We start from the raw sequence: 57508 nt of genomic DNA on the forward strand, positions 1-57508 counted from the left end.
CAGCAGCTCGGCGTCCAGCTCGACGATGCGGGAGAAGAGCTCGTTCTCGCGCAGGGCGCGCACCGTGAGGAGGAGGTCGTCGACGAGGCGACTGAGCGGGTCCTCGCCCGCGTCCTCGCCCGCCTCCCCGCCCCTCTCCTCGCCCGGCTGGGATCGCTGGGCCAGCACGAGCGCGAGCACCTGCGACCACTCGCGGGTCATCAGGTCCCCGAGGAGCGTGGGCATGTCGGCCCAGGTCCGGTAGATCGTCATCCGGCTGACGCCGGCGCGGCGCGAGACCTCCGTGAGGGTCGTGCGACGCCACCCCAGGTCGAGCAGGCAGGCGCGGGCGGCGTCCAGGTAGGCGTCGGTGCGCTGCCCGAGCTCGGGCTCCGAGGGGATGTGACGAAGTGACGGCATGTGTCACACTGTAACGCATGACACGGCCCCAGTCGTCCCCCGCGACGCTCCCCGCTCACCCGCCGGCTCACCTGCCCGCGCACGCCCCGACCCCGCCCCGGGAGATGGACCCCCAGCGCTGGGGCCTGCCGGAGGCGGCCGGTCCGCTGCCCGACGGGGCCCGGGGCCTCGTGGAGCTCGCGTTCGGGGTGTCCACCACGGCGTCCGGGCCCCTCGGCCTACCCCCCGCGCCCGCGCTGCCCCCCGCGCTCGTCGACGCGCTCCGCGGCCTCCTGGGCGAGGAGCACGTGCTCGAGGCCGACGACGTCCGGCGGCTGCGGGCGGGCGGCAAGTCCACCCCGGACCTCCTCCGGGCGCGCGCGGGCGACGCCACCGACGCGCCCGACCTCGTCGTGCGCCCCGCCGACCACGACGACGTGCAGGCGGTGCTGGACCTCGCGGTCGCGCACCGCTGCGCCGTGGTGCCGTTCGGGGGCGGCACGGGGGTCGTCGGCGGCGTCGCGGGCGGGCGGACGGCGCGGGTGGCCGGGCTGACCGGGGCGCTGAGCCTCGACCTGGTGCGCCTGGACGCGCTGCTCGCGCTCGACGAGGTGTCGATGACCGCGACCCTGGGGGCGGGGCTGCGGGGGCCGGCCGCGGAGGCCCTGCTGGCCGAGCGGGGGCTCGTGCTCGGCCACTACCCGCAGTCGTTCGAGCACGCGAGCATCGGCGGGTTCGCGGCCACGCGCTCGTCGGGCCAGTCGTCGGCCGGGTACGGACGCTTCGACGCGATGGTCGTCGGCCTGCGGGCGGCGACGCCGCGCGGGGAGTGGCGGCTCGGCGTGGCGCCGGCGTCCGCCGCGGGCCCGGACCTCCGGCAGGTGCTCCTCGGCTCCGAGGGCGCGTTCGGCGTGGTCACCGAGGTGACCGTGCGGGTCCGGCGGGCACCCGTGGCGTCGCGGTTCGCCGGCTGGCGCCTGCCCGACTTCGGTGCGGCCTCCGCCGCCGTGCGCGAGCTCGCGCAGTCCGGGCTGCTGCCCACCGTCCTCCGCGTCTCCGACGAGGTGGAGACCGCCGTCAACCTGGCCGACCCCGCCGCCGTGGGCGGGTCCGGGGGCGAGGGGGGCTGCCTCGTCGTCGCCGGGGTGGAGGGGAGCGCGCGGCACGTCGAGGGGAGGTCCGCGGACGTCGCGGAGGTGCTCGCCCGGCACGGCGGGGCCGACCTCGGCGAGGCCGCCGGAGAGGCCTGGCGGGCCGGACGGTTCGCCGGACCGTACCTGCGCGACGCGCTCCTGGACGTCGGCGTCCTCGTCGAGACGCTGGAGACCGCGACCTTCTGGTCCGGTGTGGACGGGCTCAAGGAGGCCGTGACCTCCGCGCTGACCGGCGCCCTCGGCGACGGCACCCTCGTGCTGTGCCACGTCAGCCACGTCTACGAGACCGGCTGCTCCCTCTACTTCACCGTCGCCGCGCCGCAGGGGGGCGACCCGGCCGCTCGGTGGGCCCGGGCCAAGGCCGCGGCCTGCGACGCGATCGTGTCCGCCGGCGGCACCATCACCCACCACCACGCCGTCGGCCGCGACCACCGCCCCTGGTTGCGCCACGAGATCGGGGACGTCGGCGTCGGTGTCCTCCGGGCGCTCAAGGCCGAGCTCGACCCCGCCGGCGTGCTCAATCCCGGGGTGCTGGTGCCCTGAGTCCGGGTGGCCTGAGTGCTGGTGCCCTGAGTGCTGGTGCCCTGAGTCCGGGTGGGCGCCCCGGTCTCTGGGCCACGAGTCGTGCACAGGGCGGGCTGGGGTGGGGGTGTTCCCCAGGCCGGAGCCGGCCGGGCCCGCGGGGGTCGGCTTGTTGGTTGTCTGGGGGGTGTGAAGCGACGCGAGGACGACGAGCAGGGGTGGGCGGTGCCGGGTGACCCGGCACCGCACCCGGTGCTGCGCGCGCTCGCGGGCCTGGATGGTGCGGTCTCGGAGGTCTCGGCCGTCTCGCTGACCGGCCTGGGGGAGTCCGACGCCGGGGAGGCGTTGCTGCGGGTCACCGCCCTGGAGGCACGCGTGGCCGCGCTGCGCACCGCACTGACCGCCCGTGCCGAGACCGTCGGGGTCGGGTCCGCGTCGGGTGCGCCGAGCGCGGCGGTGTGGCTGGCGCTGCGGTCGGGTCTGACGCCGGCCGAGGCTCGACGCCGCTCGAACCTGGCCCGGGCCCTGGACCGGCACCCGCGGCTGGCGGCCGTGTTCGGGCAGGGACTGGTCAGCGAGGCACAGGTCGCCGCCGTCCTGCGGGCTCTCCAGGCGCTCCCCGCCGGGCTGGAGACCTGGGTCCACGACTCCGCGGCGGACCTCATGGTCCGCGCGGCACTCGACACCCGCGACCAGTCCTCCGCCGACGGGGTGCAGGGGCAGGCCGCGTTGGACGCGGCGGGGTTGAAGCGGCTGGGCGAGGAGCTCCTGACCCGGGTCGCCCCGGAGGTCGGTGAGGCCCACGAGGCGAGGCGACTGGCCGAGCAGGACCGTCATGCCTGGGACACCGCCCACCTCCAGCTGCGTCACGACGGCCAGGGCTCCACCTGGGGGACCTTCCGCATCCCGGTGGCGCAGGGTGAGCAGCTCGAGAAGGTCCTGACCGCGATCGCCTCCCCCGAGCACCAACGCGCCACCCAGAGCACCACCGAGGGCACCGATCAAGACCCCGCGCAAGCATCCGAGGCGTTCTGGCGCAGGCCGTACCGGCTGCGGCTGGGGCAGGCGTTCGCCGAGCTCATCGACCGTCTGCCGGTCGAGGACCTGCCCCGCGCGGGTGGGGTCGCGGCGAGGGTGGTGGTGACGATGACGCTGGCCGACCTGCTGGGCACCGCGAAGGCGGCGACTCTGGACACCGGCACGCGGATCAGCGCGGGCGAGGCCCGTCGGCTGGTGTGTGAGGCGGGGCTGGTCCCCGCGGTCCTGGGTGGGCCCTCGGAGGTCCTCGACCTCGGCCGCACGCGGCGCCTGCACACCGCGAAGCAGCGCCTCGCGCTGGCCCTGCGTGACGGCGGCTGCACGGTGGAGGGCTGCACCGCGCCACCGGCGCACTGCCACACCCACCACGACACCCCCTGGGCCGCGGGCGGGGCCACCACCCTGGCCAACGCCCGACTGCTGTGCCCGTTCCACCACCGACGGGTCCACGACCCCGGCTACACCGTCCAGCAGGCCGGCGCGGGCCGCCTCCACCTCCACCGACGGGAGTGAGGAGCCAGGAGTGAGGAGACGGGGCTCGTGAGGAGCGAGGAGCAGCCCCGGCGACGGCCGGACGAGCCCGGCGCGCGCTCAGCGCGGGGGCAGCGTCCAGACGAGCAGCTCGGTGTCGACGGCGGCGGTGACGGTGCGGGGCTCGTCCTCGCCGTCGAGGAGGAACGCGTCGCCGGCCTCGAGCGGCTCGGCGAGGCTGCTGCGCACCAGTGCGCCGCGAGCGACGAAGCAGTGGACGAGAGGGGCGGTGGGCAGCGTGACGGAGGCACCGGCCGAGAGCCGCGCGACGAGGAACCGGGCCTCGCCGGCGAGGGGGCGCGCTCCGGTCTCGACGAGCTCCCCGGCGGCGAGGGCCTCGGGGTCGGGGGTGGCGTGCTCCCACGAGGGCGCGGCGTCCGGGGCGTCCGGGACGAGCCACACCTGGACGAACCGGGTGACGCCGGCGTCCGCGGCCGCCATCTCGCTGTGCTCGACGCCGCTGCCGGCGTGCTGCACCCCGACGGTGCCGGGGCGCAGCGTGTGGGCGTGGCCGAGGGAGTCGCGGTGCTCGAGCGCGCCCTGGAGGACCCAGGTGACGATCTCCAGGCCCTCGTGGGCGTGGGTCTCGAAGCCGGCGCCGGGGCGCAGCGTGTGCTCGTCGTGGCAGACGATCCGGCCGAACGAGACGCGCTCGGGGTCGTAGTGGGCACCGAAGGAGAAGGAGTGCCGGGTCTGACGCCCTGCCTCACGTGTGGTGAATCGGCTCGTTCCTCGGCGGATCTCGACGCTCATGTCCATGATGGTCTCGTGCCGGACCAGCAGGACTCTCCCCACCTGCCCCAATTGCCCCCGGGGTTCCGTTTCGGCGTGGCCACGGCCGCGTACCAGGTGGAGGGCGCCGGCGACGTCGAGGGCCGCGGGCCGTCCGTCTGGGACACCTTCGCCGCGCGGGCGGGGATGCCCACCGCACCGGGCGCGGCGGCGGACCACTACCACCGGTTCGAGGAGGACGTGGACCTGCTCGGCCGGCTCGGCGTCCAGGCCTACCGGTTCTCGGTCTCGTGGTCGCGGGTCCAGCCGACGGGTCGCGGAGCGGTCAACGCCGCGGGTCTCGACCACTACGACCGGCTCGTCGACAGCCTCCTGGAGGCGGGGGTCGACCCGGTCGTCACGCTGTTCCACGGCGACCTGCCGCAGGGCTTGGAGGACGACGGGGGCTGGCTCAACCGGGAGACGGTGGCGCGGTTCGGGGAGTACGCCTCGCTGGTCGGCGAGCGGCTGGCCGACCGGGTGCACAGCTGGGTCCCGGTCGACGAGCCCAACGTGGTGGCGTTCCTCGGGTACGGCACGGGCTCGCACGCGCCGGGGCGTCGACTGATGTTCGACGCGGTCCCGGTGGCCCACCACCTGCTCCTCGGCCACGGCGTCGCGACGTCCGCCCTGCGCGCCGCGGGGGCCGACAACGTCGGCTGCGCCAACCACCACGCGCCGATGTGGCCGGCCAGCGACGACGCGGCGGACGTGGGGGCGACCAAGCTCTTCGACGCCCTGTGGAACGGCTTCTTCACCGAGCCGATGCTGCTGGGCCGCTACCCGATCGACCTCGAGGTGCTGGTCGAGGACGTGCTGGCCCCCGGCGACCTCTCGATCATCCGGCAGCCGCTCGACTTCTACGGCGTCAGCTACTACGCGCCGATGCGGATCGGCGCCGCGCCCGAGGAGGCCGAGACCCCCTTCCAGCCGGTGCCGCTGCTCGGCTACCCGACGACGGACCTGGGGTGGCCGGTCGTGCCGGTCGCGCTGCGCGAGTGGCTCATCACCTTCCGCGCGCGGTACCGGGCCGCGCTGCCCCCGCTGTGCGTCACCGCGGCCGGGGCGGCCTACGCCGACCCCATCGACGAGGCGGGCCACGTCGACGACCAGCGCAGGATCGACTACCTGGACGGCCACCTGCGGGCCGTCGCCGCGGCCGCCGCGCGCGGGGTGGACGTCCGCGGGCTCTTCGTCTGGTCGCTGCTCGACGGCTTCGACGGTGCGCAGGGCGACGGGACGCCGTTCGGGCTGGTCCACGTCGACCGCGACTGCCGCCGCCGCACCCCGAAGGCGTCGTTCGACTGGTACCGGCAGGTCATCGCCGCCCAGATGAATTCCATCGGTTGAATTCCATCGGCTGAGCCGGCTCGGCCGAGCTCGGTGGGGCTGAGGCCCCTCAGACCAGCGCCGCGGCCAGCCGCTCGACGACGAGCCGCAGCCGGCGGGCGTCGGTCGCGAGGTTGATCCGCACGTGGCCGGCGAGGCCGGGGTGGTAGTCGTGCCCCGGCGAGACCTTCACGCCGTGGGCGAGGCCGGCGGCGGCCGGGTCCTCGACGCCGTACGCCCGCAGGTCGACCCAGGCGAGGTAGGTGGCCTCGAGGACGCGGGTGCGCGCGAGGGGCAGGTGCTCGGCGAGCAGGTCGCCGAGCAGGGCGCGCTGCGCGACGAGCCGCTCGAGCAGGGCCTCGAGCCAGGCGTCGCAGTCGTTCCACGCGGCCACCCCGGCGACCATCCCGAGGACGGACGCGCCGCCGTTCTGCGCGTGCGGCACGGCCCGCAGGACGGCGAGGTCCTCGTCGTCCAGCGTGACCACCTGGGCCGTGTGCAGGCCGGCGGTCGAGAAGGTCTTGGAGTGGCTGGTGACGGCGACGGCGCGCTCGTCGACGGTCAGGTACGGGACGAAGGCGGGCGACCCCGGCAGCACGAGGGGGGCGTGGATCTCGTCGGCCACGACCCGGGCGCCGTGGGCGCGGGTGAGGTCGCGCAGCGCCTCGAGCTCGTCGCGGCGGTGGACCCGGCCGGTCGGGTTGTGGGGGCTGCACAGGACGACGGTGCGCGCGCCGTCCTCGACCAGGCGGCGCTCGATGCCGGCGAGGTCGAGCGGCGCGTCCGGGGCGTCGGGGTCGGTGTCGACGGGCAGGAGGGCGCGCCCGGTGACCTCGGTGAGCTGGTGGAACGGCGGGTAGTACGGCGCGGGGACGACGACGGGGCCGGGCGGGCACAGCGTCTCCAGCACGAGGCGCACGCCGGCGACGACGTCCCCGGTGACCACGGTGCGGCCGGCGGGCAGCTCCCAGCCCCAGTGCCGTCGGGCGAAGCCGCGGAACGCCTCGTCCAGGGCGGCGTCGTGACCGGTGCCGGCGAACGGCGCGTACCCGAGCATCCCGTCGGACACGGCCGCGTCCACGGCCGCGGCGATGGCCGGTGCCGGCGCGTAGTCGGCCTCGGCCACCCACGCGGGGACGGTGCCCTCCGGCACGGCCCCCCACTTGAGGGGGAGGGCGCGTCGCGCCTGCTCGTCGGTGAGGTCGACGATCACGGGGTTCCTCCAGGTCGGGGTGGGGAGGTGGCGGGGAGCCTGGTCGGGGTGGACCGTGGCCAGTCGCCACCCTAGGAGCCGACGGGCGGAGCCGCTCCCTCACCCGCCCCCGTCACCCGCCCCTCACCCGCCCCCCTCACCCACAGGGACCAGGTGTCCCGGTACCCCATCGGGGTACCACGGAGGACATGGACTCCTCCTGGAAGATGGCCGTCACCGCGACTCGTCACTGCCTCACCGGCTGCGCCGCCGGTGAGATCGTCGGCATGGTGCTCAGCACCGCGTTCGGCTGGCACAACCTCACGAGCATCGTCGTCTCGTTCGTGCTGTCGTTCGTCTTCGGCTACTCGCTGACGTTCTGGGGCGTGAAGAAGGCCGGGGCGGACACGGCCACCGCGGTCAAGGCGGCGCTGGCCTCCGACACCGTCTCGATCCTCGTCATGGAGGTCGTCGACAACGGCTTCATCGCCGCGGTGCCGGGCGCCCTGAGCGCGGGCCTGACCGACTGGCTCTTCTGGGGCTCGCTCGTCCTCTCGCTGGCGATCGCCTTCGTCGTCACGGTCCCGGTGAACAAGGCGATGATGGACCGGGGCCTGGGGCACGCGAAGGTGCACCAGCTCCACGAGGGCCACGGCTCCGCGGACCACGAGGGCCACGCGGGGCACGAGGACCACGACGCGCACGGCACGCACGAGGACCACGAGGACCACGCGGACCACGACGCGCAGGGGACGCAGGGCGGCCACGCGCACGAGACGCACTCCACGGCCCGGACCCGCTGAGGGGGGTGCCCGTCACCCGCCCGACACACACCGGCCCTACGATCCGGAGCATGCGCCGCCGCTCCACCGCCCTCGCCGTCCCCGCCGCCCTGCTCCTCGCCGTGGCCGCCACGGCCTGCGCGCCGACCGAGGAGTCGGCCACCGACACCTCGAGCTCGGACGCGAGCGCCAGCGCGACCGGCGACCCGTCGACCTGCGTCACCGACGACATGCTCACCACGGCCGGCGAGCTGACCGTGGGCACCGACTCCCCGGCCTACTCGCCGTGGTTCAAGGGCAACGACCCGACCAACGGCAAGGGCTACGAGTCGGCGGTCGCCTACGAGGTCGCCAGCCGCCTGGGCTTCAGCGCCGACCAGGTGACCTGGACCGTGGTGCCGTTCAACACCTCCTACGCGCCGGGCGCGAAGGACTTCGACTTCGACATCAACCAGATCTCGATCACCGCCAAGCGCGCGAAGGTCGTCGACTTCTCCGACGGCTACTACTCGGCGGCCCAGGCCGTCATCGCGCTCAAGGGCTCGGCCGCGGCCGACGCGACGAGCCTGGACGACCTCAAGAGCCTGAACCTCGGTGCGCAGACGGGCACGACCAGCCTCACCGCGATCACCGACGTCATCGAGCCCGACTCCGACCCGTCGGTCTTCCAGACCACGAACGCCGCGGTCCAGGCGCTCAAGAACGGCCAGGTCGACGCGATCCTCGCGGACCTGCCGACGGCCTTCTACATCTCCGCGGTGCAGCTGGGCAACGACGGCACCATCGTCGGCCAGTTCCAGCCCGACACCGGCGAGCAGGAGCAGTTCGGCATGCTCTTCGAGAAGGGCAACCCGCTGGTCACCTGCGTGGACGAGGCGCTGGCCGCCATGACCGAGGACGGCACGCTTGCCGCGATCGAGAAGAAGTGGCTCTCCGACACCGTCTCCGTCCCGGAGCTGAGCTGATCGGGACGTCCCGGCGAGCACCCTCGGCGCGCGTGTGAGCGACACCCAGGTCTGGACCCCGAGCGAGCACGAGCTCGCCCGGCGGTCGGTCCGTCGCCGGCAGCGGGTCCGCTCCACGGTCATCGCCACGGTGATGACCGTGGCGGTGCTCGGCCTGGTCGTCGCCGGGCTTCTGTCCTCGCCGGGCTGGCCGCGGGTCAAGGAGTACTTCTTCTCGCCGGAGGCAGCGCGGGAGTCCTGGCGGGCCGTCCTCGAGGCGATGTGGCTCAACGTCCGCCTCTTCGTGCTCTGCGAGATCGGCATCCTCGCGCTGGGCCTGCTCATCGCGGTGGCCCGCACGACCCGCTCGGCCTGGCTCGCGCCGGTCCGGGTGGTCGCGGTGGTCTACACGGACGTCGTCCGGGGCATCCCGACCATCCTGCTCATCACGATGTTCGGGTTCGGCATCCCCGCCCTCCAGCTCCAGGGCCTCACCAACGACCGGGTCGTGTGGGCGGGGGTGGCGCTGGTGGTCTCCTACTCGGCCTACGTCTCCGAGGTCTTCCGCTCCGGCATCGAGTCGGTGCACCCCTCGCAGGTCGCGAGCGCCCGCGCGCTGGGCCTCTCGGAGGGCCGCATCCTGCGCCACGTCGTCGTCCCGCAGGCGGTCCGCCGGATCGTCCCGCCGCTGCTCAACGACTTCGTCTCCCTGCAGAAGGACACCGCGCTCGTCTCCGTGCTCGGCGTCCTCGACGGCGTCTTCTGGGCCACCAACTACGCCAACTACAACTTCAACTACACGCCGATGGTCGTCGTCGCGATCTACTTCATCGTGCTCACCGTGCCGCTGGCCCGCCTCACCGACCACCTCCAGAAGCGCGTCGTCGAGCGCGAGCGGGCGGGGGCGCGATGAGCGAGCCGCTGCTGCGCGTCCGGGGCCTGCGCAAGGCGTACGGCGAGAGGGTCGTGCTCGACGGGGTCGACCTGGACGTCGCCACCGGCGAGGTCGTCTGCCTCATCGGCGCCTCCGGCTCGGGCAAGTCGACGCTCCTGCGCTGCCTCAACCTGCTCGACCAGGTCGACGACGGCACGATCGAGCTCGAGGGCCGGGAGATCACCGACCCCAAGGTCGACCCCCGCTCCGTGCGCCGCCGGATGGGGATGGTCTTCCAGGCCTACAACCTCTTCCCGCACCTCACCGTGCTCCAGAACTGCACGCTGGCCCCGCGCCGCGCGCACCGCGTCGGCCGGCGCGAGGCCGAGGCCCGCGCCCGCGAGCTGCTCACCCGCTTCGGCCTGGGCGAGCACGTGGACGCCCACCCCGACCGGCTCTCCGGCGGCCAGCAGCAGCGCGCCGCCGTGGTCCGGGCGCTGTGCACCCGGCCCACCCTGCTCCTCCTGGACGAGGTGACCGCCGCCCTGGACCCCGAGCTCGTCGGGGAGGTGCTCGGCATCCTCCGCGAGCTGGCCGCGCAGGGCACCACGATGGTGCTGGCCACCCACGAGATCTCCTTCGCGCGGGACGTCGCGAGCACCGTCGTCTTCCTCGACGACGGCCGCGTCTGCGAGCAGGGCCCGCCGGCCCAGGTCCTGGTGGACCCGGTGCAGGAGCGCACCCGGGCGTTCCTCAAGCGCGTGCTCTGAGCCTGGCGGGGCCGCCGTGCCGGCGGCCGGGTGCAGGATGGGACGCATGTCCGCGACCCCCCACGACCCGCACGACCAGCACGCCCGGCAGGACGACCAGCCCGAGGACCAGCGGCAGACGGAGGGCAGGCAGGCGGAGGGACGGCAGCAGGACGGCGGCGCCGGACGCGGCGGGCCGCTCGCCGGGGTCCGGGTGGTCGAGGTCGCGGGGATCGGGCCCGGGCCGCACGCCTGCATGATCCTGGCCGACCTGGGGGCGGACGTGGTCCGGCTGGACCGGCCGCGGGGCCAGCTGTTCACCGGCGGCAGCCACGACCTGCTCAACCGCGGGCGGCCCAGCGTGGCGATCGACCTCAAGCACCCCGAGGCGTCCGCCCTCGTGCTGCGCCTGGTGGCCCGGGCCGACCTGCTCGTGGAGGGCATGCGGCCCGGGGTCGCCGAGCGCCTGGGGATCGGCCCGGCCGACGCGCTCGCCGCGAACCCGCGCCTGGTCTACGGCCGGATGACCGGGTGGGGCCAGGACGGCCCGCTGGCCCAGCGCGCCGGGCACGACCTCACCTACGTCGCGCTCACCGGGGCGCTGGACGGCGCGGGGCAGGACCCGGCGCGCCCGCACTTCCCACGCAACCTGCTCGGCGACTTCGGCGGCGGGTCGACGTACCTGGTCATCGGCCTGCTGGCGGCGCTCACCCACGCCCGGGCCACGGGCCGCGGCCAGGTGGTGGACGCGGCGATCGTCGACGGTCTCGCCCACCTGGACTCCATGACCCACGCCCTCGCCAACGGCGGGATCGACACCGCGCCGCGCGGGCAGAACCTGCTCGACGGCGGGGCCCCGTTCTACCGGCTCTACGAGACCGCGGACGGCCGGCACGTGGCGGTCGGCGCGCTCGAGCCCCCGTTCTTCGCGGCGCTGCTCGACGTCCTGGACGTGGCGGACGAGTGCCCGGACCAGGCGGACCTCGCCCGCTGGCCGGAGATGGTGGCGCTGTTCGCGCGGGTGATCGCCTCCCGCACCCGCGACGAGTGGGCGGCCGCGGCGGCGGACACGGACGCGTGCCTCGTCCCCGTCCTGTCCCGCGAGGAGGCGGCCCGGCACCCGCACCTGGCGGCGCGCGGGACGTTCCTGCCGGGGCCCGGCGGCCCGCAGCCCGCCCCGGCGCCCCGGTTCTCGCTCACCCCCGCGGGGCTCGGCAGCCCCCCGCCGGCCACCGTGGGCCAGGACACCGGGGCCGCGCTCGCCGCCTGGGGCGAGGAGGACGTCGCGGGCCTGCTCGCCCGCGGGGTGGTGCACCAGGCGTGACGGTCGGGCGCCACCGCCCACCGATCCGCCCTAATGAATATCTGTCAATAAGCCGGGATCCGCGCTACCGTCCCTGCATGACCCCCTCCGATGCTCCCCTCGAGGACGTCGACGTCCTCGTGGTCGGCGCCGGCCTCTCCGGCATCGGCGCCGCCTGCCAGCTCGTCACCCGCCACCCCGGCAAGAGCGTCGCCGTGCTCGAGGCGCGCGCGACCAGCGGCGGCACCTGGGACCTCTTCCGGTACCCGGGCATCCGCTCCGACTCCGACATGTTCACGTTCGGCTTCCGGTGGCGGCCGTGGCCCAGCGACACCGCGCTGGCCGACGGCCACCTCATCCTCGACTACCTGCGCACGGTGGCGCGCGAGCACGACGTCGAGCGGCTGATCCGCTACGACCACCGGGTCACCGAGGCGTCCTGGAGCAGCGCGGAGCAGCGCTGGACGGTGACGTACACCCACGACGGCGTCGAGAAGCAGATCCGCTGCGGCCTGCTCTGGGGCTGCTCCGGCTACTACGACTACGAGCAGGGCCACGCGCCGGTCTTCCCGGGTGCGGAGGACTTCGAGGGCGAGATCGTCCACCCCCAGTTCTGGCCCGAGGACCTCGACTACGCGGGCAAGAAGGTCGTCGTCATCGGCTCGGGCGCCACGGCCGTGACCCTCGTGCCGGCCATGGCGCCGACCGCGGGGCACGTCACGATGCTCCAGCGCTCGCCCACCTACGTCCTCTCCCGCCCGGGCCGCGACCCGTGGGGCAAGGCCCTGGCGCGGGTGCCCCAGAAGCTGCGGTTCCCGCTCGTGCGCTGGAAGAACATCCTCGTCCAGGTGGGCAGCTACCAGCTCTTCCAGCGGCGGCCCGAGTGGGGCCGCAGGCTCATCCGCACCGCCACCGAGCAGCAGCTCCAGGGCACGGGGCTCGACGTGGACACCCACTTCAAGCCGGACTACGACCCCTGGGACCAGCGGCTGTGCTTCGTCCCGGACTCCGACCTGTTCAAGGCGCTGCGCAGCGGCAAGGCGGACGTGGTCACCGAGCACATCGACACCTTCGACGCGACCGGCATCCGGCTGCGCAGCGGCGAGCACCTGGACGCGGACGTCATCGTCACCGCGACCGGGTTGAAGCTCAAGGCGTTCGGCGGCATCACGATGACGGTCGACGGCGCCGAGGTGAAGGCGCACGAGACGATGGCCTACAAGGCGCTCATGCTCTCCGGCGTCCCCAACTTCGTCTTCACCATCGGCTACACGAACGCCTCCTGGACGCTCAAGGCCGACCTGGTCAGCGACTACGTGTGCCGGATGCTGTCGTACCTCGACGAGCACGGGCGGACCAGCTTCACCGCCCAGCGGGACCCGGAGGTCGGCGAGCGGCCGTTCATGGACTTCCGCTCCGGCTACGTCCTGCGGGCGCTGGACCACCTGCCCCGGCAGGGCGACCGCGCCCCCTGGATGCTCAAGCAGAACTACCTCACCGACCTGCGCACCATCCGGCACGACGACCTGGACGACGGGGTGCTCGCGTTCCGGTGAGGCGACCGGAAGGGTGAAACGACTCCGCTCCGACGCTGGTTCCCTGGAGGCATCAGGGCCCCGCAAGGGACCGTCTCGGACGAGGTGAAGGAGGCAGACATGTCCCTCAAGGACAAGATCTCGAACAAGGCCGAGGAGCTGCAGGGCAAGGGCAAGGAGTCCTACGGCAGCGCGACCGGCAACGAGGAGCTCCAGGCCGAGGGCCGGGGCGACCAGGCCTCCGCCGGCATCAAGCAGGCCGGCGAGAAGGTCAAGGACGCCGCGGGCGACCTGAAGCGCACCTTCTCGAAGTGAGACCCGCGGGCCTCGGCCCGCGCCGGTGAGGCGGAGTCACGCACACCCCTCACCCCCAGACGAGCCGCCCGGGCGACCGGGCGGCTCGCCTGCATCCGTGACGACCACGATCGGCGAGACGTCCAGGAGGGGGACCATGAGCCAGCTCGTGCGCCGGAGCCTGTGGGACAAGGTCCCGCGAGACCACTGGGACTCCCCGCAGGTGCTGCGGCGACGCCAGGTCGTGGTGGCCGCCGTGGTGGTGCTCGGGGCCGTCGCGCTCGGGTTCCTGCTGCGCACCGAGCCCGGCTCGGGCGCGTTCTACGTCCTCACCCTCGTGCTCGCGGCGATCTGGACGGCGGGGGCGTTCGTCTCCGGCCGGCTCCACCTCGGCCGGATCGGGCTGCGCGACCGGCTCGTGCGGCCCGTCCTCTCGCCGTTCGTGGTGGGGGTGGCGATGGTGGCGGTGTTCGTCGTCGGCGGGCTGGTGCTGCGCGAGGTGGACGCCTTCGCGCCGCTGGTCTCCGAGATCCGCTCGGTCCTCGACTACTCCACCCAGGGCTCGCTGCCGGCGCTGGTCGCCGTGACGGCGGTCAACGGCATCGCCGAGGAGCTGTTCTTCCGTGGGGCCGCCTACGCGGCGGTGCCGACCCGGCCGGTCCTGGTCACGACGGTGGCCTACACGGCCGCCACCCTGGCGAGCGGCAACGTGATGCTCGCCTTCGCCGCCGTCCTGCTCGGGGTGGTGGTGGGCCTGGAGCGCCGGGCCTCCGGCGGCGTCCTCGCGCCGATCATCACGCACCTGACGTGGTCGCTCTCGATGCTGCTGATCCTGCCGCTGGTCTTCGCCTGAGCGAGCCGCCGGGACGTCCTTCCGGGCCTCCTGACGGGGTCCGCGGCTGAGCGCTCGATGAGGCCCGGTTGAGGCCCAGTTGAAGTCCGGATGAGTGCGCCATGAAGATCCCAGGTCAGGCGCGGGGGCCCGTGACAACTGTCGAACAGTCACACCTCAGAACGAGCCGACTGACAGGGTCACCTGGGACTTCTGCACCTTGTGAGAACTTTCACGAAGTCTCGGGAACGTCCGGACCACGTGTCTAGCCTGGGGCCGTGAACCCCCTGCTCGACACCGCTGTCGGGAGCCTCGGCACCTCCCTCTCGTCCTCGCTGACGTCCTCCCTGACGTCCTCGTTGGCCTCCTCCGTCACGACGCTGACGGCCACCCCCGCCGGCCTCCTGCCGGCCCGGGAGCAGATGGCCCTCTCGCTCGGCTGGCACATCGTCCTGGCCTGCTTCGGCGTCGCCTTCCCGACGATCATCTTCGCGATGCACTGGCGGGGCGTGTACCGCCAGGACGAGGGCGCGATGCGCCTGGCCCGGCGCTGGTCCAAGGTCTCGGCGGTGCTGTTCGCCATCGGCGCCGTCTCCGGCACGGTGCTCAGCTTCGAGATGGGCCTGCTGTGGCCGGGCCTCATGGGCACCTTCGGGGACGTGATCGGCCTGCCGTTCGCGTTCGAGGGGCTCGCGTTCTTCCTCGAGGCCATCTTCATCGGCCTCTACCTCTACGGCTGGGACCGGATGCCGCCCAAGCGGCACCTGTACTTCCTCGTGCCGATGGGGATCACCGGCATCTTCGGCACGTTCTGCGTCATCGCGGTCAACGCCTGGATGAACGACCCGACGGGCTTCACCTACGTGGACGGCGTGGTGAGCGACGTCCAGCCGTGGGCGGCGTTCCTCAACGACCGCGTGTGGATGATGTTCGCCCACATGTGGGTCGCCGCGTTCATGGTCACCGGGTTCATGGTCGCCGCCGTCTACGCCCGCGGCCTGCTCAAGGGCCGCCGCGACCGGCACCACCGGCTCGGCTTCTCCGTCGCCATGGTCTTCGCCAGCATCGCCGCGATCCTGCAGCCGGTCGTCGGGCACTTCCTCGGCACCGACCTCGCGGAGATCCAGCCCGCGAAGCTGGCCGCCATGGAGCTGGCGCTCACCACCACGGACGGGGCCAGCCCCGAGCGGCTGGGCGGCATCGCGATCAACGGCCACGTCTACGGCGCCATCGACATCCCCTACCTCGGCTCGCTCATCGCCGAGGAGTCCCTCACCAAGCCGGTGACCGGCCTCGACCAGATCGCCGCCGCCGACCAGCCCCCGGTGAACCTCGTCCACCTCTCCTTCCAGACGATGATCGGGATCGGCTTCCTGCTCGCCTTCGTCGTCCTCGTCTACTGGTTCGCCCGCTGGCGGAAGTTCGACCTGCTCTCGGTCGAGACCCGCCGCAGCAAGGTGTTCCTCTGGCTGATGGTCGCCTCCGGGCCGCTCACCATGGTCGCGATGTGGGCCGGCTGGATCACCACCGAGGTCGGGCGCCAGCCGTGGATCGTCTACGGGGTCATGCGCACCACCGAGGCCGCCGGCTCCAACTCCGGTCTGTGGTGGCTCTACGGCGCCTCCGTCGTCCTCTACTTCGGCATGACGATCGGCGCGGTCTACGTCCTGCGCTCGATGGCCAAGCGGTGGCGCCGCGGCGAGGAGGAGCTGCCCAGCCCCTACGGCCCTGAGCCGTCGCTGGTCGAGGCTGCCGAGGCCGCCCACTCCGGTCCCGGCGAGGGCGCGGGCGAGGGCGGGGACCGATGAGCCTCGTCGTCGTCATCGCGGCCGCGCTGTTCGTCGGCGTCCTGGCCTACGCGGTGCTGGGCGGGGCCGACTTCGGCTCCGGCTTCTTCGACCTCACCGCCGGCGGCTCGCGCTCCGGCGCCGCGATCCGCCGCCAGGTCGACCACTCCATCGGCCCGGTGTGGGAGGCCAACCACGTCTGGCTGATCTACGTGATGGTCGTGTGGTGGACGGCGTTTCCGCACTCCTTCGAGCCGGCCATGCGCACCCTCATCGTGCCGATGTTCCTGGCCGTCGGGGGCATCGTGCTGCGCGGCTCCGCGTTCGCCTTCCGCAAGTACGCCGAGAGCCTGGCCGCGGCACGGTTCTTCGGTGCCGTCTTCGCGGTCTCCTCCGTCATCACGCCGTTCTTCCTCGGCTGCGTCGCCGGCGCGATCGCCTCGGGCCGCGTGCCCGCCGAGGGCCGCGGCGGCGTGTGGTCGTCGTGGCTCGGCCCCACCTCGATCGTGGGCGGGCTCGTCGCGATCGGCACCTGCGCCTTCCTGGCCGGCGTCTTCCTCGTCTCGGACGCCGGCCGCGGACCCGACCGCGCGCTCGCCGAGTCCCTGCGCCGCCGCACCCTCGTGGTCGGCCTGGGCACGGGGGCGGTCGTCCTCGCCGGGCTGGCCCCGCTGCACTCCGACGCGCCGACCCTGTGGGCCGGGCTGACCGGCCGGGCGCTGCCCATCGTGATCGCCTCGGCCGTCTTCGGCACCGCCACCGTCGTGCTCGTCTGGCTGCGGCGGTCGTCGTGGGCGCGGTGGACCGCCGTCGCCGCGGTCGTCGCCGTCGTCTCGGCGTGGGGCATGGGCCAGTACCCCTGGTTCCTCGTCGACCAGATGACCCTCGACCAGGCCGCGGGCGCCACCGCGACCCTCGAGGCGCTGCTCGTCGCCGTCGCGCTGGCGGTGCTGCTCGTGCTGCCCTCGCTCATCTACCTGCTCGTCATGGCCCAGCGGTGGCAGGCCGAGGAGGAGCACGCCTGACGGTCAGGCGCTGCTCGGCCCGGCTCGGCTCGGCCCGGCTCAGCGCGGCCCGGTTCAACTCGGCCCGGCTCAACTCGGCCCGGCTCAGCTCGCGGCGGGGGCGGCGTCCTCGGCGACGGCCCGGCGCACGGCCTCGGCGTACGTCATCGGCTCGAACGGCACGACCTCGCGGATGGCGGGGTCGGTGACGAGCACCTCGGTGCCCATCGACTCGATCAGGTTGCCGGCGGTCGTCGCGTCCACGCCGGTGACGAGGCGGATCCACCACTCCGAGAGCATCGGGGTGCCGACGGGCACCTCGAGGATGGGCGTGCGGCGGCCGTTGAGCACGAGCGCGGCCTCCTGGAGCATCCCGGTGTAGGACAGCTGGTCGGCGCCGCCGATCTCGAACGTGCGGCCCAGCGCGGCCTCGTTGCCGACCACGCCGGCGAGGTAGCGGACGACGTCCTCGATGGCGATGGGCTGCGTGCGGGTGGCCGCCCACTTCGGCACGACCATCGCGGGCAGGTGCTTGACGAGCTGGCGGGTCATCTCCCAGGAGACGCCCCCGGCGCCCACGACGATGGCGGCGCGCAGGACGGTGACGGGCACGCCGTTGAGGCCGAGCAGGTGCTCGACCTCGCGGCGCGAGCGCAGGTGCGGCGAGAGGGACTCGCCGTCGGCCCCGAGGCCGCCGAGGTAGACGATCTGGTCGACGCCGGCGGCCGCGGCGGCCAGCCCGAAGTCCCGGGCGGCGGCCGCGTCCTTGTTCTCGAAGTCGTTGTCGTCGAGGGAGTGGACGAGGTAGACCGCGACGTCGACGCCGTCCATCGGCTCGGCCAGGGAGCCGGGGTCGAAGACGTCCCCGAACACCGCCTCGCCGGGCCCGTCGTAGGTCTCGGGGTGCCGCGTCATCGCCTTCACCCGGTGCCCGGCCTCGAGCAGCGCGGGCACGAGCCGGCGGCCGACGAACCCGCTGGCGCCGGTCACGAGGACGGTACGACTCATGCGGATCACGGTAGGCAGGCGGCCGGGCCCGCCTGCTCACCCGACCGCGCACACCCCGGCCGGGCTCAGCCCCCGGTCCGGCGGGCGACCTCCTCGCGGCGGGTGGCGTCCATGGCGCTCTCGTACGAGGCCACCAGGCCCGCCACCGTCACCGGCTTCATCGCGGCCACGAGCGCCTGGAGCTGCGCGGGCGTCGCGTCGTCGCGGTAGGCGGGCCAGACCTGGGTGCGGAAGACGTCGTCCAGCTCCGCGGCGAGCGCGCGACCGGCGCGCTCGCACGCCTCCCCGGCCGCCCGGGCCGCGGCGAGCGGGAAGCCGAGGTCGAGCAACGTGAGCCCGACCGGCAGCCGCGCGGCGGCCACGCGGTACCCCCCGTCGCCGTGCCCGTCGCCCGCCCCGCCGCCGTCCCGGTCCGGGCGGACGATGCCGAGGGCGTCGAGCAGGGCCAGCGCGTCGTCGTCGAGCGTGCGGCCGGCCCGCTGCTCCAGCGCCGCGCGGCTCGGCACCGCCTCGTCGTCCGCGTGCCAGGGCGTGAGCATGGTGCGCCGCACGGCGACCTCGTCGGCGCTGGCCTCCGCGGGGAGCGTCGCCAGGTAGCCCTCGATGGCGGCGAGGGTGAAGCCGTGGCCCTGGAGCTCGCGGACCAGCTCCAGCCGGGCCACGTGCAGGGCGGTGTAGTACCCCGAGCGCCCCTTCCGCACCGGCGCCGGCAGCAGGCCGCGGGAGGTGTAGAAGCGGACGTTGCGGACGCTCACGCCGGTCCGCTCGGTGAGCTCGGCGAGGGTGAGCAGGGCGTCCTGCCCGGCGCGCCCGGCGTCGCCGCCGTCGGGATCGTGCTGCGTCATGGCCCCTCCTCGTCCGTCCTCGGGCTGCCCCTTGACCACCGTGACAGTACCGGTGTCATGATCGGACGTGGCGCGCGTCACCCAGCCCGCGCCGCCGCACCGCCCCCACCCGCCGCCAGCAGAGAGGCACCGGCATGCCCGAGGCGTTCATCTACGACCACCTGCGCACCCCACGGGGGCGCGGCAAGGCGACCGGGAGCCTGGCCGAGGCCACGCCGGTCTCGCTCGCCACCGGCCTGCTCACCGCGCTGCGGACCCGCAACCCCGGCCTGGACGCCGGGATCGAGGCGGTGGACGACGTGGTGCTCGGTGTCGTGACGCCGATCGGCGAGCAGGGCGGCGACCTCGGCAAGACCGCAGCCCTGGCCGCCGGCTACCCCGAGACCACCGCCGGGGTGCAGCTCAACCGGTTCTGCGCCTCGGGGCTGGAGGCCGTCAACCAGGCCGCCGCCCGGGTGCGCTCGGGCTGGGAGGACGTCATCGTCGCCGGCGGCGTCGAGCACATGTCGTCCACGCCGATCGGCGCCGACGGCGGCCCGTGGGCCGCGGACCCCGCCACGGCGCTGGCCACCGGGTTCGTCCCGCAGGGCATCGGCGCCGACCTCATCGCCACCCTCGGCGGCTGGACGCGCACCGACGTGGACGCCTTCGCCGCCGAGTCCCACGCCCGCGCCGCCAAGGCCTGGGCGGACGGTCGCTTCGCCGCGTCCGTCGTGCCGGTGCTCGACCGCAACGGGCTGCCCCTGCTCGAGACCGACGAGACGGTCCGGCCCGGCACCTCGGTGGAGTCGCTGGCCGGCCTGCGGCCCTCGTTCGCCGCGCTGGGCCGGGACTTCGGCTTCGACGCGGTCGCGCTGGAGAAGTACCACTGGGTCGAGTCGATCGACCACGTCCACCACGCGGGGAACTCGTCGGGCATCGTCGACGGCGCCGCCCTGGTGCTCCTGGGCTCCGAGGACGCCGGCGCCCGGCTGGGACTGGAGCCCCGCGCCCGGGTGCTGAGCGCGGCCGTCTCCGGCGCCGACCCCACCATCATGCTCACCGGCCCGGCCCCGGCCGCCCGCAAGGCGCTGGCCAAGGCCGGCCTCGAGGTCGGCGACATCGACCTGTTCGAGATCAACGAGGCGTTCGCGGCGGTCGCTCTGCGCTTCATGGCCGACCTCGGCATCGACCACGAGATCACCAACGTCAACGGAGGAGCCATCGCCATGGGCCACCCGCTCGGCGCCACCGGCGCCATGATCCTCGGCACGCTCGTCGACGAGCTCGAGCGCCGCGACCTGCGCCGCGGCCTCGCGACGCTGTGCGTCGGCGGCGGCATGGGCATCGCCACGATCGTGGAGCGGGTGTGAGCGCCGTGCCGGACACCGCCGTGAACCCCGCCGTGAACCCCGCCGTGGACACCTCCGTCACCTACCGCCTCGACGACGAGGGGATCGCCACGATCCTGCTCGACGACCCGCAGGCGCGGGTGAACACGATGAACGACCGCTTCGGCCCGGCCTACGCCGCGGCCGTGGACGCGCTGCTGGCCGACGTCACCGCCCGGCCCGACGACGTCCGGGGTGTCGTGCTGGCCAGCGGGAAGTCGACGTTCTTCGCGGGCGGCGACCTGCTGGCCATGCAGCGCTCCGGCCCGGAGGAGGCCGAGGCGACCTTCGCGATGGTCGAGGACCTCAAGGCCACGATGCGCCGGCTGGAGACCTGCGGGCGACCCGTCGTCGCGGCGATCAACGGCGCGGCGCTGGGTGGAGGCCTCGAGCTCGCGCTGGCCTGCCACCACCGGGTCGTGGCGGACGACCCGCGGATCAGGCTGGGGCTCCCGGAGGCCACGCTGGGCCTGCTGCCCGGGGGCGGCGGGGTCACCCGCGTGACCCGGATGCTCGGCCTCCAGTCGGCCCTCATGGACGTCCTGCTGCGCGGGCCGCAGATGGCCCCGGCGAAGGCGCTGGCCCAGGGGCTCGTCGACGAGGTCGTGCCTGCCGAGGACCTGCTCGCGCGCGCCCGGGCGTGGGTGCTCGCCCACCCCGACGCCCACACCCAGCCCTGGGACGCCCCCGGCTACCGGATGCCCGGCGGCGCGCCCTCGAGCCGGCAGATGGCGCAGGCCCTCCCCGCCTTCCCGGCGCTGCTGCGCCAGCAGATGAAGGGGCACGTGCCCCCGGCGCAGGCGGCCATCCTCGCCGCCGCGGTGGAGGGCGCCGGGCGCGACTTCGCCGCGGCCTCCCGGATCGAGTCGCGGTACTTCACCTCGCTGGTGTCCTCGCAGACCTCGACCAACATGATCCAGGCGTTCTTCTGCGACATGCAGGCCGTCAACGGCCCGGCCCACCGGCCCGCGGGAGTGGAGCCGTTCCGGCCCGCGCGGGTCGCCGTGCTCGGCGCCGGGATGATGGGCGCGGGGATCGCCTACTCCTGCGCGCGCGCCGGGCTGGACGTCGTCCTCAAGGACGTCTCGGTGGAGGCGGCCGAGCGCGGCCGCGGGTACACCGAGCGCCTCAACGCCGCGGCCGTGGAGAAGGGGCGGACGACGCCCGAGAAGGCCGCGGCCGTGCTGGCTCGGATCACGCCCACCGCCGAGGCGGCCGACCTGGCCGGCTGCGACCTGGTGATCGAGGCCGTCTTCGAGGACCCGGCGCTCAAGGCCGAGGTCTTCGCGCAGGTGCTGCCGCACCTCGAGCCGGGCGCGCTGCTGTGCTCCAACACCTCGACCCTGCCCATCACCGAGCTCGCGAGCGCGGTCTCGGCGGCCACGGGAGAGGACGTCGCGGAGCGGTTCCTCGGCCTGCACTTCTTCAGCCCGGTGGACAGGATGCCGCTCGTCGAGATCGTCCGCGGCCGCGCGACGGGCGACCGGGCGCTGGCCCACGCCCACGACGTCGTCCGCGCGATCGCCAAGACGCCGATCATCGTCAACGACTCCCGGGGCTTCTACACCTCCCGCGTCATCGGGGTGCGGATCAACGAGGGCCTGGCGATGCTGGCCGAGGGCGTCCACCCGGTCTCGCTCGAGCGCGCGGCGACGCAGGCGGGCTACCCCGTCGGGCCGCTCCAGCTCACCGACGAGCTCAACATGGAGCTGCTCGCGCGGATCGCCGACGCCACCGAGGCCGCCCAGCCCGAGCGGGCCCACCCGGGCACCGCGGTGGTGCGGCGGATGATCGCGCTCGGGCGGCCCTCGCGGCTGAAGGGTGCGGGCTTCTACGAGTACGAGGGCGGACGTCGGCGGGGCCTGTGGGCCGGTCTGGCCGACGAGTTCGGCTCCACCGTCGGCTCGCTGGACGACCGCGACGCGGCCGTGCCGTTCCGCGACGTGGCCGACCGGATGCTCTTCGCCGAGGCGATCGAGACGGTGCGCTGCTTCGAGGAGGGTGTGCTCACCTCGTCGGCGGCCGCCAACATCGGCTCCATCCTCGGCATCGGCTTCCCGGGGACCACCGGCGGTGCCGCGCAGCTCGTGCACGGCTACGAGGGGGCGGACGGCTCGGTCGGCCCGGCCGCGTTCGTGGCCCGCGCCGACGAGCTCGCCGCGCGCTACGGGGACCGGTTCGCCGTCCCGGCGCTCCTGCGGGGGCTGGCGGAGCGGGGCGAGCGCCTGCCCGCCTGACTGACCCGCCTGACCCGGCTGACCGGGCCGACGGCCCGGTCGCTCAGCCGAGGCGCCGCGCCAGCCGGGGCGGCGCCACGGCGAGCACGCGCGCCAGCACCTCCCAGGGCCACCGCGGGAGGTAGGCGCGGGGGACCTCCTTCTCGATCGCCTCGACCATGGCGCGGACGCCGGTCTCCGTGTCGACCATGAGCGGGGTGCGGCCGGACTTCGCACCGGTCATCTCCGAGACGATGTACCCGGGGTGCAGGACGGTCACCCGCACGCGTCCGGCGAGGTCGCCGGCGTCCACCTCCGCCCGGACGCCCTCGGCCAGCCGCGCGACGGCGGCCTTGGACGCGGCGTAGGCGGTCATGTGGCGGGGCATCGCACGGACGCTCATCACGGACGAGACCACCACCAGGTGGCCGTGGCCCTGGTCGCGGAAGACCGCCATGGCGGCCTCCATGGTGGCCAGCGCGCCGACCACGTTGGTCATGAGCGTCTCGATGTTCGCGTCGGGACGCCCGGACCCGATCGGCCGGCCCTTCCCGGCCCCCGCGTTGACGACGACCCGCTCGAGGCCGCCGAGCTCGGCGCGCAGCCCGTCGACCACCCGCGGCACCGTGGCGAGCTCGGTGACGTCCAGGGGAGCGGTGGCGACGCGGACACCGGGCGAGGTCTCGCCGATCTCGGCGCGGAGGTCGTCGAGCCGGTCGGTGCGCCGGGCGGTGAGCGCCAGGTCATGGCCGCGGGCGGCCAGCTGCCGCGCCATCTCGGCGCCGAGGCCGGAGGACGCCCCGGTGATCAGGGTCCGCATCCGACGCATCCTGCACCACGGGGGAGGGGCTGTCGAGGGTGCTGGCAGGTGAAGAGGAATTTCCGGTCCGGATATGTATCAGGCAGGGAACTTTTCTGCCCTGACTCACAGGTGACTCTTGACTTCCTCTCATCGGACGAGTGAGGTGTGCAATCACTCCCCCCGCGTTCCAGCCGGCATCGGGCGCCGACGCGCGAGGGGTGACTCGGGCAATTGAGGGAGAACACACCTGTGTCTGCAGAGACGACAGGCCGTTCGTCGCGCGCTCGCGCACTCGGCCTGCTCTCCGTGGGGGCGCTGACGCTGGGCCTGATGGCCAGCACCGCGCCCGCCACGGCGAGCGAGAACACCAGCGACAAGATCACCAAGGTCGACGGCAAGGCCCCCGTGGCCTACGACGCCGGCGACTACATCGTGATGATGAAGCAGCCGGGTGCTGCTTCCTACGCGGGCGGCACGAACGGGCTGGCCGCGACGCGCTCCACCAGCGGCCGCTTCGACGCCCGCTCCAGCGCGGTGGCGAGCTACACGAGCTACCTCAAGCGGTCGAACCGCCAGGTCGCCTCCGCGGTCGGCGCGACGATCGACTCCCAGTTCACGATCGCCTCCAACGGCTTCAGCGCGCACCTGACCGGCAAGCAGGCCACCGAGCTCGCCAAGGACAAGGACGTGCTCGCGGTCGTCGAGAACGACCGTCGCGAGCTGCTCGACTACGACTCCGACAACACCGCCAACTTCCTCGACATGGTCGGCAAGGGCGGCTCCTGGGCGTCCAACGGCGGCCGGAGCAAGGCCGGCGCCGGCGTGGTCGTGGGCGTGCTCGACACCGGCATCTGGCCCGAGTCGAAGTCGTTCAAGGGCGCGGCGCTCAGCTCCAGGCCCACCGGTGCGTGGGACGCGACGATGTCCCCGATCGGCGTCACCAGCATGAAGAAGGCCGACGGCACCACCTTCACCGGTGAGTGCGAGACGGGCGAGGACTTCGAGCTGAGCGACTGCTCCTCGAAGATCATCGGCGCCCGCTACTACGACGACTCCTTCCTCGCCTACGTCGACGCCGGCTACATCGTGCCCAACGACGGCGAGGTCGACTCCGCGCGCGACGGCGACAGCCACGGCTCGCACACCGCCTCCACCGCGGCCGGTCGGCCGGTCAACGACGTCGTCACGGAGGGCGTCGAGTTCGGCCAGGTCGTCGGCATGGCGCCCCAGGCGTCCGTGGCGGCCTACAAGGTCTGCTGGGAGGCGACGACCCCCGACGGCGACGACGCCAGCGGCTGCTACACCGACGCGATCCTCAGCGCGATCGACGACGCCGTCCGCGACGGCGTCGACGTCATCAACTACTCCATCGGCGGCAGCCCGAGCGAGGACTACGACGTGACGGACGTGGCCTTCGCCGGCGCCGCCGACGCCGGTGTCTTCGTCGCGGCCTCGGCGGGCAACTCCGGCCCGACCGCCTCCAGCGTGGACAACCAGGGCCCCTGGCTGACCTCGGTCGCGGCCTCGACCTACCGCAACTTCGACGGCACCGTCGTCCTCGGGGACGGCACCACGATGCTCGGCGCCACGTCGAGCAGCAGCGGCGTGCCCGAGCAGACGGCCCTCGTCGACTCCGACCCGTCGTCGACCGACCTGGACAGCCCGTCCGACGCCAAGCTCTGCGCTCCGGACTCGCTCGACAGCGCTGACGTCGAGGGCAAGATCGTGGTCTGCCTGCGCGGCGTCCAGGCCCGAGTCGACAAGTCCGCCGAGGTCGCCCGTGCCGGCGGCATCGGCATGATCCTGGTGAACCCGAGCGAGCAGGGCCTCGTGTCCGACTTCCACTCGGTGCCGACGATCCACCTCGAGTCCGACTACGCCGAGGCGATCTACGCCTACGTCGACTACGCCGCGGAGCCCACTGCGGCGCTCCTGCCCGGCAACGAGTCCGACGAGCCCTCGGCCGCCGTTCCGGTCATCGCCGGCTTCTCCTCGCGCGGCCCCGGCATCTCCAACGACATGGACATCCTCAACCCCGACATCGCCGCCCCGGGCGTGGACGTCCTCGCGGCCGTCGCTCCCTCGGTGGACTCCGGTCGCAACTACGACCTCGAGTCGGGCACGTCCATGGCCTCGCCGCACATCGCGGGCCTCGGCGCCTTCATCCTGAGCCGCCACCCCAACTGGACGCCGCAGCAGGTCCAGTCCGCGATGATGACGACCGCGACGAGCACCCGGAAGGCGAACGGCAACGTCGACAAGGACGTCTTCGCCTCCGGCGCCGGTGAGGTCACGCCGACCTCGATGTTCGACCCGGGCCTGTTCGTCGCCTCGACGGCCAAGCAGTGGTACGGGCTCCTGGCCTGGGACGGCTGGGACACGGGCGTGAAGGCGATCGACCCGAAGAAGGTCAACATCCCCTCGATGGCCGACGGCAGCGTGCTGGAGACCACCACCTTCACGCGCACCTTCACCCTCGCCAAGTCCGGCACCTGGACCCCGCACGCCTCCGTCCCCGGCTTCGACGTGACCTTCAGCAAGGCCCGCATCTCCGGGGCCAAGGGTCAGAAGCGGACGCTGAAGATCACCTTCACCCCCGACGCGGACGCCTCCTACGGGAAGTGGGCCAAGGGCTACGTCACCCTGCGCGGCACCACCCGCGTGCGGATGCCCGTCGCCCTGCGCCCGCAGAAGATCGTGGCGCCGGCCGAGGTCACCGCCGAGGGCACGGACGGCTCGGTCGACGTCACCGTCACGGGTGGCACGTCCGAGGACGTGCCGCTGACCATGGAGGGCCTCGCCGGGGCCGACGTGGTCTCGGGCGAGGTCGACCCGAGCGACTACCAGCTCTACTGCGTGGACGCGGACGACGCGAGCTCGCTGCTCCGCTTCGACCTCGACGCGGAGGACGACACCGCGGACCTCGACCTGTACGTGTACTCGTTCACCGAGGCGGGCTGCGACGGCGACTACGCCGAGGTCGGCAGCTCGGCGACGGGCTCGGCCGACGAGTCGGTCACGGTCGAGTCCCCGGACTCCCCGTCCTACATGGTCGAGGTGGACGGCTACTCCGCTGGTGAGCTGGGCTCGCCGATGGCCTTCGACCTCAAGGTCTACGACGTGAGCCCGGCCGCCTCGGCCGGCGACGTCACCTTCACCCCCGACACCCTGTCGCTGGAGCCCCGGCAGGACACGACGTTCACCACGTCGTGGACCGGCCTGGACGCGGACGCCGAGTATCTCGGCTACATCCACTACGGCGACACCGGCGTCACCACCCTGCTGCGGGTCACCACGCCCGCCGCGGGCTGACGGGGAACCGCAGCACCCAGCAGCACCCAGCACCACCCAGCACCAAGAAGCGACGGCCGTCCCGCACCCGCGGGGCGGCCGTCGCCGCGTCCGGGCCCGGCCGGCGACGCCCTACCTACTCGGTATGCATACGTGGTATGCATGTCCTCGCAGGCGCAGGGAGCGCCTGTCGACCGGGAGGTGCCACGCCATGTCCGTGAAGCTCGCGCTGCTCGCGCTGCTGGAGACCGAGCCGATGTACGGCTACCAGCTGCGCACGGAGTTCGAGGCCCGCACCGGCTCGACCTGGCCGCTCAACGTCGGGCAGGTGTACACGACGCTCACCCGCCTCGAGCGGGACGGGCTCGTCGAGCCCGCCCCGGGCGCGGAGGGGGCGGAGGCCGACGGCCAGTCGCAGCAGCGCTACCGGCTCACCGACCGCGGCCGCGAGGAGGTGGCCGCGTGGTTCACCACGCCGGTCGCCCGCACCCAGCCGGCGCGCGACGAGCTCGCCATCAAGATCGCGCTCGCCGTCACCGTCCCGGGGGTGGACGTCGGGGCCCTCCTCCAGCGGCAGCGGACCGCCTCGATGACGGCGCTGCAGGACTACACGCGCCTCAAGCGCCGCGCCGGGGACACCGACGGGGACCTGGCCTGGTCCCTCGTCCTGGACTCCCTCGTCTTCGCCGCCGAGGCCGAGATCCGCTGGCTCGACCACTGCGAGACCCGCGTGCGCCGGGCCGCCCGGGAGCGCGGGGAGCGCGGGGACAGCGCCGCGGCGACGACTCCCCAGCCGGCCACGCAGCCGGTCGAGCAGCCCACGGAGCAGGAGGCCGGGCGATGAGCGCGGTCCTGCGGCTCTCGGGGGTCACCCGGACCCACGGCACCGGCGCGGCCGAGGTGCACGCGCTGCAGGGCGTCTCGTTCGCCGCCCACGCCGGCGAGCTCGTCGCCGTCATGGGGCCCTCGGGCTCGGGGAAGTCCTCGCTCCTCACCATCGCCGGCGGCCTCGACTCGCCCACCGAGGGCTCCGTGGAGGTCGAGGGCGTCGACCTCACCGCCCTGGGCGCCACCGGTCGGGCGCGGATGCGCCGCACGTCCATCGGCTACGTCTTCCAGGGCTTCAACCTGGTGCCGGCGCTCACCGCCGCGGAGAACGTGGCGCTGCCGCGCGAGCTCGACGGCGAGTCGGCGCGGGCGGCCAGGTCGGCCGCCCTGGCGGCCCTGGACGAGGTCGGCATCGCCCACCTCGCCGACCGCTTCCCCGACGACATGTCGGGCGGCCAGCAGCAGCGGGTGGCGATCGCCCGCGCCGTGGTCGGCTCCCGGCGACTCATCCTGGCCGACGAGCCGACCGGCGCCCTCGACTCCGAGACCGGCGAGGAGGTGCTCCGGCTGCTGCGGGCCCGCTGCGACGCGGGCGCCGCCGGCGTCCTCGTCACCCACGAGGCGCGCCACGCGGCGTGGGCAGACCGGGTCGTCTTCCTCCGCGACGGCGTGGTCGTGGACGAGTCGGGCAGCGCCCCGGTCGAGCGACTCCTCGACGAGCGGCCGGCGCGGTGAGCGCGGTCGCGGACGGGCGGGGGGCCCGGCCCGTCGTCGGTCGTTCCTCGGGCCGGCTGCGGGCCGCCCGCGCCGACTGGCGCCTGGCCCTGCGGCTCGGCCGCCGGGACGCCTGGCGGCACCGGGGCCGGAGCCTGCTGGTCCTCGTGATGGTCGCGCTGCCGGTCGCCGCCGTCACGCTGGCCGACACCGTCTTCGCCACGCAGGACGTCTCGGGCGGCGAGGCGCTGGAGCGGCGCCTGGGCACGGCGGACGCGCTGGTGACCCTGGAGGCCAGCGCGACGCGGGCCTGGCAGCTGCCCGACCCGGACGACGGCTCCTGGACGTCCAGTCGGAGGCGGATGGACGCCGCGTCGATGGAGGACGCGCTGGCCGTCCTCGGGCCGGCCGCGTCCCTCGGTGGCACGCGGCCCTCCACCGAGCTCGAGGACGGCACGCTGCGCGTCCGGACGGACGACGGCCTGGTCTACGTGTGGAGCACGTCGGCCGACTGGTCCGACCACCTCACCGACGGCCTGGCCACGCTGGAGGCCGGTCGCCTCCCGGCCACCGCGCAGGAGGCGGCGATCTCGCCGGGCCTGGCCGAGGCCCACGGCTTCGCGGTCGGCGACACCCTCGCGATGCGCGACGGCTCCACCGTCACCGTCGTGGGGCTCGCGGAGCCCTCGACCCAGACGGCGGCCGGCGAGACGCTCCTGCTCGGGCCGGGCGCGGCCCTGCCCACCTACGGCACGCGCAGCTACCTCGTGGGCGGCGGACCGGTGAGCTGGAAGGACGTCCTGGCGCTCAACCGGATCGGGGTCACCGCGGCGTCCCGCGCCGTCCTGGTCGACCCGCCGTCCGACTCCCAGCTGCCGCCCGGCGTGCAGCGCGGGCAGAGCGGCGTGAGCGGCTCGACGCTCACGGTCATCGTGCTCGTCGTGGTGATGGTCCTCCTCGAGGTGGTCCTCCTGGCCGGGCCCGCGTTCGCCGTCGGCGCCCGCCGTCAGGCCCGGACGCTGGCGCTGCTCGCCGTCGCCGGAGGGACCCCCCGGCAGGCGCGTCGGGTCGTCCTCGGCACCGCGGTCGTCCTGGGGTCGGTGGCCGCCGTCGGCGGGGCCCTGATCGGCGTCCTGCTCACGGCGGCGGCGCTCCCCGTCCTCCAGCTCTTCAGCAGCCAGCGCTTCGGGCCGTTCCAGGTCGAGCCGCTGCACCTGCTCCCGGTCGCGCTGTTCGGCCTGCTCAGCGCCGTCCTGGCGGCCGTCGTCCCCGCGTGGTCCGCCTCGCGGGCGAGCACCGTGGCCGTGCTCGGCGGCAGGCGGGGCGACGTGCGCACCGGCCGCCGGGCGCCGCTGGTCGGTGCGCTCCTGCTCGCCGCAGGCGTGGGCGCCGCCGCTCTGGGCGCGTCGCGGGGGAGCGACGGGGGCGAGGTCCCGATCGCCTTCTGCGCCGTGCTCACCGTCCTGGGGATGGTGCTCCTCGTGCCGCTCGTCGTCGGGCTGGTCGCCCGTGGCGCGCGCCGCCTGCCGCTGCCCCTGCGCTTCGCGGTGCGGGACGCCGCGCGCCACCGCACCCGCACCGCCCCGGCCGTCGCCGCGGTGGCCGCGACGGTGGCGGGCGTCGTCACGCTCGGCATCGCCGTCACCTCGGACGAGGCCGAGAACCGTGCCGGCTACGCCCCGCAGCTCGCCATCGGGGCGATGGCGGTCCGCGGGTCCTCGGCGAGCACCGACTGGGACGCTCTGGCCGCGGCCGTCTCGGACGCGGCGCCGGACGCCTCGGTCGTCCGGGTCCTCGGCCCGGTCGGCAGCTTCCGGGGGACGACCGACCTCGACGTGCGGATGCCCGGCACCGGCCGGGTGCTGAGCGGGTACAGCTCGGTCTTCGGCGGCATCGTCGTCGCCGACCAGGTGCCCGCGGGGCTCCTCGAGCTCGACGACGCGACCCTCGCGGACGCCGACGCGGCCCTCGCCGAGGGTGGCCTCCTCGCCCTCACCGACGCGGGGGTCGTGCCGACCGCCGACGCGGCGCGGCTCACCGCCCGCTCCTTCGCCCGGGACGACCGCGGCGTCCTCGGGCGGACCACGGTCCCGGCCGCCTGGAGCACCTTCACCGGCGACTACGCACCCGCCCAGGGCGTCCTGTCGCCGGAGGCGGCCGCCGCGCTCGGGCTGCGCACCACCACCGTCGGGCTCCTGGTGACCGGCGACCTGGCGGCGGACGCGGACCGCGTCGAGGAGGTGGTCGGCGGCGTGGACGCCGACGCCACGGTCGTCTACGAGCAGGGCTACCGGATGCCGCGGGAGACGGTCATCGTCCAGCTGGTGCTGGCGGCCCTGGGGGCGGTGCTCATGCTGGGCGGCACGCTCACCGCGACGTTCCTGGCGCTCTCGGACGCGCGTCCGGACCTCGCCACGCTCTCCGCCGTCGGCGCCGCGCCCCGCACCCGCAGGGCCGTCGCCGCCGGGTACGCGCTGATGATCGGCCTGGTCGGCGCCGTGCTGGGCGCGGTCGTCGGGCTCGTGCCCGGGTGGGCGATCACGTTCCCGCTCACCTCGCCGTCCTCCTACCAGCTCTACGGGCAGGCGGCCGAGGAGCCGTCGCACTACTTCGAGGTGCCGTGGCTGCTCCTGGGGGGCGTCGTCCTGGGCCTGCCGCTGCTGGTGGCGGGCGTCGTGTGGCTCAGCGCCCGGTCGCGGCTGCCGCTGGTGGCGCGGCTCGAGTGAGCCCGGCCCGCGGGACGCCCCGACACCTGTCGCCGCGCGCCCCCTAGGCTCACGTGCCGTGGGACGAGGACGCGTGCGATGACCGGCGTCCTCGACGGCTTCGGGACGATCGCGATCGTCGTGGCCCTGGGCTGGCTGCTGGCCCACCTCGGCGTCCTCGACCTCGGCGCGCGGCGGACCCTGAGCCTGCTGGCGTTCTACGTGGCGAGCCCCGCGCTGCTCCTCACGGTGCTCCAGGACGCCGACCTCGCCCGGGTGTTCAGCCTCAACCTGGTGGTGAGCGTCGCCGCCGTGGCGGTGACCGCCGCCGGCACCGGGGTGTGGATCGTGGCCGCCCGCCTGCGCGCCCGCCGCGACCCGTCCCACCCGGCCCCCGGGCTGGGGGAGAGCGTGGTCGCCACGCTGTGCTCGAGCTACGTCAACGCGGGCAACCTGGGCATCCCGATCGCCGCCTATGTCCTCGGTGACGCGGCGCTGGTCGCGCCGATCCTGCTCGTGCAGGTGCTGCTCCTCCAGCCCGCCGCCCTGGCGCTGCTCGACATCGCCGTGGCCGGCAAGCAGGTCTCGTTCTGGGGGATCGCCTCGCGGCCGCTGCGCAACCCGCTCACCCTCGCCTCCGCCGCGGGCGTCCTCATCGCGGTGCTGGACGTGCGCCTCCCGGTGGTCGTCGAGGCGCCGATCGCGCTGGTCGGCGGCATGGCGGTGCCCGCGATGCTGCTGGCCTACGGCGTGGCGCTGCGGCTCGGGCCGCTGCCGGGGCGGGGCGTCCCGGTCGGCGAGCTCGCCACGGCCGTCGGGCTCAAGGTGGTCGCGCAGCCGGTGGCCGCCTACGTCGTGGGACGGCTCGTCGGGCTCGACCCCGAGGCGCTCTTCGCCGTCACCGTGCTCTCCGCGCTGCCCACGGCGCAGAACGTGTTCGTCATCGCCAGCCGCTACGACCGGGGCACGCTCCTGGCCCGCGACGCGATCTTCGTGAGCACGATCCTCACCGTCCCCGCGGTGACGCTCGTGGCGCTCGTCCTGGGCTGACGTCGGCGACGACCGCCCCGCCGGGCACCGGCCGGGTGCGGTGGGGCCCGGCGACCTGCGGCTACGGTTCTCCCCATGAGCGTGGTCGGGAGCCTGGACCGGTTCCAGCGCGGCTTCCCGCCGGTGTCGATGCCGCTCGCGACCATCTACAAGTACCTGGACGACCAGGGTCCGTACCTGTCCGCGATCATCACCTACTACGGGTTCATCGCGATCTTCCCGCTGCTCCTGCTGGCGTCCTCGATCCTGGGCTTCGTGCTGCAGGGCAACGCCGGCCTCCAGGAGGCGGTGCTCAACTCGGCGCTGAGCACCTTCCCGATCATCGGCGACCAGCTCGGCACCCCGGAGGGCCTCACCGGGTCCACTGCCGGCGTCGTGGTCGGCACGCTCACCGCCCTCTACGGCTCCCTCGGCCTCGGCCAGGCCATCCAGAACGCCGTCAACATCACCTGGGCCGTCCCGCGAGACTCCCGCCCCAACCCGTTCCTCCTGCGCCTGCGCAGCCTGGCCCTGCTCGCCACCGCGGGCGTCTCCGTGCTGGTCGTCTCCGTGCTCTCGGCCATCGGCTCCGAGACCGAGGTGCTGGGCGAGCGGGCCACCTTCGCCCTGCGCTGGACGATCCGGCTCGTCACGATCGTCGTCATCGGCATCGTGCTCACCCTGCTGTTCCGGCTGGCCTCGGCCCGCTCGGTCTCGCTGCGCAAGGCCGCCCCGGGCTCGTTCGTCGTCGCGATCCTCTGGCAGGGCCTGCAGACCATCGGCACGCTCTACGTCACCCGGGTCATCGCCGAGACGCAGGGGATGAACTCGACCTTCGCGCTCGTCCTCGGCCTCATCGGGATCATCTACGTGGCCGCCTTCATCGGCGTCCTCGGCATGGAGGTCAACGTGGTGCTCGCGCGGCGGCTCTACCCGCGCGCGCTGCTCACGCCGTTCACCGACAACGTCCGCCTCACCGAGGCCGACAAGCGCACGTACGCCTACTACGCGACGATGCAGCGCCACAAGGGCTACGAGCGGATCCAGGTCAGCTGGGGCGTCCCGCCGATGGACCGCCCGAAGCCGCTCGAGCAGGGCACGTCGTCGGAGCGGGGGGAGCAGGCCCCCGCCGACACCCCGCAGGAGCGCCGTCGGCAGGCCCGCGCCGCCCCGCCCACGACGCACGTCACCCTGGACGCCCTGCCGACCGACGGTGCCCAGCCGTCACAGGAGGGGCCGTCGCAGGAGGGGCCCACGCGGGACGAGCCCTCCTCGCCCACCGACCGGCGCGGCTGAGACCACCGCACCGTTCGGGGACCAGCGCCCAGGACCAGGACCCAGGATCAGGGCCCAGGATCAGGGCCGGCCGAGGGGACGCGGCGCGAACATCGGGACGCGGGCGGCGTACTCGGCCCAGCCGTCGCGCTGCGACATCTTCTTCTCCAGCAGCTTCGCGCCGGTCACGTTGCGCAGGAAGAACGTCATCGCCACCGGGCACAGCACGGTGACGAGGCCGAGCAGCCAGCCGGACGCGAGCCCGCCGACCAGCCACAGCCCCCACCACACGAGCGCGTCGCCGAAGTAGTTGGGGTGCCGGGTCAGGCCCCACAGGCCGGCGTCCATGACGGGCGGGCGCTCCTCGCGGGGGCGGGCCTTGTACGCGCGCAGCTGCGCGTCGCCCACGGCCTCGAACGCCAGGCCCACCGCCCACACGAGGACGCCGAGCAGCGCGACCGGCCACCACGCGGCACCGGCCACCACGCCGAGGGCGACGGGCGCGGCCACGAACCACTGGGCCACGCCCTGGACGAGGAACACGCGCCGCACGGCGGTGCCCATCCCGACCTCCGCCAGCGAGCCGCCGAGCATCTCGGCGTAGCGCGGGTCCTCCGCGCCCTGGTGCTCGCCGACCGCGCGCGAGCGGACGTGCCAGGCCAGCCGTCCGCCCCACACCGCCACCAGGACGACGAGCAGCACGGTGCGCCACGTCGCGGCCCCCTCGGCGGTCGCGAGCGCGAGCGCCCCGGTCACCACCGCGACGGCCACGAAGCCGGCGCCCCAGGCCACGTCGACCACCGCCACCACGCCGAGCTGCCGGGCCCGCACCGCCGCGGCGGTCATCGAGACCGCCACGACCACGAGCGAGACGAGCAGCGAGACGAGCAGGGTCGAGGCTCCGGCGTCCGGCACGAGCGTCCTCCTAGAAGTCCCGCACCAGCGGCAGCGTGTGGGCGCCGCCGGGCCGGACCATGGTGATCTGGTCGACGCCCATCCGGCCGTCGCGGAAGGCCATCGCGCCGCCGACGAGGTAGAGGTACCAGACGCGGACGACCTCCTCGCCGACGAGCCGGACGAGCCGGTCGCGGTGGGCGTGGAAGCGCTCCAGCCAGCCGGCGACGGTGAGGACGTAGTGCTCGCGCATGGCGTGCACGTCGCGCACCTCCAGCCCGGCCTTCTCGAGGAAGGCGACGGTCTGGCCGACGGGCCGCATGTGCATGTCGGGGGCGATGAAGCTCTCGATGAACGGGCCACCGCCCGGCCACTTCCCGGCGCGCGACATCTGCTGCACCAGCACGCGGCCGCCGGGGCGCACCGCGTCGTGCAGCACCTGCGCGTAGGTGGGGTAGTTGCCCTGGCCGACGTGCTCGCCCATCTCGATCGAGGCGACCGCGTCGTACTCCGAGCCGCGCGCCGGCACGGCGTCGCGGTAGTCCTGGAGCTTGATCCGCACCCGGTCGCCCAGGCCGCGCTCGGCGATGCGGGCGTCGATGAACTTCTTCTGCTCCGCGGCGATCGTCACGCCGGTGACCTGCGCGCCGTAGTGCTCGGCGGCGTAGAGGGAGAGCGAGCCCCAGCCGCAGCCGACGTCCAGGAAGCGGGCGCCCTCGACGAGGCCGACCTTGCGGCACACGAGGTCTAGCTTGGCCGCCTGGGCCTCGGACAGCGGCTGGTCCGGGCTCGAGTGGTAGCCGCTCGAGTAGGCCATGTGCTCCTCGAGGATCGCCTCGTAGAACTCGTTGGACAGGTCGTAGTGGAACGAGATGGACGCGCGGTCGCGCAGCCGCGAGTGCAGCCGGCCGCCGACCTTCGCCTGGGACGCCGGGTTGGGCAGCGGGGCCCGGAGCACGCCGAGCTCCTTGGCCAGCCGGGCGGCGCCGAGGAGGGCGCGCGGGTCGGGCCGACCCGAGGTCAGGCCCCGCTCGCGGGCCACCGCGAAGGCGTGGGTGAGGGCGGAGTCGAGGTCCCACCGCTCGTCCTCGACGACCTCGAGCTCGCCGGTGACGTAGGCCTGGGCGGCGCCCAGCTCGCCGGGGTGCCACAGCAGCCGGCGCAGCGCGTCGGGGGAGCGCAGCTCGACGGTGGGCACGGAGCCGTCCGCCGGCCCCGCGGCCGAGCCGTCCCAGCAGACCAGGCGCACGGGCACGTCACCGCCGACGAAGGGACGCAGCACCTCGGCGATCCGGGCGGCGATCCCGCCGTCCTGGCTGGTCGTGGCGGGCGCCGGGACCTCGGTGGCGGTCACGCGACGTCCTCGCCCTCGAGCTGCCCGTCCTGCTGCCCGTCCTGCTGCCCGTCCTGCGCACGGTCGCTGAGCGCGTGCTCGTGAGGCCGCTGGAGGACGAGGTGGTAGTCGTCGATGTAGCCGGAGGCGAACCCGGCGCGGGAGTACTCCAGGTAGAAGTGCCACATCCGGCAGAAGACGTCGTCGAAGCCGAGCGCGAGCACCTCGTCGCGGTGGTCGAGGAACGCCTCGTCCCACAGCCGCAGCGTCTCGGCGTAGTGCTGGCCGAACTGGAAGCGCTCGGTCAGCCGCAGGGTGGTGTGCCGGCGGGTGACCTCGTCGACGGCCTCGACGCTGGGGAGCAGGCCGCCCGGGAAGATGTACTTGTGGATCCAGGTGTAGGTGTTCCTGGTGGCGAGCATCCGCTCGTGCCGCATGGTGATCGCCTGGATGGCGACCATGCCGCCGGGCGCGAGCACCCGGTCGATCGTGGAGAAGTAGACGGGCCAGTAGTCGGCGCCGACGGCCTCGATCATCTCCACCGAGACGACCGCGTCGTAGGTGCCGGTGACGTCGCGGTAGTCGCAGAGGTCGATGGTGACCCGGTCGGCGAAGCCGGCCTCGGCCACCCGCTCGCGGGCCAGGACCAGCTGCTCGCGCGACAGCGTCACCGAGTGCACGGTCGCCCCACGCCGGGCCGCCCGCAGGGCGAGCTCGCCCCAGCCGGTGCCGATCTCGAGGAGCCGGGTGCCGGGGCCGACGCCCGCGGCGTCCAGGAGCCGCTCGATCTTGTGGCCCTGCGCCTCGGCGAAGGTGGCGGGGTCGACGGTGCCCGGGCTGGCCGCGACCAGGCGCTGCGGCAGCGGGTGGTGCGAGCGGCGCGAGAGGTCGTCGTCGTGGCCCACGACGCCGGTCGGCCACAGGGCGGCCGAGTAGCTGAGCGTGGGGTCGAGGAAGAGCCGGAAGAGGTCGTTGGAGAGGTCGTAGTGGTGCGCGATGTTGCTCTGCGCGTTCTCCTTCGACGACCGCTGCCACGAGGGCGGACGCTTCACCACGAGGCGGCGCAGCTTCTGCAGCCGCGGCGGCACGAGGTCGGTCATGTGGGCGGCGAGCACGGTGAGGAAGCCGCCCAGGTCCTCGGCGTCCCAGGCGCCGGTGAGGTAGGCCTCGCCGAAGCCGATGAGCTGGTGGCGGCCGATGCGGCCGAAGAACTCCTCGGCGTCGTGCACGGTCATGGCCGGGCCGCCGAGGCCGTGGGTGCGGCCGTCGAGGTGGACGGTCACCTCGAGCCGCGAGACGGCGGCGAGGAAGAGCTTCCGGGCGACGCCGGCGGCCACCCGGGTGCGCAGGTCGTCGTCGAGGGGCCGCAGGCCGGGCCAGCGGGAGGTGTCGGGGGGTGTGGTCGGACGGGCGGGGGCGAGGCTCTCGGTCATGCCTGCACTCCTTCCTGGTGGTGGGTCGGCCGGGGGCGCACCGGGAGACGGCGCAGCCACAGCCAGGTGCCGTGGACGCGGATCAGCGCGGCGTCGCGCAGAGCCGCGCCGGTGGCGCGGTAGGGGGAGGTGGGACGGGGGTCGACGGTGCCGGTGACGGAGGCGGAGAAGACCGCCTCGCCGCTGGGGTTGTCGGTGGGGTTGTCGGTGGTGGCGCCGCTGGAGGTGCCCGGGTAGGTCTCCCCGGAGTGCAGGGTGACCGCCACGTGCAGCCGCTCGCCCGGCAGCGGCACGGCGAGCTCGTAGCGGCCCTGCGTGCCGTGGAACGGGGAGACGTACATGGCCTTGTCGGTGTGGGCGCGGCCCTGCTCGTCGGGGTCGACGAGGTAGGCGTGGACGTCGCCGTAGGTGTTGTGCACCTCCACGACGACGGCCTCGACGCGGTCCTCCCGGTCCAGGCACCAGAAGACGCTGATGGGGTTGAAGCAGTAGCCCAGCGTCCGCGGCTGCGTGGCGAGCAGGACGCGGCCGGCGGGGTCCGGGGTGACGTCCTGCGTGGCGAGGAACCCGACGAGGTTCTCCCGCAGCGAGCGGGCCGGGTCCCCTAGGTGGTCGCGGGCCTCGAAGGTGCCCTTGAGGAACGCCAGCGGGCGGTGGTCGGGCAGGTCGTCGACGTCCACGAGCCACAGCGACGAGGCGTGCGTGAACGTGCGCTTCCAGGGCCGGCGCCGCGTGTGGGTGACCGACGTGCGGTAGACCGCCGGGGTCGCCGGCACCGGTTCGGCCTCGGCCGGGGCGCTCGGGACCGGCTCGGGCCAGGTGAGGCCGAGGCGGGTCGCGGCGGCCAGGCCGGAGCGCGCGCCGTCCTCGTGGAAGCCCCACCCGTGGTAGGCGCCGGCGAAGGCCAGCCGGTCGGAGTCGAGCTCCGGGAGACGGCGCTGGGCCGCCACCGACTCCGGGGTGTAGAGCGGGTGCTCGTACTCCATCCGGTCGATCACGCTCGCCGGGTCGACGAGGTGCTCGCCGCCGAGCGTCACGAGGTAGCGGGTGTCGGTGTCGAGGCGCTGGAGGCGGGTGAGGTCGTAGGTGACGACCACGCCCTCGCCGCCGTCGGTGCGGGCCTGGTCGGCGCTGGGGCGCAGGAAGTTCCAGGACGCCCGGGCGCCCTCGGCCGTCGGCAGCAGCGAGGCGTCGGTGTGCAGCAGCGCGGTGTTCGGCGAGTACGGCATGGCCGCCAGCACCTCGCGCTGCGCGGGCGTCGGCTCGGTGAGCAGCGCCAGCGCCTGGTGGGGGTGGACGGCCACGACGACCGCGTCGAAGGTCTCGGTGCGGCCGTTGCCGTCGGTGACCTGCACGCCGTCCGTGACCTCGCGCAGGCCCGTCACCTTGGTGCCGGTGCGGACCTCGCCGCGCGGCCCGGTGAGCTCGGCGCCGATCCGCTCGACGTAGCTGCGCGAGCCGCCCGTGACGGTGCGCCAGGTGGGGCTGCCGAACACCGACAGCATCCCGTGGTGGCGCAGGAACGCGAAGAGGTAGCGGGCCGGGTAGTCCAGCGCGACCGAGGGGTCGCACGACCAGACGGCCGCGACGAGCGGCTCCATGAACTGGCGCACGAAGAACGGGGAGAAACCGGCCTCGTCGAGGAAGGCGCGGAGGGTCTGGTCGGCCCCGGCCTGGTCACCGGCCTGGTCACCGGGCTGGTCGCCGGCCTCCAGCAGCGCGTGGGCGCGGCGGTGGAAGCGGGGGATCTCGGTCAGCATCCGCCAGAACCGCGGGTTGCGGGCGTTCGCGGACGTCGGGAACAGGCCGCTGCGGCCGAGCGCGCCGGCCCACTCCACGGCGGCCTCGTCGTCCCGGATCGACATGGACATCTCGGACGGCTGCGTGCCGACGCCGAGCTCGCGGAACATCCGCAGGAGCGTCGGGTAGGTGCGGCGGTTGTGGACGATGAACCCGGTGTCGATCCCGAGCTCGCGGTCGCCCTCGCGCACCGTGTGGGTGTCGGCGTGGCCGCCGAGCCGGTCGTCGGCCTCGAACAGCGTGACGTGCGCGGTGCGGGAGGCCACGTAGGCGGCGGTGAGGCCGGCGACGCCGGAGCCGACGACGGCCACGCGACGAGGAGCGGCCACGCGGGGAGCGGCCATCAGGCGGCCTCGAAGGGGATCACGACGGCACCGTCCAGGGTGGGTTCGGGGGAGCCGCCCTGCGGCTCGACGCTGATGCCGACGCCGGACGCGGTGGCCGCGTCGCCGGAGAGCAGGACCTCGTTGTCCGAGCCGTCGGGCATGAACCCGGCGGCGACCATGCCGGAGTCCTGGTTGAGCCAGAGCTCGTAGACGGAGCCGTCGGGGGCGGCGGGCATCCCCTGGGTGACCACGACGGCCTCCCCGAGGGCGACCGAGCGGACCACGGAGACGGACGCGCCGCCGTCCAGCTGCTGGGTGTAGGTCTCGGCGTCGTCGGCGCCGAGGACCGCGGCGACCCGGGACTCGCCGGCGGTGACGGTCGTGGAGTCCTGCGACCACGGCTGGGTCACGGCGACGCCGCCCAGCGCGCCCAGGACCGCGACGGCCGCGGCGGCGGCCACGAACGTGGGCCAGCGACGGCCGGAGCGGGTGCGGGCGGTGCGGCCGTGGAGCGGGGTCGGGAGGACGGCGTCCTGCTCGACGGGGGAGGCGGAGCCCGGGCCGACGGGCATGCCCGCGTCCGCGGGACGCTCCACCGGCGGCAGGGGCCGGACGGTGGCGGCCTCGGCGAGCACGCGGTCGCGCAGGCCGGCGGGCGGGGTCAGCGGCTCGAGCTCGGCCAGCAGGGCGCCGGCCTCGCGCAGCGAGTCGACCTCGGTGCGGCAGGTGCCGCACTCGGCCAGGTGCTGCTCGAAGCGGGCCCGCTCGAGCTCGTCGAGGGCGTCGATCGCGTAGGCCCCGGAGAGGGCGTGGACATCGCTCATCGGGTCACCCCCAGTGCGTCACGGAGTCGGATCAGACCGTCGCGGATGCGGGTCTTGGCAGTGCCGAGGGGCAGGTCGAGCAGACCGGCGACCTCGGTGTGGGTGTAGCCGCCCAGGTAGGCGAGCTCCACGGCCTGGCGCTGCACCGGCGTGAGCGCCTCGAGGGCGCCCCGCACGCGGTGCGCCTCGAGCGAGGCGTGGGCGGCCTCGGCGGTGGTGTCGTGCTCCACCTGCTGGTTGCGCTGGTGGTAGGTGACGTCGCGGCGGCTGGCGGCCTCGGCCGAGCGGACCCGGTCGACGGCCTTGCGGTGGACGATCGTCATGACCCAGGAGAGGGCGCTGCCGCGCTCCGGGTCGAAGCGGGCGGCCGTCCGCCAGACCTCGAGGAAGGCCTCCTGCGTGACCTCCTCGGCCTGGGCCCGGTCGCGCACGACGCGGACCGCGAGGCCGTAGGCGCGGGCGGAGCACGCGTCGTAGAGGGCGGCGAAGGAGTCGGAGTCGCCGCGGGCGCAGGAGCGCAGGCAGGCGGCGAGCCGGGCGCCGGCGTCCACCGCTCCGGCATCGCTGCCGACCGGGTCGCCTGCTCCGGGCGGTGCCCCGGTCTCACCGGGCATCGTGTCGCTCACGAGCCTCATCGTTGCCTACTTCTCTCGCTGGGGCCCTCACCTCTGGGTGAGGGGTCCGGACCGGTCCGGGGCCGTGTGCGTACGGCCCCGGACCGGCGGTGGGGGGAGCTGGTGCCCCGATCAGGGCATGAGCACCTGGTCGATCACGTAGACGGTCGCGTTGGCGGTGGGGATGTTGCCGCAGAGCACGTTCGCGCCGTCGACGGTCATGCCGTCGGTGTCGCCCTTGACCGTCACGGTGTCGCCGTTGAGGGTCTTCTGCTTGCCGACGACCTGGTCGGGGTCGAGCTGGCCGCCGACCACGTGGTGGGTGAGGATCGCGGTGAGCGTGTCCTTGTCCTTGAGGACGGCGTTGAGCGTCTTCTTCGGGATGGCGGCGAACGCGTCGTCGGTGGGAGCGAAGACCGTGAGCGCCTCGGCACCGTTGAGGGTGTCGACGAGCCCGGCGGCCTGGACGGCCGAGACCAGGGTGGTGAGCAGCGGGTTGTTGCTGGCGGCGGTCGCCACCGGGTCGCTCACCATGCCGTCGAAGGAGCCGGCGCCGGAGGTCGGGACGGCGGAGCAGGCCGGCCCGAACACCTGGTCGGCGGCGCTCGAGGTGGTGGACATGTCGTCCGTCGACTCGCTCTGGGTGGGGGTGGAGGACATCGAGGTCTCGGCGGCGGCGTCGCTGGAGGTGTCGCTGGTGCCGTCGGAGCCGCAGGCCGCGAGGCCGGAGACGGCGAGGGCAGCGGCGGCGAGAGCGCCGGAGAGGCGGAGCGTCGTCTTCTTCATGGGAGTGCCTTCCTGCATGGGGGGTGTGCCTGGCCCCGGGTGGGGCCGGCGGTGCCTCCGGGCCGGCGGTGGTGGTCACCGTGGGCCCTGAGTGGCTGGACACGGGTAGTTCGGTGCGGTGGCCGCAGCGGTTGGGTCCGCTGACAAGAAAATCTGAAGATTTCTTCTTCCTGCAGGTCAGGAGGCAGGTCAGGGCGCCTGCCCAGAACGACCGAAGACCCGGCGGAGGGCCCCATGGCCCCTCCGCCGGGTCTCGGCTGCCGGCCTCTCGCCGGCCCAGGTGAGCGGACCGTCACGCCGCCCAGCCGTCGGTCCGCGTCGGCTCAGCCGACGCTCACCTGGAGCGTGTGGACGCCGGAGGCGCCGTCGGGGAACGGTTCGGCCCGGACGTTCTGCTGGACCGTCCCGCTGCCCGTGACCACGCGGGCGGCGACCGTGTGGGAGCCGGCCTCGGCGTCCCACGGCAGGTACCACTGGCGCCAGTAGTCGTTGCCCACGTCCGGCCCGGTCCGCGCGTCGGTCCACGGGCCGCCGTCGATGCTGACCTGGACGCGGCCGACCCCGCCCGAGCCCTGGGCCCAGGCGACGCCGCCGATGTTCACGCGGCCCGCGTCGAGCTGCTCGAGCGCCCGCGGCGTGTCGATCCGGGCGGAGATCTTGATGGGGGCGTCGGTCGCCCACCCGCGCTCGGTCCAGTAGGCCTGCTGCGCGTCGTAGGTCGTGAGCGTCATCCGGGTGATCCACTTGCACGCCGAGACGAACCCGTAGAGCCCCGGCACCACCATGCGGGCCGGGAAGCCGTGCTCGCGCGGCAGCGCCGCGCCGTCCATGCCGACCGCGATCATGGCGTCGCGGCCGTCGGTGGCCACCGCGAGCGGCGTGGAGATCGTCATGCCGTCGACGTCGGTGGAGAGGATCTGGTCGGCCGTGCTCCCGACCCCGGCCATCGCCAGCAGGTCGGTGAGCCGGACGCCGAGCCAGCGCGCGCCGCCGGCGTAGGGGCCGCCGACCGAGTTGGAGACGCAGGTGAGCGTGATGTCGCGCTCGACGAGGTCCATCGCCAGCAGGTCGTCGAACGTCAGCGTCACCTCGCGCTCGACGTCCCCGTCGATGGTGAGCGTCCAGGACTCGACGTCGACCACCGGCACGTCGAGGCGGGTGTCGACGCGGTAGAAGTCGGCCAGCGGGGTGCGCAGCGGGGTGATGCCCGCGACCCGGTCGTCCAGGCCGCGCGGGAAGGCGCCCGTGGGGTGGAACAGGGCCGGGTCGGACGCCTCGGGCAGGACGACGTCCGCCGGTCCGCCCCGCAGCCGCTGGACCGCCCGCGCCGCACCGCCGGCCGCGGCCGCCAGCAGGGCGAGCGCCGCGCTGGCGAGCAGCACGCCTCGGCGGCTGGGGCCCGGCACGGCGGCCAGCTCGTCGTCCGTCTCCGCCTGGTCCGCCTGGTCACCCTCGTCCACGGGCGTGCCCGCGGCCTCGGGGCGGCGGCGCAGCGTGCCGGTGGTGGCGAGGCGGTGCAGCACGGCCAGCGCGCCGACGCCGGCCAGGCCGGTGGCGAGCCCGGGGACCGCGTCGAGGAAGCCGGCCTGGGGGCGGGTCACCGCGAGCACCGTGGCGACGAGCACCAGCAGCGCCTCCACGCCCGCCCCGAGCACGAACCGGCGGCGGGCCAGGAGGCCCGCCACGGCCGCGAGCAGGAGGACGACGAGGAGCACGCTGCCCAGGAGGATCGTCTTGTCGAGGGTCCCGAAGTTCTCGATCGCCCAGTTCTTCACCGGGGTCGGGGTGAGGTCGATGACCGTGGAGCCGGTCGCCAGGACGGGCGAGGCGTCCGGCCGCACCAGCGCGGCCACCAGCTGCCCGGTCCCGAGCCCGACCAGGGTCGACACCACCCCCAGCCACGCCCAAGTGGGTCGGCCGGGCGCGCGGGTCTGCTCGTCGTTCGTCATGGCAGGTGTTCGGAGCCGCGGCCCCGATCGCTTGGTGCGGTTCCGTCGAGGCCGGCACGGGTCGGGCCCGGGACGTCGTGATCGGGGTGGATGCGGTGCGTCCGATGCACCGCACCCACCCCGATCAGGCCCCCTCGGCGAGGTCGCCCGAGCCGCACCGGCCTCGACCGGCGGCACCCGACGGGGCAGGATGCGCCGCATGAGCGAGGAGCCGCTGGTCCGCAGCCGGGTGGACGGGCCGGTCGCCACCGTCGAGCTGGACTCGCCGGGCAACCGCAACGCCCTGTCGCGCCGGCTGCTGGCCGAGCTCGACGAGGCCCTGCTGGCGGCCGCGGCCGACCCCGCCGTCCGGGTCGTCGTGCTCGGCGCGACGGGCCGCGTGTTCTGCGCCGGGGCCGACCTGTCCGAGGCGACCGGCGGCTCGATGGAGGCCACGACCGCGGCGATCGTCGCGATCCAGCGCCGCCTGCTCACGCTCCCCGTGCCGGTGCTCGCGCGGGTCCAGGGGCCGGTGCGCGCGGGCGGGCTCGGCCTGGTCGCGGCGTCCGACGTGGTGGTGGCCTCGCGCCGGGCGACGTTCGCCCTGACGGAGGTGCGGCTGGGGCTGGCGCCGCTGGCCGTGAGCCTCACCGTGCTCCCGCGCCTCACCGACCGCGCCGCCGCGTGGGCCGCGCTGGGCGGGGAGGTCTTCGACGCGGCCTCCGCGACGTCCTGGGGACTGGTGACGACCGTGGTGGACGGCGACGACCTCGACGAGGAGGTGGCGTGGCGCGCCGACGTGCTGGCGCAGGGCGACCCGCAGGGCCAGCGGGAGACGAAGGCCCTGCTCACCGCCCCGCTCGTGGCGCGCCTGGACGCCGAGGGCGCGGACGCGGCCCGTCGCTCGGCGGCCCTCTTCGGCTCCGAGGCGGCGCAGGCGGCGATGCAGGCGTTCCTGGCCGGGAGGAGCGGTGGGGGAAGAAATTCCTGACGACCGGGCAACCTCGTCGGGCCCCCACCCGGTCCACCAGGACATGACCACCCGATCTCGGGACCGGGAAGCCACGTCCCCCGCCCACCCCGGCCCGCCCCCGGCCGACCGCCACGCGGCCGACCAGCAGGCCCCGGCGCGTCCCTCCGGCCGCCCGGCCACCGTGCCGTTCGAGGAGTTCGTCGCGGCCCGCTCCGGCGTCCTGCTGCGGACCGCCTACCTGCTCACCCACGACCACGCACTGGCCGAGGACCTCCTCCAGACCGCGCTGGCCAAGGCCTGGCCCGCCTGGGGACGCATCGAGGAGCCGGAGGCCTACGTCCGCCGCGTCCTCGTCACGACGTTCTCGTCCTGGTGGCGGCGTCGGTGGAACGGCGAGACGCCCACCGAGGTGCTCCCCGAGACCCACGCGCCGGACGCCCACGCCGCCGCCGGCGCCCGGGAGGACCTGTGGTCGGCGATGGCCCGGCTGCCCCGCCGCCAGCGCGCGGTGGTCGTCCTGCGCTACCTCGAGGACCTCACCGAGGCCCAGACCGCCGACGCGCTCGGCTGCTCGGTCGGCACGGTGAAGTCCCAGACGTCCAAGGCGTTCGCGAAGCTGCGGATCGACCCCTCCCTCAGCGGCCACGGCCCCCACGGCGCCCACGACCCCCACGACTCCGACGCCGCCACCCCACCCCCCACCCCGCCCGCCACCCCGCCGACCACCCGCACCCCCGAGCCCGGGGAGGAGCAGCGATGAGCCCCACGATCGACGACCTGCGCCGCACGCTCGACGCCCACAGCCGCGACCTCGACGCCCACGGCGACGACGTCACCGCCCGGCTCTCCGGGGTCCGGCACCGCGTCGCGGCCGCACGCCGCCGCCGCGCCGCCGCCGGGGTCACGGCCGCCGCGGTCGTCCTGGCCGGCGTCGTGGGGCTCACCACGCTCCGCTCGCCCGCGCCGGACGACTCGACGCTGCCCGTGGCCGGGCAGGACGTCGCGACCAGCACCACGATGCCCGGCGGCGAGTACGCCTACGCGACCAGCGTCTCCGTGGACGACATGACCAGCTCGGGAGGTGGCCTGCTCGACCGCACCGCCGAGGTCGTCCGGGCGGAGACGGACCTGCCGCGGGCGTCCGCGGACCGCGCCGTCGCCCTGGTGGCCACCGGCCTGGACGGCGGGACGGTCACGGTCACGACCGGTGACCGTCCGGGCCTGCTGCGGCTCGTGGCGGACGGTGTCTCCCCGGTCGCCTCGATCGGGGACGTCCGCACGACCCTCCGGCTGGTGCTGCGCGACGTCCCCGCGGACGCCCAGGTCTCGGTCGTCGTCTACGACCGCACCGACGCCCGCGTCCCGGGCACCTACTCCGCCGACGGCACCGCCTGGTTCCGCGACGAGGCCGAGGGCCGGACGCTCGAGGCGGCCACGTTCTCGCCGGCGTCGGGCGAGGCCGTCGCCACGATCACCTACACGGGCTCCCTGTCCGGCTCGACCATCGCGGAGTACTGCCGCAGCGACGTGCCCCACGCCTGGGTCCGGGTCGAGGTCGACGGCGGGTACGCCATCGGCGGCGACTGCACCGACGAGGCCGGCGACGCCTTCGCGGGCGGGGTCTCGTACCCCGACAGGCGCGCGGACGTCGAGCACACCGTGACGATCCGGGTCACGGAGGGCCGCCGCGGCGACGTGCTCGGCGCCGACGAGGCGGTCGTGGGCGTCGCCGCCTACCGGGACGCCCCGGGCGCCGTCCGCGTCGGCGACGACGTGGCGACGGGCAGCATCGAGGTCGACGGCCGGGAGTGGACGCTGGAGCGGGTGCTCCCGGTGCGCGGCGGCGCCGCGGCCCGCACCGCCGTCGTCGACCTCGCGGACGCCACCTCGGCCCGCTTCGTCTCGGTCCTGCTGCCCGACGGCCGCTCCCGCTTCCGTGCGGTCGGCTCGGTCTCGGGCCGGGTCGCGTCCGGCCACGCGCGCACGGGGGACTGGGGCTACCAGTCGACCGGCGCGAGCACGTCCATGCTGCTCCCCGGGGAGACCTGGCGGGTCTCGCTCACCCACGAGGTCACCGCCCCTGGCGCTGGTGGGGGCACGGGCGGGGCGATCCTCGTCTACGCGCCGGTGGACTGAGCCGCACCCCGGCGACGGTCCGTACCGGGACCGTCGCTGCGGTGCCCAGGGGCCCGGGCGAGTAACGTTGCTGTCTTGCCGCGCCCCGGTGTGGGAGGGCGCGGTGAGGCATCGACGTGACGAGGAGCAGCGTTGAGCGAGCCCACCAGCGGCGCGGGCCGGGGAGCGTCCCGGCCGGAGGCCGCGGAGGCCGTCCCTGCGGAGGACGTGGCAGCGGCCGAGACCGCCGCCGAGCAGGCGTACGTGGACACCGTCTTCGCCCAGCTCGCGGTCTCCGCGAAGGCGGCGCAGGACCTCGCGAAGGAGGGCCACAGCCGCGGCGCGCTCGGCCACGAGGGCGGCCTCGTGGAGCGCGACGCCATGGTCTTCCAGGCCGCCAAGCGGATCGCCCAGCTCGACGCCGCCCACGAGGGCCTCGTGTTCGGGCGGCTCGACCTCGACCCCTCGGTCGACGAGCGCCCGCGCTACATCGGCCGCATCGGCCTGCGCGACGGCGAGCGCGACAGCCTGCTCATCGACTGGCGGGCGCCCGCGGCGTCCGTCTTCTACCAGGCGACCGCCGCCTCCCCGCAGAGCGTGCTGCGCCGCCGCGTGCTCCGCTCGAAGGGCCGCACGGTCGAGGGCGTCGAGGACGAGCTGCTGGACGGCGAGGCCATGGAGGCTGCGGGCCTCGACCTGCCGATCGTCGGCGAGGGCGCGCTCATCGCGCAGCTCTCCCGGGCGCGCGACCGGTCGATGCACTCGATCGTCGCCACCATCCAGGCCGAGCAGGACCGCGCGATCCGCGCCCCCTCGAAGGGCGTCGTGGCGATCTCGGGCGGCCCGGGCGTCGGCAAGACGGTCGTGGCGCTGCACCGCGCCGCCTACCTGCTCTACACCGACCGCCGCCGCTACGAGTCGGGTGGCGTGCTCGTCGTCGGCCCGTCCGGCGTCTTCATGCGCTACATCGAGCGCGTCCTGCCCTCGCTGGGCGAGACCGCCGTCGCCCTGCGCTCCCTCGGCGAGGTCGTGGACGGCGTGCGCGCGACCCGGCAGGACGACCCGGCCGTCGCCGCGGTCAAGGGCTCGGCCCGCATGGCCGACGTGCTGCGCCGCCTCTCGCGCCAGCAGGCGCCCGACAGCCCCGCGACGTTCCGGTACTTCTACCGCGACGACGTGCTGACCCTCGACCGCGGGACGCTCGGCCGCATCCGTCGCACCCTGATGAACCAGGGCCGTCGCAACCGGCAGATGCCCCGCGTCCCGGGCGCCCTGCTGGACGCCCTGTGGCGCCAGGTGCGCGGCGAGCGCGGCCGCGAGCGGGGCCGCGAGGCCTTCAACGACGAGCTCAAGGGCGACCCGCGCTTCCTGGAGTTCGTCGCCGCGTGGTGGCCGCCGCTGGACGCCCGCGAGGTGCTCGGCTGGCTCCGCGAGCCCGAGATGCTCGGTCGGGTCGCCGGCGGCGACCTGTCGGCCGAGGAGCAGCAGCTGCTGCTGAAGTCGTGGGCGCAGGACGCCGGCCAGGGCTCGGGCCTGGACCTCTCCATCCAGGACGTCCCGCTGCTCGACGAGCTGCGCTACGCCATCGGCGACGTGCCGCAGAAGACCGACGACGAGGCGAGCCTCGACGACACCGGGCTGCTCGAGGGCGGCGTGGACGTGGCGGAGCTCTTCACCGCCGCCGACCGCGAGTTCGCCCCCGCCGGCCGCGCGTGGGCCCCGCCGGCGCACAAGATCGAGGACGACCCGTTCGCCCACGTCCTCATCGACGAGGCGCAGGACCTCACGCCCATGCAGTGGCGGATGGTCGGACGCCGCGGGCGCACCGCGACCTGGACGATCGTCGGCGACCCGGCGCAGTCCTCGTGGCCGGTGCCCGCCGAGGCCGCCGCCGCCCGCGCCGAGGCGCTGGAGAAGAAGGTCACCCACGAGTTCCACCTCGGCACGAACTACCGGAACTCCTCGGAGATCTACGAGTTCGCCGCGGCCTACGCCGAGCGGGTGGGCCTGGACGCCGACCTGCCGACCGCCGTGCGGTCCACGGGCGAGCACCCGGTCGTCGTCGAGGACGCCCCCGACCTGGAGGCGGCCGTCCGCGCGGCGGTCGACGAGGTGGCGGGCCGCGTCGGCGGCACGGTGGGCATCGTCGTCCCGGTCGCGCGGCGCAGCGAGGTCAACGCCTGGCTGGCCGGCTGGCCCGAGCGCGCCGGGGACGCCCCGAACGCGCGGGCCGCGGTCGACTCGTCGGTCTCGCCGTCGGGGGAGGACCGGGTCGTCGTGCTCACCGGCCTCGACACCAAGGGCCTGGAGTTCGACGCGATCGTCGTCGTCCGGCCCCAGGAGATCGAGGACGAGTCGCCGACCGGGCGGGCCACGCTGTACGTCGTCCTGACCCGCGCCACGCAGCTGCTGACGACCGTCAGCTGAGCGGCGGCGCGGGTCGGTGAGGGCCCCGACTACCCTGCACCCATGACGAACCACGCCGCCACTGCCCGGGAAGCCATCGAGGCCATCCAGGGGCACGAGGCGTGGGCCATCATCCGGCGCTCCACGCGGGCGGGCGACAACCCGACCGTCGGCGTGCTGGGCGGGCGCCGCTGGGTGGCGGAGTCGCTGCTCGACGTCCCGCTCGAGACCGGCGTGCCGGAGCCCGGCCGCCTGGCCGACCGGCTGCTGGCCGTGCCGTTCCGCCAGGTCGCCGAGCGCGGCTTCGAGGCGCACGACGACGGCACCCCGCTCGTGGTCGTGGACGTCGAGGACGAGTTCGAGTTCTCCGTCGACGACGTGGTGGCGGCCATCGACGAGGTGCCCGTGGAGCTCGCCGACGCCGGCGGGTTCGACACCGACGACGAGGCCTACGCCGAGGTCGTGAAGCGGATCATCACCGACGAGATCGGTCAGGGCGAGGGCGCGAACCTCGTCGTCGGTCGGCCGTTCCACGCCACCCTGAAGGACTGGGACGCGGCCCGCGCGCTCACCGTCTTCAAGCGGCTCCTCGAGCGCGAGCGCGGCGCCTACTGGACCTTCGTCTTCTTCACCGGCGACCGCTACCTCGTCGGCGCGACCCCCGAGCGGCACGTGTCGGTGCGCGACGGGAACGTCCGGATGAACCCCATCTCCGGCACCTTCCGGCTGCCCCGCCCGGCCGCCGACGGCACCCCGGTCAGCCCCGCGGCGCTCAAGCGCGACCTCCTCGAGTTCCTCCAGGACGAGAAGGAGATCTACGAGCTCTTCATGGTGGTCGACGAGGAGCTCAAGATGATGTGCGACATCTGCTCCGAGGGCGGCCAGGTGCTCGGCCCGTTCCTCAAGCCGATGAGCCACCTCGTCCACACCGAGTACCTGCTCGCCGGCACCACGCACCGCGACGTCCGCGAGGTGCTGCGCGACACGATGTTCGCCGCCACGGTCACCGGCTCGCCGGTGGAGAACGCCTGCCGCCTCATCAAGGCCTACGAGCAGGACGGACGCGGGTACTACGGCGCCGCGCTGGCCGTGCTGGGCCGGGACGAGGAGGGCGGGCCCGTCCTCGACAGCCCCATCGTCATCCGCACCGCCGACGTCGACCTCGAGGGGAACCTCACCGTCACCGCCGGCGCCACGCTCGTGCGCGACTCCGACCCGCACTACGAGGTCGCCGAGACCCACGCCAAGGCCGGCGGCATCCTCTCCGCCTTCGGGCTCGTCCCCCCGGCGCCGCCGACCACGGTGGACGTGCCCGGGCTGGTCAACGACGAGGACGTCCTGCTCACGCTCAACCAGCGCAACCGCCGGCTCTCGCAGTTCTGGCTGACCGACCAGGGCGGCGAGGAGCCCGACCCGGCGCTGGCCGGCAAGAGCGTCGTCATCCTGGACGGCGAGGACGACTTCGTCCGGATGCTCCGCCACGTCCTCGCGACCCTCGGCCTCACCAGCTCGGTGGTCCGGCACGAGGACTACGTGCCCGGCTGCCTGGACGGGCACGACCTGGTGCTGATCGGGCCCGGCCCGGGCGACCCGCGCGACGGCGACGACCCGAAGATGGCCGCCCTGCGCGACGCCGTCTCCTCGGTGCTCGCCGCGGAGCAGCCGTTCCTCGCGGTGTGCCTGGGCCACCAGGCGCTGTGCCACACCCTCGGCCTGCCGCTGGGCTACAAGGACATCGTCTTCCAGGGCACCCAGTCGCCCGTGCCGTTCGGCGGCCGCACCGAGCGGGTCGGCTTCTACAACACGTTCGTGGCGCGCGTCGGCGACGGCACCGAGCTGCCGGCGGGCACCGTCGTGGACGCCGACCCCGTCAAGGGCGACGTCCACGCCATCCACGGGCCGCACTTCACCGGCATCCAGTTCCACGCCGAGTCGATCCTGACCCAGCACGGCGTGGACCTGCTGCACACGATCCTGCGGCGCCTGCTCGCCTGAGCGCGCCGACGGCCCGCCGTTCGGCCCGCCCGTTCGGCCCGCCCGTTCGGCCCGCCCGTTCGGGCGGCCCGGATGCTGCACGATCCGGCACGCAGCGGACACGCGTGTCCGACCTGAGGGAAAATCCTGACATCAACAGGTCACTCACAGGCTGGGGAAAGGGTGTTGCCAGCGCCCTTGAACCTCTACAGTCGTTCTTGCCCGGCCAGGACTGCCCCCCAGCCTTGCCGGGCACTTTCATTTTTTCCGGCCGGCTCGGCGGTCGAGGTGCGGCCCCGGTGGTCGAGGTGCGAGGCCCGGTGGTCGAGGTGCGAGGCCGGCTACGGCCGAGCCTCGAGACCGGCTACGGCCGAGCCTCGAGACCGGCCGCGGCCGAGCCTCGAGACCGGCTGCGGCTGAGCCTCCAGACCCGCCGGTCGAGACCGCTTGCTGTGAGTGCGGGCGTTCGGGTGCCTTGGCACCCAGCGGCGTGGCAGTCTGCCGCTGCTCTCGGACCAGTGCGGTCCGCAGCTTCTCGGTCCCCCGCTCGAAGGCAGGTCGCTCGTGCACGCCCCCGCTCCGTCCCGCTCGGCCCTCCCCCGCCTGGCCCTCGTGCCCCGTCTGGCCCTGGCGCTGAGCCTGCTGATCGCCGGCCTCGGTGTCCTCGCTGCGCCCGCGACGGCCGACGAGCCCTCGGCGAGGGCCACGAGCGCGGCCACGACCCAGTACGGGTACCTGAAGGTCACCAGCATCGAGTCCTACCTCCAGGTGGCCATCGCCTCGAAGGAGCAGGTTCTCTACGTCGACACCGCGCACGCGGACGACGACGGGTTCTGGTACGCCATCTCCTTCGGGCTCTCCGACCGGGACAACGGTCTGATGTGGGAGTACCAGCCGTACGGCATGTACTGCTCGGGCTCAGGCCAGGAGGTCGTCTACAACGGGTGGCTGAACCGGTTCACCTGCCAGGTCAAGGCGGGTGCGTCCAGCATCTTCGACGCCAAGACCGCCGCGTGCCAGGAGTCCACCGGCTACCCGTGGAAGAACGGCTCGATCTTCAGTAGCGACGATGGCTGCTACGACTGGTACCTCGACCTCTCCTACACCCTGCCGAAGGTCGAGGACTCCTACGGCTACGAGTGCGCGCCGTGGGAGGACCAGACGCTGGACAGGAACGGCACCGCGGCCTGCCTGTCGCAGACCTACGCCTGGCAGGACGCCCAGACGTCGGTCTCCTTCTGGGCCCCCGCCCCCGACGCCTGCACCGGCATGCCCGCCGACACCAGCTCCGCCGGTGACTTCTACGACCCCGAGGACTACGCCCCCGTCACCGGCGGCGACGGGTCCTGCGACGGCTCGGACCCCACCCCGAACTGCACCGACGGCAACACCTCCTACTCGTGCACCGGCGTCATGGAGTCGACGCTGCCCCTGTCCTCGGTGACCGTCACCCGCAAGGCCACGTCGACGAGGAGCGCCACCCGCAGCGCGACCGAGTCCGCCACCGCGACCCGCGCCTCGGTCCGCGTCACCGTCCACGGGCGTTCCCACGGCCGCCGCGTCAGCGCCTCGGCGGTGGTCAGGATCCGCAAGACCCGCTCGGCCGGCGCGTCCGCGACCGCGTCCGCGACCAAGGTGGCCCGCTGGACCGCCACCACCACCTGCCGGAGGCTGACGAGCGAGGAGGCCGACACCTGCGCCCGGGCCTCCGCCGTGGCCGAGGCCTCCGCCACCGCCCAGCAGAAGGCCGACACCGCGGCGAAGAAGGCCGCCCAGCGCGCTGCCGCTGACCAGGCCTCCGCCCAGGCGGTGCGCGAGGCGCGCGCCCGGGCCGCGGCCGCCCCCGTCTCCTCCGCCGAGCGGCGCGCCGCGCGGCAGCGGGCCCGCACGGTCGCGGAGCGACGCCTGGCCGCGAAGATCGCCCGGCTCGGCTGAGGCGCCCCCGCACGCGGCCGGCGGGTACCGTCACCCGGTGCCCGCCCGGTCCGTCGTGGTCGTCGACCACCACGACTCCTACACCCAGAGCCTCGTCCACCTCGTGGCCGCGGTGACCGGGGTGCTGCCGACCGTCGTCCAGCACGACGAGACGGACCCCGACGCGGTGCTCGCCCACTCCCACGTGGTGCTCTCCCCGGGGCCGGGGCACCCGGACGACCCGCACGACTTCGCGGTCGGTCGCGAGGTGCTGCGCGCCGGGACGCGGCCGGTGCTCGGCGTCTGCCTGGGGCTCCAGGGCCTGGTGACGACGTTCGGCGGACGGGTGGAGCGGGTGCGACCCGCACACGGCGAGGTGGCGATGATCGAGCACGACGGCCGCGGCGTCTTCGCCCGCGTGCCCGGGCCGTTCGCCGCCGTCCGCTACCACTCCCTGGCGGCCACCGTGGTGCCCGACTGCCTCGAGGTCACCGCCACCTGCGCGGACACCCTCACCCCCGAGTCGCCCACCGCCGGCGCGGCCCGCACGGTCATGGGGGTCCGCCACCGCACGCTGCCCCTCGAGGCTGTCCAGTTCCACCCCGAGTCGGTGCTCTCCGAGCACGGCGCCGACCTCGTCGCCGGCTTCCTCGAGGCCCATCCGTGACGGCGCGGGACACCGAAGCCCGGGACGTCGAAGTCAGCGGCGCCGGGGCCGGGGAGGCCGAGGCGCGGGTCGCCGAGGTCGCGCGGACGACGGGCCGCTACGTCTGGCTGGACGACGCGGGCGCCCGTCCCTGGTCCGGCTCGGCCTCGGTGCTGGCGTGGTGCGACCCGGACGACGTCTCGCTCACCTACGACGCGGCCCGCCGGGAGGTGCGCCGGCACCGCGGGCGGCCCGCAGGCTCCGGTTCTTCGGGCGCGGCCGCCGGTCAGGCGGTCGGTGAGCTGGTCGGCGAGGTGGTCGGCGACGACGTCTTCACCGTGCTCCGGGCCGAGCTCGAGGCCGACCCGACCGCCCGCTGGTTCGGCTACCTCGGCTACGCCTCGCGCCCCGACCTCCCGTCGCTGACGGCCGCCCCGTCCGCCGGCCGGGTGCCGGACGCCGTGCTGCTGCGCCCCTCGCACGTGGAGCGACTCCCGCCCAGCAGGCGACCCAGCACCCACCCGCACCAGCCCGCGAGCCCCGACCCGCGCCCCGGTGGCGCGCCGGACCGTGCCGACGAGAGGGCCGACGAGAGGGCCGACGAGAGGGCCGTCGCCGCACCGCCCCCGGCGTCCTACCTGACCGCGTTCGCCCGTGTGCAGGAGGCGCTGCGGGCGGGGCACTCCTACGAGGTGAACCTGACCCGCCGCGAGCGGCTGCGTGCCGAGGCCGACCCGCTGGCGGTCCACCTCGCGCTGCGCCGCGCCAACCCCGCGCCGTACGGGGGCCTGCTCGCCCACGACGTCGAGGGGGCGCGCGCGTGGCTGCTCTCCTCCAGCCCCGAGCGCTACGCCCGGGTCGAGGACGGGGTCCTGGAGGCCCGCCCGATCAAGGGGACGACCCCGCGCGGCGCCACCCCCGAGGAGGACGCGGCGGCGGCGGAGCGCCTGGCCACGGACCCCCGCTACCGGGCCGAGAACCTGATGATCACCGACCTGCTGCGCCACGACGTCGCGGCGGTGAGCGAGCCGGGGACGGTGGAGGTGCCGCTGCTCATGGGGGTGGAGTCCTACCCCAGCGTCCACCAGCTCGTGAGCACCGTCCGGGGGCGGCTGCGCGCCGGGACCGACCCGCTGGCCGCCGTCCACGCCCTCTTCCCTGCGGGCTCCATGACCGGCGCGCCCAAGCTCCGCACGATGGAGGTGATCGCGGCGGTGGAGGACTCCCCGCGCGGGGTCTACGCGGGCGCGTTCGGGTGGATCGACGCGGCGGGGGCCGACCTCGGGGTGGTGATCCGCTCGCTGGTCACCGCCGGTGACGGGACGTGGGAGCTCGGCACCGGCGGCGGGGTGACGGTGTACTCCGACGCCGCCTCGGAGCACGCCGAGACGGTGTGGAAGGCGGAGCGTCTTCGCGCCGTCCTCGCGGCGGTGGCATCCTCGTCACGTACGCCCGGGTGAGGCACCTGGTGAGCACCGCCACCAGGATCGAGGGCGGTGACGTGCGACGTCACCCCCGCGCAACAGGAGGTGGTTAGGGTCGAGACCATGGAGAAGCCCCACGTCATCGTGCTCTTCGGGGCGACCGGCGACCTGGCACGGCGCAAGCTGCTGCCGGGCCTCATGCACCTCTTCCAGGCGGGTCTGCTCAAGGACGCCCGGATCGTCGGGACGTCTCTCGAGCCCTACTCGCACGACGAGTTCGTGAAGCTCGCCCGCGAGGCGTGCGAGGAGTTCGGCAAGGAGAAGTTCCGCGAGGACACCTGGAAGGTGTTCGCCGAGGTGCTGAGCTACGTGCCGCAGGGCGCGGGCCCCGAGCCGCTGGCCAACGAGGTCGGTCGCGTGATGGAGCTCCTCCCGGGCGAGGACAAGGACAAGCGCCTCCTGCACTACCTGTCGGTCCCGCCGAAGGCGGCCCTGGACGTGCTCCGCCAGCTCGACGAGGCCAACCTGGTCGACCGGGCGCGGATCATCATGGAGAAGCCGTTCGGCGTCGACCTGCCCTCGGCCAAGGCGCTGAACCGCCGCGTGCACCAGGTCTTCTCGGAGGACCAGGTCTTCCGCATCGACCACTTCCTCGGCAAGGAGGCGGCCCAGAACATCCTGGCGTTCCGCTTCGCCAACGGTCTGTTCGAGCCGATCTGGAACCGCAACTTCATCGACCACGTCCAGATCGACGTGCCCGAGACCCTCGGCCTCGAGGGGCGCACGAAGTTCTACGAGACCACCGGCGCGTTCAAGGACATGGTCGTCACCCACCTGATGCAGGTGCTGGCGTTCACGGCCATGGAGCCCCCGACGTCCCTGACCCCCGGCCCGATCAGCGAGGAGAAGCTCAAGGTCTTCCGCTCGATGCGGCCGCTGGAGCCCGCCAACGTCGTGCGCGGCCAGTACAACGGCTACCGCGGCAAGGAGGAGGTGGCGGACGACTCCGACACCGAGACCTTCGTGGCGCTCAAGGTCGAGATCGACAACTGGCGCTGGGCCGGCGTCCCCTTCTACCTGCGGACGGGCAAGAAGCTCGCCGAGGGCGCGCGGATCATCTCCATCGCGTTCAAGGAGCCCCCGCTCACGATGTTCCCGGCGGGCTCGAACGTGGGCACGCAGGGGCCGGACCACCTCACCTTCGACCTGGCCGACCAGTCGAAGATGTCGCTGTCGTTCTACGGCAAGCGGCCGGGCCCGGGCATGAAGCTGGACAAGATGTCCATGCAGTTCTCCACCCACGAGACCGCCGCCTCCGGCCTGGTGCTCGAGGCCTACGAGCGGCTCATCCACGACGCCATGCGCGGCGACCACACGCTGTTCACCACCGCGGACGGCATCGAGGAGCTGTGGGCCAAGTCCACCCCGCTCCTCGAGAACCTGCCGCCCGTGCGGTCCTACTCGCCCGGCTCGTGGGGCCCCAACGCCATCCACCAGCTCATCGCGCCGCACGCCTGGCGGCTGCCGTTCGAGCGCGCGTGGCGCGAGGCGTCCCCGAACGAGTGGTGAGGGGTCAGGACGTCGCGGGGTAGCCCGCGTCCTCCATGTCGGTGAGCCCACCGCCGTTGAGGACGTCGGTGAACCCGGCGGCCTCCATGGCCTCCTGGGCGGCCGCGGCCCGGCTGCCGGAGCGGCAGTAGACGACGTAGGCAGCCTCCGGGTCGAGCGCCGCGATCGCGTCGGAGAAGGTCGAGGCGCTCACGTCGATGTTCACCGCGCCCTCGACGTGGCCGGCGGCGTACTCCTCGGGCGTGCGGACGTCGACCACCGTCGCCCCGCCCTCGATCGCGTCGGCGACGGCCGCACCGTCGGACCCGCCGCACGCCGTGAGCCCGCCGACGAGCAGGGCGGCGAGGAGCAGGGGCAGGAGCGTGCGGAGGAGGCGCATGGCCACGAGGCTAGCAGGTAACCCCCTGGGGGGATGCCAGCCTTCCTCTGTGCGTCAGTAGCCGGCGGGGCCCGCGGACCCCGGGCCCGCGCCCTTCGGGCTGGGACCGTAGGCGTTGTCCGGCTGGGAGTCCTGGGCGAAGAACACGATGAGCACGATGGTGCCGAAGCAGGGGATCAGCCCGAGGAGCTGCCACCAGCCGCTGCGGCCGGTGTCGTGCAGCCGCCGGGCGCCCACCGCGAGCGAGGGGCACAGCAGCGCGAGCCCGACCAGCGACGAGACGACGCCGAAGAGCACCTCGCCGGGGCGGCCGGTGAGGTTGCCCAGCAGGTTGAGCACGATCGAGAGCAGCACGTAGGCCAGCACGTAGTACCAGAACTCCGAGCGGCGGGCGCGGCCGGTGAAGTCGGCGTAGTGCGTGAGCACGCGAGTGACGGCGTCGGTGATGGTCATGGTTCTCCCCCAGGGACGGCGCCGGCGGCGGCGCGGCGACGGGTGTCGTCGCCGGCGACGCTAACCGAGGAGGGCGTCGTCCGGGGAGGACGTCCCGGAGGGCTCCTCGGGCTGGCCGGGGAGTTGCAGGACGAGCCGGGCACCGCCCATCGGCGAGCGCTCGGCGTGCACGGCGCCGGCGTGGCGCTCGGCGGCCTGGGCGACGATCGAGAGCCCGAGGCCGGAGCCGGGCATGGTGCGGGACTCGTCGGCGCGGTAGAAGCGCTCGAACACGTGCGGCAGGTCGGCGTCCGGGATGCCGGGGCCCTCGTCGTCGACGACGAGGACGCCGTCGGCCAGGGTCACCACGATCCGCCCCTCGGCGGGGCTCCACTTGGCCGCGTTGTCGAGCAGGTTGGTGACGGCCCGCTCCAGCGTGCCGGGCTCGCCGCGCATCCACCACGACGCCAGGTGGGTCTCGAACACGGCGCCGGGGGCACGCCGGCGCACGCGGCCGAGCGCGTGCTCGACGACCTCGGCCACGTCCACGAGCTCCATGACGCTGCCGAGCTCCTCGTCGCGGGCGAGCTCCACCAGGTCGCCGACCAGGGTGGAGAGCTCCTCGACCTGGGCGCG

At 74.3% G+C, this 57508-nt stretch carries 47 protein-coding genes (2 of these 47 only partly in view); 30 read left to right on the top strand and 17 right to left on the bottom strand.

The features are described from left to right. On the bottom strand, positions 1-399 hold the 5' portion of the coding sequence (locus tag E8D37_RS09305; protein ID WP_136569463.1) for a TetR/AcrR family transcriptional regulator. Its footprint begins 327 nt before the window's first position; only the first 399 of its 726 coding nucleotides appear in the window; the start codon lies at positions 397-399; its stop codon lies beyond the left edge, outside the window. A 17-nt stretch (positions 400-416) separates the two neighbouring features. Between E8D37_RS09305 and E8D37_RS09310 the strand changes: the two genes are divergently transcribed. Beyond that, entirely contained in the window at positions 417-2075 is a 1659-nt protein-coding gene (locus E8D37_RS09310; protein ID WP_240770306.1) for an FAD-binding oxidoreductase, read from the top strand. A gap of 168 nt (positions 2076-2243) precedes the next feature. Continuing rightward, complete coding sequence (locus E8D37_RS09315) at positions 2244-3605, top strand: HNH endonuclease signature motif containing protein (protein WP_168929697.1); 1362 nt, start codon at positions 2244-2246, stop codon at positions 3603-3605. Between the two features lie 78 nt (positions 3606-3683). Here the strand turns inward: E8D37_RS09315 and E8D37_RS09320 are convergent, their stop codons facing one another. Beyond that, positions 3684-4376 carry a pirin family protein gene (locus E8D37_RS09320; protein WP_168929698.1) on the bottom strand — a complete coding sequence of 231 codons (693 nt, stop codon included), beginning with the start codon at positions 4374-4376 and terminating at the stop codon, positions 3684-3686. Positions 4377-4391: 15 nt separating this feature from the next. Here E8D37_RS09320 and E8D37_RS09325 point away from each other — a divergent pair, with 15 nt between their 5' ends. Then, positions 4392-5744, top strand: coding sequence for a family 1 glycosylhydrolase (locus E8D37_RS09325; protein WP_276606476.1), 1353 nt, complete (start codon positions 4392-4394; stop codon positions 5742-5744). A gap of 49 nt (positions 5745-5793) precedes the next feature. Here the strand turns inward: E8D37_RS09325 and E8D37_RS09330 are convergent, their stop codons facing one another. After that, a complete protein-coding gene (locus E8D37_RS09330; RefSeq protein ID WP_136569466.1) occupies positions 5794-6936 on the bottom strand; it encodes an aminotransferase class I/II-fold pyridoxal phosphate-dependent enzyme in 1143 nt (380 codons plus the stop codon). A gap of 188 nt (positions 6937-7124) precedes the next feature. Between E8D37_RS09330 and E8D37_RS20545 the strand changes: the two genes are divergently transcribed. The 10 genes from E8D37_RS20545 to E8D37_RS09380 all read left to right on the top strand — a co-directional run bounded on the left by E8D37_RS20545 (position 7125) and on the right by E8D37_RS09380 (position 17040). After that, complete coding sequence (locus E8D37_RS20545) at positions 7125-7718, top strand: DUF4396 domain-containing protein (protein ID WP_206055660.1); 594 nt, start codon at positions 7125-7127, stop codon at positions 7716-7718. 50 nt (positions 7719-7768) lie between these two features. Beyond that, positions 7769-8662, top strand: a complete 894-nt coding sequence (locus tag E8D37_RS09340; RefSeq protein ID WP_136569467.1) for an ABC transporter substrate-binding protein — start codon at positions 7769-7771, stop codon at positions 8660-8662. Between the two features lie 34 nt (positions 8663-8696). After that, complete coding sequence (locus E8D37_RS09345) at positions 8697-9554, top strand: amino acid ABC transporter permease (RefSeq protein ID WP_240770308.1); 858 nt, start codon at positions 8697-8699, stop codon at positions 9552-9554. Further along, the gene (locus tag E8D37_RS09350; protein ID WP_136569468.1) at positions 9551-10285 is read left to right on the top strand and encodes an amino acid ABC transporter ATP-binding protein; all 735 of its coding nucleotides are present in this window, start codon (positions 9551-9553) and stop codon (positions 10283-10285) included. The genes E8D37_RS09345 and E8D37_RS09350 overlap by 4 nt, the downstream gene beginning before the upstream one ends. A 46-nt stretch (positions 10286-10331) precedes the next feature. Next, positions 10332-11588, top strand: a complete 1257-nt coding sequence (locus tag E8D37_RS09355) for a CaiB/BaiF CoA-transferase family protein (protein WP_136569469.1) — start codon at positions 10332-10334, stop codon at positions 11586-11588. Positions 11589-11665: 77 nt separating this feature from the next. Then, on the top strand, positions 11666-13123 hold the full coding sequence (locus E8D37_RS09360; protein ID WP_136569470.1) for an NAD(P)/FAD-dependent oxidoreductase: 1458 nt from the start codon (positions 11666-11668) through the stop codon (positions 13121-13123). Positions 13124-13222: 99 nt separating this feature from the next. After that, positions 13223-13417, top strand: coding sequence for a CsbD family protein (locus E8D37_RS09365; RefSeq protein WP_136569471.1), 195 nt, complete (start codon positions 13223-13225; stop codon positions 13415-13417). Between the two features lie 136 nt (positions 13418-13553). Continuing rightward, positions 13554-14249: a type II CAAX endopeptidase family protein gene (locus E8D37_RS09370; RefSeq protein WP_136569472.1), complete on the top strand. Its 696-nt coding sequence runs from the start codon at positions 13554-13556 to the stop codon at positions 14247-14249. A 257-nt stretch (positions 14250-14506) separates the two neighbouring features. Then, positions 14507-16036, top strand: a complete 1530-nt coding sequence (locus tag E8D37_RS09375) for a cytochrome ubiquinol oxidase subunit I (RefSeq protein ID WP_240770309.1) — start codon at positions 14507-14509, stop codon at positions 16034-16036. Further along, positions 16033-17040 carry a cytochrome d ubiquinol oxidase subunit II gene (locus E8D37_RS09380; protein WP_136569473.1) on the top strand — a complete coding sequence of 336 codons (1008 nt, stop codon included), beginning with the start codon at positions 16033-16035 and terminating at the stop codon, positions 17038-17040. Before E8D37_RS09375 ends, E8D37_RS09380 begins: the two co-directional genes overlap by 4 nt. Before the next feature lie 84 nt (positions 17041-17124). On the opposite strand, the gene E8D37_RS09385 is transcribed toward E8D37_RS09380, so the two are convergent. Next, on the bottom strand, positions 17125-18027 hold the full coding sequence (locus E8D37_RS09385; protein WP_136569474.1) for an NAD(P)H-binding protein: 903 nt from the start codon (positions 18025-18027) through the stop codon (positions 17125-17127). A 65-nt stretch (positions 18028-18092) separates the two neighbouring features. Continuing rightward, on the bottom strand, positions 18093-18872 hold the full coding sequence (locus E8D37_RS09390) for a helix-turn-helix domain-containing protein (RefSeq protein WP_136569475.1): 780 nt from the start codon (positions 18870-18872) through the stop codon (positions 18093-18095). 134 nt (positions 18873-19006) lie between these two features. On the opposite strand from E8D37_RS09390, the gene E8D37_RS09395 reads away from it, so the two are divergent. Both E8D37_RS09395 and E8D37_RS09400 read left to right on the top strand, forming a co-directional pair. Beyond that, a complete protein-coding gene (locus tag E8D37_RS09395) occupies positions 19007-20224 on the top strand; it encodes an acetyl-CoA C-acetyltransferase (protein WP_136569476.1) in 1218 nt (405 codons plus the stop codon). After that, positions 20221-22479 (top strand): 3-hydroxyacyl-CoA dehydrogenase NAD-binding domain-containing protein, encoded by a 2259-nt coding sequence (locus tag E8D37_RS09400; protein ID WP_276606477.1) that lies wholly within the window; start codon positions 20221-20223, stop codon positions 22477-22479. The genes E8D37_RS09395 and E8D37_RS09400 overlap by 4 nt, the downstream gene beginning before the upstream one ends. A gap of 43 nt (positions 22480-22522) precedes the next feature. Here E8D37_RS09400 and E8D37_RS09405 read toward each other — a convergent pair whose 3' ends face one another. Further along, positions 22523-23278 (bottom strand): SDR family oxidoreductase, encoded by a 756-nt coding sequence (locus tag E8D37_RS09405; protein WP_240770310.1) that lies wholly within the window; start codon positions 23276-23278, stop codon positions 22523-22525. Positions 23279-23590: 312 nt separating this feature from the next. Between E8D37_RS09405 and E8D37_RS09410 the strand changes: the two genes are divergently transcribed. From E8D37_RS09410 to E8D37_RS09435, 6 genes are all read left to right on the top strand, one after another. Beyond that, positions 23591-26572 (top strand): S8 family serine peptidase, encoded by a 2982-nt coding sequence (locus E8D37_RS09410; RefSeq protein WP_136569478.1) that lies wholly within the window; start codon positions 23591-23593, stop codon positions 26570-26572. A gap of 190 nt (positions 26573-26762) precedes the next feature. After that, entirely contained in the window at positions 26763-27395 is a 633-nt protein-coding gene (locus E8D37_RS09415) for a PadR family transcriptional regulator (RefSeq protein ID WP_136569479.1), read from the top strand. After that, entirely contained in the window at positions 27392-28114 is a 723-nt protein-coding gene (locus E8D37_RS09420) for an ABC transporter ATP-binding protein (protein ID WP_136569480.1), read from the top strand. The genes E8D37_RS09415 and E8D37_RS09420 overlap by 4 nt, the downstream gene beginning before the upstream one ends. After that, positions 28111-30819, top strand: a complete 2709-nt coding sequence (locus tag E8D37_RS09425; protein WP_136569481.1) for an ABC transporter permease — start codon at positions 28111-28113, stop codon at positions 30817-30819. The genes E8D37_RS09420 and E8D37_RS09425 overlap by 4 nt, the downstream gene beginning before the upstream one ends. 78 nt (positions 30820-30897) lie before the next feature. Then, the gene (locus E8D37_RS09430; RefSeq protein ID WP_136569482.1) at positions 30898-31848 is read left to right on the top strand and encodes an AEC family transporter; all 951 of its coding nucleotides are present in this window, start codon (positions 30898-30900) and stop codon (positions 31846-31848) included. A 75-nt stretch (positions 31849-31923) separates the two neighbouring features. Beyond that, positions 31924-33123, top strand: coding sequence for a YihY/virulence factor BrkB family protein (locus E8D37_RS09435; RefSeq protein WP_206055661.1), 1200 nt, complete (start codon positions 31924-31926; stop codon positions 33121-33123). A gap of 60 nt (positions 33124-33183) precedes the next feature. Here E8D37_RS09435 and E8D37_RS09440 read toward each other — a convergent pair whose 3' ends face one another. The 8 genes from E8D37_RS09440 to E8D37_RS09475 form a co-directional block, all read right to left on the bottom strand. Beyond that, positions 33184-34017 carry a DUF1295 domain-containing protein gene (locus tag E8D37_RS09440; protein WP_240770311.1) on the bottom strand — a complete coding sequence of 278 codons (834 nt, stop codon included), beginning with the start codon at positions 34015-34017 and terminating at the stop codon, positions 33184-33186. Positions 34018-34027: 10 nt separating this feature from the next. Further along, complete coding sequence (locus E8D37_RS09445) at positions 34028-35350, bottom strand: cyclopropane-fatty-acyl-phospholipid synthase family protein (protein WP_136569483.1); 1323 nt, start codon at positions 35348-35350, stop codon at positions 34028-34030. Next, positions 35347-36762, bottom strand: coding sequence for a class I SAM-dependent methyltransferase (locus E8D37_RS09450; protein WP_136569484.1), 1416 nt, complete (start codon positions 36760-36762; stop codon positions 35347-35349). The genes E8D37_RS09445 and E8D37_RS09450 overlap by 4 nt, the downstream gene beginning before the upstream one ends. Next, positions 36759-38906, bottom strand: coding sequence for an FAD-dependent oxidoreductase (locus E8D37_RS09455; RefSeq protein WP_136569485.1), 2148 nt, complete (start codon positions 38904-38906; stop codon positions 36759-36761). The genes E8D37_RS09450 and E8D37_RS09455 overlap by 4 nt, the downstream gene beginning before the upstream one ends. Then, a complete protein-coding gene (locus tag E8D37_RS09460) occupies positions 38906-39712 on the bottom strand; it encodes an anti-sigma factor (RefSeq protein ID WP_136569486.1) in 807 nt (268 codons plus the stop codon). Before E8D37_RS09460 ends, E8D37_RS09455 begins: the two co-directional genes overlap by 1 nt. Further along, positions 39709-40338: an ECF RNA polymerase sigma factor SigK gene (sigK, locus tag E8D37_RS09465; RefSeq protein WP_240770312.1), complete on the bottom strand. Its 630-nt coding sequence runs from the start codon at positions 40336-40338 to the stop codon at positions 39709-39711. Before sigK ends, E8D37_RS09460 begins: the two co-directional genes overlap by 4 nt. 120 nt (positions 40339-40458) lie before the next feature. Next, on the bottom strand, positions 40459-41112 hold the full coding sequence (locus E8D37_RS09470; RefSeq protein WP_136569487.1) for a fasciclin domain-containing protein: 654 nt from the start codon (positions 41110-41112) through the stop codon (positions 40459-40461). A gap of 323 nt (positions 41113-41435) precedes the next feature. Next, the gene (locus tag E8D37_RS09475; protein WP_136569488.1) at positions 41436-43061 is read right to left on the bottom strand and encodes a molybdopterin-dependent oxidoreductase; all 1626 of its coding nucleotides are present in this window, start codon (positions 43059-43061) and stop codon (positions 41436-41438) included. Positions 43062-43260: 199 nt separating this feature from the next. On the opposite strand from E8D37_RS09475, the gene E8D37_RS09480 reads away from it, so the two are divergent. The 9 genes from E8D37_RS09480 to zwf all read left to right on the top strand — a co-directional run bounded on the left by E8D37_RS09480 (position 43261) and on the right by zwf (position 56061). Beyond that, a complete protein-coding gene (locus tag E8D37_RS09480) occupies positions 43261-44031 on the top strand; it encodes an enoyl-CoA hydratase-related protein (protein ID WP_136569489.1) in 771 nt (256 codons plus the stop codon). Positions 44032-44074: 43 nt separating this feature from the next. Continuing rightward, the gene (locus E8D37_RS09485; RefSeq protein WP_136569490.1) at positions 44075-44773 is read left to right on the top strand and encodes a SigE family RNA polymerase sigma factor; all 699 of its coding nucleotides are present in this window, start codon (positions 44075-44077) and stop codon (positions 44771-44773) included. Continuing rightward, positions 44770-46149, top strand: a complete 1380-nt coding sequence (locus E8D37_RS09490; RefSeq protein ID WP_136569491.1) for a hypothetical protein — start codon at positions 44770-44772, stop codon at positions 46147-46149. The genes E8D37_RS09485 and E8D37_RS09490 overlap by 4 nt, the downstream gene beginning before the upstream one ends. A gap of 207 nt (positions 46150-46356) precedes the next feature. Beyond that, the gene (locus E8D37_RS09495; protein ID WP_136569642.1) at positions 46357-48555 is read left to right on the top strand and encodes a UvrD-helicase domain-containing protein; all 2199 of its coding nucleotides are present in this window, start codon (positions 46357-46359) and stop codon (positions 48553-48555) included. Positions 48556-48597: 42 nt separating this feature from the next. Next, positions 48598-50529: an anthranilate synthase family protein gene (locus tag E8D37_RS09500; RefSeq protein ID WP_136569492.1), complete on the top strand. Its 1932-nt coding sequence runs from the start codon at positions 48598-48600 to the stop codon at positions 50527-50529. Positions 50530-51072: 543 nt separating this feature from the next. Further along, positions 51073-52443 carry a hypothetical protein gene (locus E8D37_RS09505; protein WP_136569493.1) on the top strand — a complete coding sequence of 457 codons (1371 nt, stop codon included), beginning with the start codon at positions 51073-51075 and terminating at the stop codon, positions 52441-52443. A gap of 37 nt (positions 52444-52480) precedes the next feature. After that, positions 52481-53089, top strand: a complete 609-nt coding sequence (locus tag E8D37_RS09510; RefSeq protein WP_136569494.1) for an aminodeoxychorismate/anthranilate synthase component II — start codon at positions 52481-52483, stop codon at positions 53087-53089. After that, positions 53086-54528 (top strand): anthranilate synthase component I family protein, encoded by a 1443-nt coding sequence (locus E8D37_RS09515; RefSeq protein ID WP_136569495.1) that lies wholly within the window; start codon positions 53086-53088, stop codon positions 54526-54528. The genes E8D37_RS09510 and E8D37_RS09515 overlap by 4 nt, the downstream gene beginning before the upstream one ends. An 87-nt stretch (positions 54529-54615) precedes the next feature. After that, on the top strand, positions 54616-56061 hold the full coding sequence (gene zwf, locus E8D37_RS09520; protein WP_136569496.1) for a glucose-6-phosphate dehydrogenase: 1446 nt from the start codon (positions 54616-54618) through the stop codon (positions 56059-56061). A 4-nt stretch (positions 56062-56065) separates the two neighbouring features. On the opposite strand, the gene E8D37_RS09525 is transcribed toward zwf, so the two are convergent. The 3 genes in view from E8D37_RS09525 to E8D37_RS09535 are tightly spaced (at most 60 nt apart) and all read right to left on the bottom strand, a layout consistent with a single transcriptional unit that may run on beyond the window. Continuing rightward, positions 56066-56440 (bottom strand): rhodanese-like domain-containing protein, encoded by a 375-nt coding sequence (locus E8D37_RS09525; protein WP_136569497.1) that lies wholly within the window; start codon positions 56438-56440, stop codon positions 56066-56068. A 54-nt stretch (positions 56441-56494) separates the two neighbouring features. After that, positions 56495-56893, bottom strand: coding sequence for a DUF805 domain-containing protein (locus E8D37_RS09530; protein ID WP_136569498.1), 399 nt, complete (start codon positions 56891-56893; stop codon positions 56495-56497). 60 nt (positions 56894-56953) lie between these two features. Then, positions 56954-57508: the end of a HAMP domain-containing sensor histidine kinase gene (locus tag E8D37_RS09535; protein ID WP_136569499.1), read on the bottom strand. 897 nt of this gene lie beyond the right edge of the window; the window shows 555 of its 1452 coding nt (coding positions 898-1452); its start codon lies beyond the right edge, outside the window; its stop codon occupies positions 56954-56956.

This window comes from Nocardioides sp. GY 10127, from assembly GCF_004919085.1.
In the GTDB taxonomy this organism is placed as follows: domain Bacteria; phylum Actinomycetota; class Actinomycetes; order Propionibacteriales; family Nocardioidaceae; genus Nocardioides.

What these genes read in the sequence shown, in the direction of transcription:
- E8D37_RS09310 (WP_240770306.1), top strand. Translation starts at nt 417, where the DNA reads ATGACACGGCCCCAGTCGTCCCCCGCGACGCTCCCCGCTCACCCGCCG.
- E8D37_RS09320 (WP_168929698.1), bottom strand. Translation starts at nt 4,376, where the DNA reads ATGAGCGTCGAGATCCGCCGAGGAACGAGCCGATTCACCACACGTGAG.
- E8D37_RS20545 (WP_206055660.1), top strand. Translation starts at nt 7,125, where the DNA reads ATGGACTCCTCCTGGAAGATGGCCGTCACCGCGACTCGTCACTGCCTC.
- E8D37_RS09340 (WP_136569467.1), top strand. Translation starts at nt 7,769, where the DNA reads ATGCGCCGCCGCTCCACCGCCCTCGCCGTCCCCGCCGCCCTGCTCCTC.
- E8D37_RS09350 (WP_136569468.1), top strand. Translation starts at nt 9,551, where the DNA reads ATGAGCGAGCCGCTGCTGCGCGTCCGGGGCCTGCGCAAGGCGTACGGC.
- E8D37_RS09355 (WP_136569469.1), top strand. Translation starts at nt 10,332, where the DNA reads ATGTCCGCGACCCCCCACGACCCGCACGACCAGCACGCCCGGCAGGAC.
- E8D37_RS09360 (WP_136569470.1), top strand. Translation starts at nt 11,666, where the DNA reads ATGACCCCCTCCGATGCTCCCCTCGAGGACGTCGACGTCCTCGTGGTC.
- E8D37_RS09365 (WP_136569471.1), top strand. Translation starts at nt 13,223, where the DNA reads ATGTCCCTCAAGGACAAGATCTCGAACAAGGCCGAGGAGCTGCAGGGC.
- E8D37_RS09370 (WP_136569472.1), top strand. Translation starts at nt 13,554, where the DNA reads ATGAGCCAGCTCGTGCGCCGGAGCCTGTGGGACAAGGTCCCGCGAGAC.
- E8D37_RS09380 (WP_136569473.1), top strand. Translation starts at nt 16,033, where the DNA reads ATGAGCCTCGTCGTCGTCATCGCGGCCGCGCTGTTCGTCGGCGTCCTG.
- E8D37_RS09385 (WP_136569474.1), bottom strand. Translation starts at nt 18,027, where the DNA reads ATGAGTCGTACCGTCCTCGTGACCGGCGCCAGCGGGTTCGTCGGCCGC.
- E8D37_RS09390 (WP_136569475.1), bottom strand. Translation starts at nt 18,872, where the DNA reads ATGACGCAGCACGATCCCGACGGCGGCGACGCCGGGCGCGCCGGGCAG.
- E8D37_RS09395 (WP_136569476.1), top strand. Translation starts at nt 19,007, where the DNA reads ATGCCCGAGGCGTTCATCTACGACCACCTGCGCACCCCACGGGGGCGC.
- E8D37_RS09405 (WP_240770310.1), bottom strand. Translation starts at nt 23,278, where the DNA reads ATGCGGACCCTGATCACCGGGGCGTCCTCCGGCCTCGGCGCCGAGATG.
- E8D37_RS09410 (WP_136569478.1), top strand. Translation starts at nt 23,591, where the DNA reads ATGGCCAGCACCGCGCCCGCCACGGCGAGCGAGAACACCAGCGACAAG.
- E8D37_RS09415 (WP_136569479.1), top strand. Translation starts at nt 26,763, where the DNA reads ATGTCCGTGAAGCTCGCGCTGCTCGCGCTGCTGGAGACCGAGCCGATG.
- E8D37_RS09420 (WP_136569480.1), top strand. Translation starts at nt 27,392, where the DNA reads ATGAGCGCGGTCCTGCGGCTCTCGGGGGTCACCCGGACCCACGGCACC.
- E8D37_RS09430 (WP_136569482.1), top strand. Translation starts at nt 30,898, where the DNA reads ATGACCGGCGTCCTCGACGGCTTCGGGACGATCGCGATCGTCGTGGCC.
- E8D37_RS09435 (WP_206055661.1), top strand. Translation starts at nt 31,924, where the DNA reads ATGAGCGTGGTCGGGAGCCTGGACCGGTTCCAGCGCGGCTTCCCGCCG.
- E8D37_RS09450 (WP_136569484.1), bottom strand. Translation starts at nt 36,762, where the DNA reads ATGACCGAGAGCCTCGCCCCCGCCCGTCCGACCACACCCCCCGACACC.
- E8D37_RS09455 (WP_136569485.1), bottom strand. Translation starts at nt 38,906, where the DNA reads ATGGCCGCTCCCCGCGTGGCCGCTCCTCGTCGCGTGGCCGTCGTCGGC.
- E8D37_RS09460 (WP_136569486.1), bottom strand. Translation starts at nt 39,712, where the DNA reads ATGAGCGATGTCCACGCCCTCTCCGGGGCCTACGCGATCGACGCCCTC.
- E8D37_RS09470 (WP_136569487.1), bottom strand. Translation starts at nt 41,112, where the DNA reads ATGAAGAAGACGACGCTCCGCCTCTCCGGCGCTCTCGCCGCCGCTGCC.
- E8D37_RS09475 (WP_136569488.1), bottom strand. Translation starts at nt 43,061, where the DNA reads ATGACGAACGACGAGCAGACCCGCGCGCCCGGCCGACCCACTTGGGCG.
- E8D37_RS09480 (WP_136569489.1), top strand. Translation starts at nt 43,261, where the DNA reads ATGAGCGAGGAGCCGCTGGTCCGCAGCCGGGTGGACGGGCCGGTCGCC.
- E8D37_RS09485 (WP_136569490.1), top strand. Translation starts at nt 44,075, where the DNA reads ATGACCACCCGATCTCGGGACCGGGAAGCCACGTCCCCCGCCCACCCC.
- E8D37_RS09490 (WP_136569491.1), top strand. Translation starts at nt 44,770, where the DNA reads ATGAGCCCCACGATCGACGACCTGCGCCGCACGCTCGACGCCCACAGC.
- E8D37_RS09500 (WP_136569492.1), top strand. Translation starts at nt 48,598, where the DNA reads ATGACGAACCACGCCGCCACTGCCCGGGAAGCCATCGAGGCCATCCAG.
- zwf (WP_136569496.1), top strand. Translation starts at nt 54,616, where the DNA reads ATGGAGAAGCCCCACGTCATCGTGCTCTTCGGGGCGACCGGCGACCTG.
- E8D37_RS09525 (WP_136569497.1), bottom strand. Translation starts at nt 56,440, where the DNA reads ATGCGCCTCCTCCGCACGCTCCTGCCCCTGCTCCTCGCCGCCCTGCTC.
- E8D37_RS09530 (WP_136569498.1), bottom strand. Translation starts at nt 56,893, where the DNA reads ATGACCATCACCGACGCCGTCACTCGCGTGCTCACGCACTACGCCGAC.